Origin of the sequence: Marinobacter sp. bablab_jr003, assembly GCF_016464245.1 — a bacterium.
Lineage (GTDB): Bacteria > Pseudomonadota > Gammaproteobacteria > Pseudomonadales > Oleiphilaceae > Marinobacter > Marinobacter vinifirmus.
This window is the reverse complement of record NZ_JADARC010000033.1, coordinates 1-57671: the sequence shown is the minus strand read 5'-3', so window position 1 is coordinate 57671 and position 57671 is coordinate 1. Positions and strand designations below refer to the sequence as shown.

Here is a 57671-nt window from a genome sequence, read left to right as displayed (position 1 = left end):
GCGAGCTGAGGACGGAGTTTCGTCGCCGACACAATATGACTACGCCACCCTTCAAGCGTTTGCGTCAATGGAAACCGTCGGCATCGTTACAGAAGATAATATTGAGCTTTCTCATTGGCTCGGCGTGGCGGACCGCAGGATTCTACGATTAGTTCTAGAGTTAAAGTCGGTTCTATTGGATATCGAAGCTTGGCGAACGATGATTCTTGAGCCCTACAAACGGCTTGGCCCCGGTGTCTACATGGTAGGGGCTTTCATCGGATATGACAGAATTGTTGGCGTCGTGGAAGGACGACAGCCAATGGTCAGGGTTTTTTCGTCTAAACCGGACGCGCTGGGCCGGTCCTTCGGCCAAGACACTGAATAGATCTAATTCCGAAACTCTGACACCTGGCGCTCTAGGTTCGCGTACATTGCCAGAAGATCATCCTCGTTGAGCTTTCCTCTGGTGGTTGCCTTAGCCTTATGTTTTTCCAGCTGGCTACGTTGTTCGGCGTAAACATGATGGAGGACGCTGGCTTGATAGTCGCAGCCCTCATGATTGTTCAGTTGTTTTCGAAGCGATTTGAACTGATCAGGACTGGGAACCTGTTCGAGCTTTTTAGCTACGTCTTTGGGTCGGATATTGAAGACTTCTCCCCAATGTTTTACGGCATGCTCCCAGGCCTGAGATAGAGATGCCCGCTCATCTATGTAGAATTTGTTAGCAGCTCCTCGTTTGTTTACGGAGAAATAGCAGGTTTCCTGTGCAGCACTTTTCCCGCTTCCGATGCCAAGCGTGATGCCCTGGAAGCCAACACCGCGACAGGGGAGGGTTGAGGGATGGTCTTTTCCAATGAAATCCAGATATTGAAGTGCTGCGGAGCGGGCCATGTAACGGGCCTCATAGTACTTGGCCCTGGTCTCTTGATACTGGTACCAGAGTTCTTGAGTAATTCTGTTGTTCGGCCTCTTAAGAGAGAAATACTTCTGATAGCGTTTGCCTCGGATGGTGGCAACAACTCGCCAACCGTGGAAGCCAGAGGTCAGCTCCCCTTTTTCATAAAAGCTAATAGCCATGGATAGTCGATCTTTCCCGTCCAAATCACGTTAAAGATAGTACGCAGCCAAGCAGGCGTCGCCTGCTCTACTCTGAGGCCTACGTCAGCTTGCTGCAATCGAAAATGGTCAATAAACTTCTCAGCCTCTTTGGGCTGCAAACTGGAAACACCGACCTTCGGTCAATCGTTGTCGCTTCCTAGGAGTGAAGCATCGTCCATGGAGTGTAAGGCTGCGAGGGACCATACGTGTGCAGCCTTCCGTAAGTTTACACTTGAGAGAGCCTTTACACATCATGGTTTGCGCTTTAAGAATCCTTCCCCTCTTCGTTTTTGTGGTAGCAGGTCTTATCAGTGCTCCGGCTCATGCTTCCAATATAAAAAGTCGAGCAGCGGCCTTTGCCATCCACCGCAAGGAAGTTGGTATGAGCGAATCAAGAAATATCAACCCTACGACTCTGTTGATGCCTGCCTGGATTCAGGCGGTAAACTTCCGGATGGTGTCTCTTTGGCCTCGGTTCAACAGGTCCAAGAGCAGAAAGGCAAGTTACAAAGCTACGAACGGTCTGCGTTCGGGCAAGGTTGGGAAGACGCCGATGGAAATTGTCAAGACAGCCGTACTGAGGCATTGATTGCACAATCCACGACCAAGGTCCGGCTTGCAGATGAACGTCGTTGCAGAGTGGTTTCGGGCCGCTGAATCAGTCCGTTCACAGGCAAAGTCATCCAGAACAGCAATGAGATCGACATCGAGCATGTGGTCCCGTGGTCCCGCTGAATGGTTGCCACCGTCAGGCCAGTGCGGTTATGTGGCAAATCGTACTTGTTTGACTGCGTTGGTTCTTGCTAAGGGTAGAGTTGTCAGAGTTTTTCAGGCGCGATAACCCACTCGTTAACTTCCGTGAATTCAAAATTCAATCGTGACCTTTAATCCACCCCGTGGGCGATTTGAAAAGACGATCTTCCCACCATACCGGCTAACAATGTCTTGAACGATTGCAAGGCCGAGCCCGTGGCCCGGAGTCTGTTCGTCCAGCCTTAATCCTCGTTGACCAAGCTTGCTCAATTCAGCTTCCTCAACGCCGGGACCATCGTCTGTCACGACAATTCGTTTTGAGGGGCCGCATTGTTCCAATATTAGCTCCACCTCTCTATGTGACCACTTCCCCGCATTGTCCAGCACGATCCCCAGTATTTCAGATAGGTCGTATTCTACAATTGGCCAACGGCTATTCTCTGGGAGAGAACTTGATAACTCAAATGATTTTGCCGGGTATAGTCTTCCCATCATCCACAGAAGGTCCCGTGCTTTTTCTACTGGATAGCAGCTTTTTCCTACCTGCGGCCCAGCAAACCGGCTGCGGCGCATTTCAGCTTCAAGTTGTTTGTCAATATCCCCGAGACGCGCAGCTATTTGCTGCCTTAACTCGCTATCTAGCGGCGTAGAAGTGTCGCTGAGAATTTGTTGGACAGACGCAATCGGAGTTTTAACGCTGTGGGATAGGTTTGCCAGCGCATTCCTCGAGCGCTCCAATCGTTGATCAAGTGAGTCAAGCAGCTGGTTCAACTGTTCGACGAGAGGGTGGAACTCCTCGGGGACAGTCATATCTATACGCGAGACGCTCCCATCCTGGAGTCTTTTCAGTGACGCCTTGAGTCGTGTGACAGAATGCATGGATAGATTGATTCCGAACCAGATTGCACAAACTAGTAACGAGATAAGTAAAAGAGATGCGATTGCTGTCCATGCATGTAGCTCTGCCTGGCTATTCTTCAATGCGCCGAGATCTTCTGCAACGATAACCACAAACGATTTTTCGTTTGCGACGAAGGAACTTCGATACGCCAAAATGTCGGCTGGACCCTCTGTTATTTCAGAATTCTCGACCCGAATAGTGCCTTCTTTTTCCGATTTGATTAGCGGCGCCAGGAGCGGCTTCCACGATTCCGGCGAAATGATGGTCTTGGAATCGGAGTGTTGCACAAAAGCATGGTGGAAGACGCGCTGAAAGTAATCGCCCGTCTTGAGTTCGTCGAAGGCTCCGTCACTGTCCCGGATCTGGTGCTCTAAAAACGAAACCTCCTCTCTTAGCCTGTCCGTGATAAATTCACGGGACATTCTCTCGAGTAAAACACCATGTGTGAACCAGGCAGTTCCCATCAAGGCAACACCTGCGGGCAGCAGCAGTGCAAGCAGGGCGCCTTTTACAGAAGCAGGTTTCTTAAACTTGATCATTGAACATATAGCCTTGTCCGCGTCGGGTTGATATTGTGGAATTTCCCACCAGTTTTCGCAGCCTCCGAATATATGCCTCGATAACGTTCGCGCTCGGGCTATCTTCGAGGCTGTAAAGCTGCTCCAGCAATTGGTCTTTTGAAAAGACATGGCCCGGCTTACTCATCAGACAGCGCAGGAGACGAAACTCTGTGCCGGTAAGTGGATGTTCAGTTCCATCGTCCACCGACAAGCATTGACGATTTTCATCCAGCACAAAGCGGCCTGCCTTAACCAATGAATGTGTTCTCCCTTCGCTCCTGCGAACAATAGCATTCAGCCGTGCAATTAACTCTTCGGTCTGGAAAGGTTTTGCGAGGTAGTCGTCTGCCCCTGCCTTTAGTCCAGCCACTTTATCATGCCAGTCATCTCGCGCTGTCAGGATTAGTACGGGAAAGGCAATGTTCTTTGCGCGCCACTTTTTTAAAACATCTAAACCGTTGCCGTCGGGCAGCCCCAGATCCAAGATGCTGACCCGATAATCTTCCTGTTCACCCAGAGTTATTGCTTCTTTTGCCGTATACGCAGGGTCCACGCTGAACCCCGATTTTTCAAGTTGATGCAAAAGGCTGTTTGAGAGCATCTGATCGTCTTCAACCAGTAGTAAACGCATTTTTTTTCCTTTTTGCTGAGCGGCGACTGTGAATTCAACGTAATGTCTTTAGTAGTCCTGAATTCAGCCTAAATAAATTTTTTTGAATTTTCAGTAAGAATTCAGGTTGGTAAGCGATCTTATGTAACGATTCTGGACATTGATCAAGTGTCCTGAAAATACAATTAATTGTTGCTGAACGATTTCACAGGAGAAGATGGTATGAATGTATCAAAGTTGTTGGTAGCGGGTGTGGCCTTTTCAATGTCAGCGGGTGCTTTTGCAGCAGGAGCCCACGGTGGTGGGCACGGAGCCAGCAGCGGAGAACCTGCTAAAGCGTCCGAAGCTGCCCGCACGATCACGGTTGAAATGTACGACAACTACTATGAGCCGGAAGCGATCGAAGTGAAACCCGGTGAAACGGTGCGTTTTGTGGTAGAGAACAAGGGCAACCTCGTGCATGAATTCAACATCGGCACCCCGGATATGCACGAAGCCCATCAGAAGGAAATGATGATGATGGTTGAGCATGGCGTGATTCAGGGCGGCAAGCTGAACCACGACATGATGAACATGGATATGGGCAATGGTCATTCCATGAAACACGACGATCCCAACAGCGTCTTACTGGAACCCGGGCAGAGCAAGGAAGTTGTCTGGAAGTTCTCTGATAAAGGCAATATCGAATTTGCCTGTAACGTGCCGGGCCATTACCAGTCAGGAATGTACGGTGACGTAAATTTCGAATAATACAGTGTGCTGAGCGCCGCACGATTGCAAGGGCTGGTGAAGGCTTTCCAGCCTAGCTCCAATGAAGTGCAGTTGGGAATAAAACAGATGAAGATACGCCTTTTGACAGGGCTTTTGACCCTGCTGATGCCGGCCATGGTCATGGCCGGTGAATACGGCCTGACGGTTGACCGGGTTAAAATTGATACCGGCGATTTCGTGAAAGAAGGTATCGGCTACAATGGTGCATCTCCGGGACCGGTGATGCGCTTCAAGGAAGGTGAAAACGTCAAAATCAACGTGACCAACAACCTGGACGAGATGACCTCGATCCACTGGCACGGACTGATCCTTCCCTTCGACCAGGATGGTGTGCCAGGTATCAGTTTTCCAGGTATCAAGCCGGGTGAAACATTCACCTATGAATTTCCTATCCAGCAAGCAGGCACCTACTGGTTCCACAGCCACTCTGGTTTTCAGGAGCCGGACGGCGCCTATGGTGCCATTGTCATCGAGCCCGAGGGCCGTGAGCCATTCCGCTACGATCGTGAATACGTGGTGCAGTTGACTGACAAGCACCCCCATTCCGGTGACCGCATCATGCGCAACCTGAAAATGATGCCGGATTACTACAATCGCGAGCAGCAAACCGTTGGCGAGTTTTTCTCGGACGTGTCAAAAAATGGCCTGATGAACACCGTCAGTGACCGTATGGCCTGGGGTGGCATGCGGATGATGAAAGCGGACGTTGAGGATATCCATGGCTTTACGGGCTTGATCAACGGCAAAGGACCAAGCCAAAACTGGACAGGGATCTTCGAGCCGGGCGAACGCATTCGGCTGCGTTTTATCAACTCTTCGGCGATGACTTACTTTGATATCCGGATCCCCGGTCTGGACATGACGGTTGTGCAGGCAGATGGCAACAACGTTCAGCCGGTTAGTGTGGACGAGTTCCGGATCGGTGTGGCGGAAACCTACGATGTGATCGTCCGTCCGAAAGATGAGCAGGCCTACACCATTTTTGCTGAATCCATGGGGCGTTCGGGCTATGCCAGGGCAACATTGGCCCCTGAAGAGGGTATGGAAGCGGCCGTGCCGCAACTGCGTGAAGCTGCCCGACTGACCATGGCGGATATGGGCGGTATGCCCGGTATGGACCATGGCAGCATGGCAGGCATGGATCATGGAAACATGGATATGGGCAGCTCAGAAGGTGTGTCCGGAATGGACCACTCAAACATGGGCAGCATGGACCATTCGAATATGAAAGGAATGGATCACTCCAACATGAAAGGAATGGATCACTCTGACATGTCCGGCATGGACCATGGTTCCATGGCGATGGGAAAAGGCGGTCCCAGCGATCCCTTCTATGCCAAGGGCAGTGGCCTTGTGCCGACGGCGGCCAATGGTGGCAAGTTCCTGTCCTATGCTGATCTGAAGGCTCAGGACCCGTTGTACGAAGACCGCGAACCGACTCGGGAGATCGAGCTTCGTTTGACCGGCAATATGGAACGCTACACGTGGAGTATCAACGGTGTTAAATACGAAGACGCGGATCCCATTCGTCTCAAATATGGTGAACGGGTCCGTTTCAAGTTTGTGAACGAAACCATGATGACTCATCCCATGCACCTGCACGGTATGTGGTCCATCCTTGATGTTGGCGCAGGTCAGTGGAACCCGATCAAACACACCGTTAGCGTGAACCCGGGCACTACGGTGTACATGGAAACCGAGGTTGACGAGCCAGGCCAATGGGCGTTCCATTGCCATCTTTCTTACCATGCGGCTGCCGGGATGTTCCGCAAGGTGATTGTTGAGGGTGGCCCTGAGTCCACGCAGGCCAAGACAGGCGTTGTTGCTGAAGATGGAGGTGAGGCATGAGCTGTATTCGATCACTTGCCGCAGTCAGTTTCCTTGCCTCTATTGGTTTCTCAACGACGGTGATAGCTCAGGAAATGATTTCCGATACCACCGCTCGTAAACAACCGCTCACAGCCTGGGGTGTTCAATTTGAGGAGTTTGAGTACCGATACAGCGATGATGATGAGGAACTGGGCGTCTGGAATGCGGATGCCTTCTATGGCACCGACGAGTTCAAAGTCCGGCTGCTCACAACCGGGGAATACGAGATAGAGGAACAGGCCTACGAAACACTGGAAAACCAGTTGGTCGGCCAGATCCCCATCTCCAAGTTCTTCGACGCCAAAGCGGGTGTTCGCTTCGACACCCCTGAAGGGCCGGATCGCACTTATGCCGTGCTGGGTGTCGCTGGGCTTGCCCCACAATGGTTTGAAGTCGATGCCAACCTGTATGCCAGCAAGGATGGTGATACGTCTGCCGAAATCGACGCGGAATACGAGCTGCTTTTCACCAATTACTGGATCCTGTCTGCAACCCTGGATGCGACGGTAGCATTCAGCGAGGATGAGGAAATTGGCGTGGGCAAAGGCTTGGTTTCCACCGAAACTGGGCTCCGGTTACGCTATGACCTGATCGATCGCGCATTCTCGCCTTACGTGGGCGTGGTGCATGAGCGCAAGTACGGTGATACCGCAGATCTCGCTAAAGCCGAAGGCGGTGGCACAGAAGACTGGTTCGCAGTCGTCGGTGCCCGCATCTCGTTCTGATCGGAATGAATAAGGAGCCAGGGGTTGCCCTGGCTCTATTTTATGATGTACGTCAATTTCATCGAAAACCTTCACTGATTTTCAGTCGCAGTTCAGGTCCGCATGTTGTCATTGAGGGGAAATGATAAGGCGAAGAGGGGCCCGCCATGACTAAAGCACATAAAGCATCGAACCAGGAACAGTTCCTGCTGCGACGGAAACTTGTCGTGGAAGGTTTTGAAGAGAGTGAATGGTCTGACTTTATTCACGAACTCAATCATCACCCCTGTGTTGATTTTGCCGAACGCAAGCCAAATAATCTGTTAGACGTTACCTTCGATGGGACTCATTGGTCTACCGACGAGTTATTGGAGGTGATTGGAGCACATGGTGGCCGGTTGAAGGCGGGGTGGTGGGCTCAAAGGAAGCTGGCGTGGTATCGATTTACAGATGACAACGTTCGTGCCAATGCCAAGCATGATCCGTTTTGCTGTTCAAAGATCCCGCCCATGAAACGAAAATAACCGGAGGTTAAATGAGCAGGGAACAAGATAGAACTACTCGCTACAAGGAAGGCAGTCTCACCCTCACGGGAACCGTTATGCTGGGTACCGGCGTCATGATCGGCGCCGGTATCTTTGCCCTTACCGGGCAAATGGCGCAGATGACGGGGGTTCTTTTCCCGTTGGCGTTTCTGGCGGCCGCGGTGATCGTCAGCTTCAGTTCTTATTCCTACGTCAAGATTTCCAATGCCTGGCCGTCAGCCGGGGGCATTGGCATGTACCTTTACAAAGCCTATGGCAATCGGCTGCCGACCGCGTTCAACGCCTTGCTGATGTATTTCTCGATGGTGATCGCCCAGAGCTTCCTCGCGCGTACTTTCGGTTCCTACACCATGCAACTGTTCGGTGGTGATGAAAGTGGTCGCATGGTGTCCATTCTGGGTGTGTCGCTGATCCTGGCGGCGTTTCTGACCAATCTGCTCGGTAACCGGATGATTCAGGGCGTGGCTTCCTTTATCGGGTTTCTGAAAATCGGCGGTATACTGGTTTTCGGGCTGGTGGGCGTCTGGATTGCCGACAGCCTGGCGGTGGATTTCTCAAGCCCGGGCGAGGCCGGAACCGCAGGCAATTTCCTGGGTGCGACGGCACTTGGAATACTTGCCTTCAAAGGCTTCACCACTATCACTAACAGTGGTTCCGAAGTCATAGATCCTAAGCGGAATGTGGGGCGAGCAATCATTATTTCCATCGCGGCCTGCGTGGTGATCTACACCCTGGTCGGTTTTGCCGTGGCCAGCAACCTGTCCCTGGCGGAAATCATCAAGACCCAGGATTACTCCCTTGCGGCTGCCGCGCGTCCGGCGCTGGGGGATTATGGCCTCTGGTTCACGGTCGCCATTGCCATGACGGCCACCGCGGGTGGCATTCTGGCCAGCATTTTTGCTGTCTCGCGCATGCTTGCCATGCTGACTGAAATGAAACTGGTCCCTCACCGTCATTTTGGTATGCCGGGCAGCATCCAGAAGCACACGCTGGTCTACACTGTGGTCCTGGGGCTGGCTCTGACAGCCTTCTTTGACCTCTCCCGGATTGCCGCCCTGGGTATCGTGTTCTACCTGGTTATGGACATTGCCATCCATTGGGGCGTGCTTCGCTACCTGCGCGACGATGTGAAGGCCAGGGCGTGGGTGCCGGCAACGGCCATCGGTCTGGATTTGCTCGTGCTTGGCGGCTTTGTCTGGGTCAAACTGAATACCGACCCGTTTGTCATTGGCGTGGCGGTTGTCACGATGATCGTGATCGCGGTATCCGGGCAGCTTTTCCTGAAAAGGGCTGCAGCAGCCGAAAAAAACGGCCACGAGGAATCCCATGCTCACGGTCACCAGTAATCGGAATTCAACATGGAGGGCAGTATCACGATGGGGGAAAACATGTTTGGCAACACCATGTGGGCCGGGCACTGGCTGTGGATGCTGGTGATTGCCATCGTAGTCGTCATCCCGGCCTGGCGTATTTGCCAGCGCACGGGCTATCCGGGTTGGATGGGGGTCTTGATACTTATCCCCATCGTCAATCTGGTTTTGCTCTACTTCATCGCTTTTAGTGACTGGCCAGTTGAGCGGAGTGGAAAATAAGTGGACTGTTGTAATGCAATTGATACATTGAGCTTTCTTCACAATCCTACGATACGACTTAAGGCTGTTGTTCGTGTGATCACAATAATTGAAAGAAACTGGGAGATAACCAGATGAAAGCAATAAATTTTAAACTGTTCGTATTTTTGACTTTTTTGCAAGCGCCATTTTTGCACGCTGAAGAAGTTCTTTCTGGCGAAGGTGTCGCAGATGTTGTCGTCGGAAACACGGTGCAAATGGAATTCCGAGATGCTCAGGACAATTTTCGCACTCGAACTTTTCATGAGTACTATGATCCTGATGGTTCGATCTATGGAATGACCAAATATCGCGAACAGCAGGGAAACCTTACCCACTATATCGGAAGATGGGAGGTCAAAGACGGTAAATTTTGCACATCTGTCTATGGTCGCGACTATTCCTGTAACAAGATAAAGCCTTTGTCTGGAAATGATTTCGAATTGCTCAATGAGGGAGGCAAGATAAGGAACGTCAAGGTATATGAAGGGAAGCATCATGGACTGGAGTAAGGATATCTGCGGGTGAGTTTTTAGCCTCTGTTTGCTCGGGAAGTACGGTTCGCCCATGCGGAACCAAGAAGCGAGTTAAGGGCATATTGATCTTGTCTCTGGAGAACGCTATCGGAGTGCAGACTCCGTTGCGCGACTTGAGGATTGGATGATGAGTATTTTGGAGCAGTACGGTCTGCTGCTTGCCTTGGTGCTTGGCATCGCAGCTACGGTTTTGGCCCTGTTTGGGATTGCCCGTGCCATGGGCCCGACGCGTCGGGAGCCGGGCAAGGACGTGCCAGCGAGTTCCGGAGTGTTGTCACGGGACCCGGTCTGGGGCCGCTATCACGCACGGTACTACGGCTACGCGCTGCTCTTTCTGGCCTTCGACATGGAAATGGCATTTATGTACCCCTGGGCAGTTGTATACAGGGAAGTAGGGCTGGTTGCTTTGTATGACATGGGGGTGTTCCTTGCCATTCTCTTTCTTGGTTTGCTCTACGGCTGGAGTCAGGGGGCATTGAGGCGGCAATGACTTCTGACCCGACAATGAGCATTACGGGCGCGCGCCAGCGGCAGGAGCGGTTCACGGTACTTCAGAAGTGGGTTTCCCGGGCCCTCGCGGGCAACCTGAGCTGCCTGATCGTCCCGGGGCCTGAAGTGGCACTGTCCCATGGCCTGGATGTGACAGCGGCAGGTATGCGCATCACCGCGACACCTCGCGATGCGAGCGTGCTCCTGATTATCGGCGAGCTTTCAGAGAAAATGAACGAGGCCGTGGCGGTGCTCTATGCGCAGATGCCGAGGCCGCGAGCCATTGTCAATTTGGGCGGACAGACGCCGTCAACGCTACCGGACGCTGATTTTTCCGCGGGTGTTTCGCAAGCCGGCCTGATCGACGCGGTTGACTGGTTGAAGCGCGCGCTGGCCAAGGGCGCATTCTCAGACTCCCCCGAGGATTTCGACGCCCCTGTTCTGCACGCCAGAATCGAGTATGTCTGCCCCATGCACCCGGAAGTTGTCCAGAACGAGCCGGGTAGTTGCCCCAAGTGTGGCATGGACCTGGTCGCCCGGGAGGCAGGGGAGCCGGCCCCCGAGCATGACCATGGGCACGATCATCGCGAGCACCGGCACCATGAGCACGAACACCAGCATCATGAGCACGAACACCAGCATCATGATCATGCGCAGCAGCACGAACACCATGAACACGAACACGATCATGGTCACTGCCATGACCATCATGATTCGCATGAGCACGATCATGAGCAGCACGAGGGTCATCAGCACTCGCACGAAAACCATCATGATCACGGACACAAGCACCAGCACGATGAGTCCGACGGCGACGCGGAGGAGAAAAATTCGGGGCATGATCACAGTGAGCACGGTCATGATAGCCACGAACATGGTGGCCATGATCATGTAGGTCACGGTCATAGTGGTCATGATCATGGTGGGCATGACCACGGCGCCTCGGGATTCATGTCCATGATTGAAGTGACCAAGGACCTGCCTCGTAGCGCCGACGGGTTGGCGATGGACTGGATGGAGGTGCCGTTCGGTCCGGTTTTCCCCGGTCTGCCTGGTGGGCTCAAGTTGACGCTGACTCTTGACGGTGACGGCGTAACAGAAGGACAGGCCACATCCTTGGTGGGCATGATCAATGAGAGTGAAGAAGGCAAGGAGATCGACGCCGAGACCTTTATCGAGCGCCTGGCGTCGGCCATGCCACTGGCCAGCGTGAGCTACCGACTGCTGGCCTGCCTGGCAATCGAGCGGGCGGCTGGTCTGGAGAACGATTCGGCAACCGATCAGGCCCGGGCTGTGGCGCTTGAATGTGAGCGCATCGCCAGTCACCTGGGTTGGCTGGCGCAAACGGGGCGCCAGCTCGGCTTCGCCTGGTTGACGGATCGTGCCGCAACCCTGCAACTGGAGATCCGCCGCGCCAGTGGAAAACGGCTTGTGGAACTGACGCCCGCTCTGCAGGCATTGGCGGCTCGTCTTGGGCGAACGCCTTTGCTCAAATCGCGATTGAAGGGGATCGGCGTACTGCCATCGGGCACTGCGGGCCTGAGTGGCCCCGTGGCGCGCGCTGCTGACGACGCCGGAGATGCCTGGGCGCGCCTGTGGCAGCGCCTGGACGAAATCATCACGAGCCTCGACTACATCAAGGCAACCGGGGAGCCGGGGCTACCTGTTTTGCGAAACATCGGGCGTGGATCAGGCACCGGTGAGGCCACCGTGGAAACCCCGCGCGGCGAGGCTCAACTGAGCCTGATTCTGGAACACGGCCAGGTGAAATCCTACAGGTTGGACACCGCCTGCAGTCACCATATCGGCCTGGTCGCAAAGCTTGTCGAGGGCCGGGAACTGGGCGACGCACTGGTGGCGGTCGGATCACTTGACCTTTCGCCCTGGGAGGTGATCTCGTGAACTTCGTCATCGTGTTGCTTGCGTTGCTTGGTAGCGTCTGGCTGCTCGCCGTGGTCGAGGGCTGGACGACAACGGGCCGCCTGCGTCCGGCCGCGCCCCTACTCAGCGGCCTGGCGCACCTCGGTCGTGAATCCATTGTACCGCGCACGCCGGACCGGGTCTTTTTCGAGACGGCGCCGGTGCTACTGCTGATCGTCGCGGTGCTTGGCGCGGCGGTTCTGCCTCTGGCGCCGACCCTGGTGATCGCGGATCTGGCTACCGGTGCGCTGTTCATCAACGCGGCGCTTGCCTATGTGCTGGTGGCGCTGATCATGGCCGGCTGGGGCCCGAATGGCGCCTACGCCATGATCGGCGGCTGGCGATTCCTTGGCCAGCTCATCGCCTACGCCATGCTTATTGTCATGCCCATCACTGCGGTGGCGATGCGCGCCGAATCCCTGGTGACCACGGTGATCGTTGGCTCCCAAGACGGCTTGTGGAACATTGTCTATCAGCCGCTTGGTTTCGTGCTGTTTTTCATTGCCGCCATGGCGCTGGCGTTTCGTGCGCCTTTTGATCTGCCAACCGCACCCGGGGAACTGGGCGGGGGTGTGGACGCGGAATACACCGGCGTGCGCCTGGGGGTGTTGCGCCTGGCCAGGCTGACGCTGGTGATCACGCTGGCTTCCGCGACCACGGTGTTCTACCTCGGCGGCTGGCATGGGCCGCTGCTGCCTCCCTGGGCCTGGAGCCTGATCAAGACCCTGGCCGTGGCCGTGTCGATGCTCCTGGCCGGTCGCTATCTGCCGCGCATTCGCGAGGCGGATCTGATGCGGTGGTGCTGGACCTTGGGGATTCCCCTGGCACTGCTCAATATCATTGTTGTGGGTTTACTGGTTCTGGTGGTTCCATAATGTACGCTCAGGCTTTTTTTGTTGCCGTTTTCGGGCTGGCCGCCATCGGCTTCGGCGTGGTGGTGTTTCGCACATCGTCCATGGTGCGTTCCGCGCTGGCGCTGTTGTTTTCTCAGACTGCCGTCGGCTGCATGTTCCTGGCGATGCAGACCGAATTCCTGGGCGTGCTGCAGATCATGATGATGGCGACGGAGATGAGCATCATGGCCATTTTCATGGTGATGTTCATGATGGACCCGGGCGGGATGGGGGGCATGGATATGACCCACCAGAAGCGCTTTTCAATTGGCGCTGGCGTGGTCGCTGCCGGTGTTGCGATAGTGGTCGCGTTTTGGGCCGATTGGGGACCTGTAACGGCCGAGGCGCCGGATGCGGCGATGCAGACACGGGCGCTGGGCATGGAATTGCTGGGTCGTTCCATGCTGATCTTCGAAACCGCCGGTATCACTATCCTGACCGCGATGATTGCGGCCACGGCGGTGGCGATACCGGTGCAAACGACGGCCAATATTGCTGACAAGGAGGATACGGAATGACTCTCGTCCTGATCGTGGCGCTTGTAACCGGTGCAATCCTGTTCGGTATTGGTGTTTATGGCGCGTTGTCCCAGACCAATCTGGTTATGATCATGATGGGGGTGGAGCTGATTCTTGCGGGCGCGTTGGTGAACCTGGTCGCCTTCTGGCGTTTTCTGCACCCCGAAAGCTACTCCGGCCAGATGTTCGTGCTGGTGGTGATGACCGTCATGGCGGTCGAAATGGCGGTTGGCTTCGGTGTCGCGATTGCGCGTTTCCGGGCCAAGGGCTCGGTTGAAATGGAAGAAGCCGGGGACCTGAAAGGATGAGTGCAGTGCTTCTACCGATAATGCCACCGCTGATCGCGGCCATGGCGTTGCTGGTCCTGCGCCGGGGCTCCACGGCGCTGGTTCTCGGCGGGGCGACGTTGAGTCTGGGCGGCAGTCTATGGTTACTGACCCGGGTCGCCGGCGGGCAGGCCGAAACCCTGCTTCTGCCGGGGCTGCCAGACATGCCGCTTCGAATGGTTGCCGGACCTCTGGAAGCGCTGTTGACGGTGGCGGTGGCCACCGTAGGCACGTTCGTGCTGATTTATGCAGTTGGTTATATGAAGCGGGAGTCCGGCCTGTGCCGCTTCTACGCCGTAATGTCCCTGTTCCTGGCTGCCATGCAGGCGCTGGTGCTGTCCGGCGACTGGGTTCTGTTGCTGGCGGCCTGGGAATTGATCGGTTTGTGCAGTTACCTGCTGATTGGCTTCTGGTTCCAGCGACCCGAGGCCGCGGATGCCGCCGGTCGCGCTTTCCTCTACACTCGTAGCGCCGATCTGGGTTTGTACGTGGCGGTATTTATGCTGATTGGGTCGGCCGGTACCGGCGAGATTGCCGCCTCCCTGGAGGCCGGCGGCAGTGCCTCGACCGCCGCGGGGCTTTTGTTGCTACTGGCCGCCATGGGTAAGTCGGCCCAGGTCCCCTTGCAGGACTGGCTTATGCGTGCCATGGCGGGGCCGACACCGGTCTCGGCGCTGCTGCACTCGGCCACGCTGGTGGCGGCGGGTGCCATCCTGCTGATCCGTTCGGCCCCGCTGCTGACACCCGAGGTGTTGCTCGTCGTCGGACTTGTCGGCGGCGTTACCACGGTGGCAGCCGGGGTTATTGCACTTGCCGAGCGTGATCTCAAACGCCTGCTCGCGGCTTCCACTGCCAGTCAATATGGCTTGATGCTGGTTGCGGTTGGAGCCGGCGTTCCGCTGGCGGCTCTCATGCATTTGCTCGCCCATGCAGCCATCAAGAGCACCCTGTTTCTTGCCGCCGGCGACTTCCAGCATGCTCGCGGGGGTACCGGGTTCGATCAGTTGGAGGGGGTTGGTCGTGACAGACCCTGGACTTTTGCCGGCTTTGCGCTGGCAGCGCTGGCACTGGCCGGTATCCCGCCACTGAGTGGGTTCTTCTCCAAGGATGCGGTAATCGCCGCCGCCCTGTCTGCGCAGGGTGCCGCCTGGCTCGGCCCCCTGGCGCTGGCCGGTACCCTACTGACCGGCGGCTATATGGCCCGGGCCTTGTGCCTGCTGTGGCGAGGCTCCGGCGAAACCCGACCGGTTGCCGGTAGTGCCTGGATGCGCGTGGGCATTTGGGGGTTGGCGGTCCCTGCCACGATTCTCGGCCTGGCCTTCGGCCCCATCGAGGCCGTTCTTGATCTGCCCGCCGTCACCGCAGGCACATTGGCCGTGCTCCTCGGGCTTCTTGCTGCCGCGTGTGGCCTCGGCCTGGGCTGGCTCGTGCCGGCTCCCCGCCTGCTAGGTCCGGTCTATCCGTGGGCGCGACGCGGACTTTCCGTTGGCGGTGGGCTTACGGTCTGGGTCGGTAGGCCAGCAATGGCTGTAGCCCGAGGATGTGAGCGTTTGGAAGGGCGTCTGTATGAAGCTGTGCTTTCTCTTGGGCGCGCCGGTCTCTTCCTTGCCTCTGCGGGCGAGCGAGCGGAGCGGGGCTTGTTCAAGATTGTGCTTTGCGTGGGCAGAGTGAGCCTGAGGGTCGCGACCTACGTGCGGTTTGGAGATGAACGCCGTATCGACGGCCTGATTTTCGCCCTGGTGGCGGCTGTGCGTGCACTGGGTGCACGAGCCCGAAACCTCCAAAGCGGCCTCATCCACCACAGCCTGGCGATCAGTGCGGTCGCAATCGCCGTCACATTGGCTGTTCTGCTTTTTGCTTCATCGACGAGCTTTTAGAGGAAACCCATATTCATGTTACCACTTGTCTCGCTCACCCTGTTTTTGCCACTGGTCGGCGCGGTGCTGATTCTGTGTCTTCCGAAGCCCGCAACGCGTACGGTACACGTCATAGCGATTATTACCGCCGCCCTTACACTGATCGGTGCTCTGTCCATGTGGTTTCAGGGTGCGAGCGGTGCAGGCTTTTCCCAGGTCGAAGAGCTGCAATGGATACCAGCCATCGGTGCCGCCTACCGGGTTGGAGTTGATGGGATCAGTCTGCCTTTGGTGCTGTTGAGCGCTGTTCTTTTCCTGGTTGCTGTGATCTATACGTCGTCGCTTCGTGAACGTCCGCGCGCCTATATTGCTCTGGTACTTCTTCTGGAAACTGCGTCTATCGGTACCTTTACAGCCCTCGACGGTATCCTGTTCTACGTCTTCTTCGAGGTTTCCCTTGTCTCCATGTATTTCATGATCGCCGGGTGGGGCCACGAAGACAGGCAACGGGCAGCGTTGATGTTTTTTATATACACCTTGCTGGGAAGTCTGCCGCTTCTGCTTGCTATCCTCGGGCTTTATCTGGGCAGCCCCGAACCGACCTTCGACATGCGAGCCTGGATTGAGAATCCCCCCCTGGAGGGCGCGGCGGCCATGTGGGCATTGATCGCTATGCTGATCACCTTTGCGGTAAAGATCCCCGCGGTGCCCCTGCATACCTGGTTGCCCGCCGCACACGTGCAGGCGCCGACCGTCGGCAGCGTCATCCTCGCCGGCGTCATGCTGAAATTCGGCACTTACGGGCTGGTTCGATTTGCTCTGCAAATGACCCCCGATGCGTTCCGTGAAGCGGGCGTTGTTGTTCTTGTTCTCGGTGTTGTCAGCGCGCTCTACGGGGCTTTTGCCGCTCTGGCCCAGAGTGATCTGAAACGCTTGGTCGCCTATACGTCGGTTAACCACATGGGGTATGTCATTGTCGGTGTGGCCGTGGCGGCAATAACTCTGGATCCCTCGGTGCGAACTGTTGCTTTGGATGGTGCGGTATTGCAGATGTTCAGCCATGGACTGGTTACCGGTGCCTTGTTCTTGCTGGTGGGCATGATCCAGGACCGTGCCCACACCCGTGAAATGGGCGAATTGGGTGGGTTGCTCAAGACGGTCCCAATGCTCGGCTGGACCTTTGTGTTGGCGGCCTTTGCATCGCTGGGCTTGCCCGGGCTGGCGCACTTTCCGGCAGAGTTTCAGATTTTTCTCGCCACCTTGGGTAGCGCGCCCGTAGCGGTTGTTGTGATTCTGGGCATTGCCATCATCGCTGGCACCTTTCTCAAGGCGTTGCGCGAAACCTTTCTGGGCGAGCCCAGACAGCGCTGGCAGGCCATGCCCGATCTCAGTGTACGGGAATGGCTTGCCGTGGCGCCACTGCTGGTACTCACGGTTGCCACCGGCGTGGCACCGTCCTGGGTGCTGGACATCATTCACCGGACCACATCGGCGCTGGTGCTGTAATGGCCCGTGATCTTGCATTATTGATTCCGGAAATTGCCGTACTGTTAACGGCTGTCGGCGCGCTGATCGCGGAAATGCTGCGCCGGCCGCGAATAGCGCTGGTGGTCTCGGTCATCGGGCTGCTCGCTGCCACGGGGCTGACGTTGCGTCTGATTGGTGAGGACACAACGGTGTTCGGCGGCAGCTTCCGGATTGACGAACTCAGTGTCTGGGCCAAGCTTATTCTGTTGCCGGCCACCGTGCTCTCCATGCTACTAGCGCGAGTGGATGTGCGAGGCACCGCGCGTGAGGGTACGGTCTACAGCCTGCTGTGCTTTGCCACCCTCGGCGCCCTGGTTCTGGCCGGCGCGGGCGATACGATGTTCCTGGTGTTGGGCACACTGTTGACCGGCCTGGCCACCTTCGCCCTGGTCGCCTATCCGGATACCGACCCGGCCACCGAAGCCGCCATGAAATTCTTCGTGTTTGCCTCGGTCACCGGTGCAATCATGATTTTCGGTCTGAGTTACTGGTTCGGTGCCGCCGGCTCCACCTTGCTTGCTGATCTGCCGGGCATGGATACCATGCCTATGGCCGTCATCATCGGCTTTGTGGCTGTCGTTATCGGCCTTGGCTACAAGGCATCGCTGGTTCCGTTTCATTTCTGGGCGCCAGATGCCTACGAGGGCGGGCCGCTGTCGATAGCGGCTTACCTGTCCGTGGTGCCCAAGATCGGGGCTCTGTTCGCACTTGCTCAGGTGGTTCGCGGTCTGCCCCCGGAAAGTGGTTGGACTGCCGTCATCGCGGGTCTGGCCGTTCTGACCATGACCTACGGCTATCTCGCCGCGCTGGTGCAGGATAACGTCATCCGGCTGTTGGCGTATTCTTCGATTGCCCAGTCCGGCTACTTTCTGCTGGGCATCGTCGCGGTGGGTTCAAGCAAACTCGCGCTGACATCGGTTATCCTGTTTGCTGCCGCCTACGCGGCCATGAACCTGGGCGCTTTTGCCGTTACCGCGGCAACTGGCCGTGTGCTGGATGCGTTCCGTGGGCTGGGCCGTGCAAAGCCGGTGACCGCAATCGCAATGGTGGTTTTCCTGCTGTCGCTGGTCGGTATTCCGCCTCTCGCCGGCTTCGTTGGCAAGTTCCTGCTCTTTGCCGCCGGCATCGATGCCCAGTTCACCTGGCTGGCGGTGGTGGCGATTGCCAACAGTGTGCTTTCACTAGCGGTATACCTGCGCATCGTCGTACCCATGTACCAGCAGGCGGCGACGGAATTCGCGCCATTGGGCAGAAGTCTTGGCACGGTGGTAGTGACCACCTTTGCCGCCACACTGATCATCGGCCTGGCGGCCCAGTTCTTTCTTGCGGGACTGGTGGAGTGGCCGGCCTAGTGCCCCGCCCGGCGACGCTGGCCATCGTGCCGGCCATGAGCACACCGCTGGCGTCCATTTTCGGCAGTGGCTTCCTGGTCATCGTACCGGTACTGGCCAGTAGTGTGGGGCCGTATTCGTTATGGGCGATGCTGGCGGTGGCTTTTGTCGCTTTTCACACCGGTGCCGTCGTGCGCCATAACATTCTGTGTGCTGAACCGGTGCTGGCAGCGGGCAGTCAACGTCTGACGCTCACGCTCGAACGACTGTCGGATGGGGCGCTGGTCCTGGCTTATATTGTGTCCGTGTGCCTCTACATTCATATCCTGAGCGCCTTCGTGCTCGGGGCTTTCGGACTGGATTCGGGCTTCAACAAGAGCCTGTTTACCACGCTGGTGATCGGCGTGATTACTGCAATTGGCATCATGGGTGGCTTGAGACCGTTGGAGCGGATGGAGCGGTGGGCTCTGTATGTGACCATCCTGGTGCTCGCTGTGCTGTTGGCCGCCTTCGCCCTGCGTGACATCAGCGACTTTCTGGACACCGGACGCTTTGTGCTGCCATCCATGCCGCAACGTTCCGGCTGGGAAATGGTGACCATGGTGGCCGGTACCCTGATCGTGGTGCAGGGCTTCGAAACGCCGCGCTATCTCGGCCAGAGTTTTGATACCTGGACGCGGATCCACGCCTCGCGCTGGTCGCAATATGTATCTCTCACGGTCTACGTGGCATTCGTCGCCGTGGTCTTGCCCCTGGTGCCAATTCTGGACGGGCAATACGCAGATAACAGCCTGATCCAGGTGGTTGCCTCGGTCTCGGTACTTCTTTCGGCGCCGCTTATCCTCGCCGCCGGCCTGTCGCAGTTCTCCGCTGCCGTTGCGGACACCCTGGCGGCTGCGGCGAACCTGGAGGAAGTGACGCGGCGGCGCCTCACCCAGCGTTGGGGTTACCTGCTGGTAGGCGGTGCGGCTATGGCGCTGGCCTGGTCCGGTTCCACCTTTACGGTGATCGCGCTGGCGTCACGCGCCTTCGCCCTATACTACCTGTTGCAATGTCTGGTGGCCCTGACGGTGTGCCGCAACCGGCGTGAGCGGGTACGTTTCTTCCTGGTTGCGCTGGCACTCATTTTTGTCCTCCTTTTTGCGGTGCCGGCCGGCTGACCGGGCGGTTTCCGGCGAAAGCCTGAATGTCTGATCTGCACCAAGAATTCATAATGAACTCCGTGACCTATTCGTCGATCGCCCAATCCGGCTATTTCCTTCTGGGCATCCTGGCAGTCTATCTGCGCTTCGTCGTGACAAAGGGAATGTCGTGCTGGCCAGAACTGATATCTGGTTGAAAGCCGTACTGATAATAGCGCTGACTGTCACACTCCTTTTGGGTGTATTTGCGCAAGTGTTTGTAGGGCCGTTTGCATGATGGCCGAAGCCCATTATTTATTGCCGGGAGTAATCACCGCCCTGACGTCTGAGATCAAGCCAGCCTCTATAGAGCCAACGCAAACCAAAGAGCGAGACTGTTGGAACGATAATCCACTGCGCTAGAGGGGCGATACCTGTGCCAAGGAAGGGAAACAGGGGCATAGAATCATTGTAGCTCCAGCGCTGGCCTGCGCCTGTGGCCCAGGCTTCAAAGACTATGGTTATAAGCAGACCGGTAGCAAAATACGCTCCTAAAGCATGGCGGCGCCACCGCCCCTGTATCCAAAAGCCATCTTTAGTTGCCGCTGCGGCGACGCCATAGGCAAATAGTGCAATATTGGCATCGCCGATTGCCGCCCGCGTGCACAGCCAGACGACCGCACCATGGGACGCCTCCATCATCCCTGTAAAGAAAGGCACCTGGATCATTTCCCAAAAAAAATGCAGCAAAAAGCTGACAGACCAGATTAAAAAAAACAGGAACCAGCCTCTACGTGATGGTCGACGTGAACAATGCATAATCTATCCAGCCAATCTAATAACTTCAGGCAGCCGAAGTTGAAATCGCAACCCTTCATCGCAGCGCCCTCCTGACCACCCGATATTTCGGAAATGGCCAGAACCGGTCCACCCAAAAACAACGGCAGCAGCAAGGAGATAACTCGTCGGTTCATTGCGGCCATCTCGATTTCATGCGCCAAATGGTCGGATTGCATGCTTGGCGCCCAGTATGCCTTTCAATAGTGAGCAATCATAGCACCTCTCCAAGAATGGGCGCTGGGGGCGAAATAGCCTCTTTGATGCGTCGTCAGGTCTGACAGTCTGACGGGTGGGGATGTCAGTACGAAAATCGGGAAAATGAAATTTAGCTGAAAATTCAGGTTCGTTTCAGTTGACCACTACAAACTTTGTGCGTCAAGATTAAGGTCGTTTAACTGGCACATCCATATTGAGGCAATAAATCGTTGTCGATATGAAAATTAAAATAAGGAGTTTCACGTGAGCAAAATCTTCAAATCAATAAGCGCTCCGCTGGCGATAGCTTTAGTAGCAACACCGGCGTTGGCCGCGGAGCCGGTCGGGCGTGCGTCACCGACCGTAGAAGACCTGAAGGTTGAAATAAATCAACTGACGGCTGAAGTGGAAGAGCTCAAGAAAGGCGATTCCCCCTTCACGGTGAACGGTTATTACCGCCTGCAGGCGACCTCAGAAAGTTTGGACGAAACCAACGATAACAGCAGTTCTTTTGTTGATCAGCGCCTGCGGGCAAAGATCACCGGCGACCTCAATGATAATGTGAGCCTGGTTTGGTACGGTGAGTTCGACTCTCCGTGGGGTGAGCGGGGAAGCTGCTACGGTGACGACGTCGACGATGACACCCCCGCTGACAATTGCGGCAAACTCAGCGCCGACGGCGTTGGCGTTGAGACCAAAAATGCCTACGCTGAACTGAAGGTGCCGAACAGCGACTGGAAGGTGCGAGCGGGCGTCCAGGGGTATGGCTTCGGCAAGTACGAGAGCTTCGTCACCAATGACGATATGAACGGCATCTCCTTTGCGGGCAATGTTGGTATGGCCACGCTGACAGGTGGCTGGTTCAAGTGGGAAGAAAACGATAGAGATTCTGCGGACGACGTGGACTTCTACATGTTGAGTGCCGAACTTCATCCCAGCGAGGTTTTCCACTACGGCCTTACCGGAGCTCAGATCAGCAACAGCAGTCCGGATGCTCTGAATGGTACGGCGGCTCGAACGGATGACAACTATTTCGGTGCCTACGCCGATTTTACCTATAACAAAATGGCCTATAGCGGCTCGGTACTTTACAAAAAGTCGTCCGGGCGTGACTCTGACGCAACAGATGGCGACACGTACATGTTGAATCTGTATGCCCAGAGGCATTGGGGCAACGCAAGCCTCAAGATTCACGGCATCTACATTCCGGCTGATGACAGCAGCAATGGCGCAGATCGCTTCGCGGCAAACCAGTCAGGCTGGGAGCTGAATAGCAGCAATCTGCAAATCTTCGGAACAGACTACTACTACAACAATGGTGCCCAGGGTGCTAGGTCAGTTAAGGATGCGGCTTACCAAGGGTATGGTCTGATGGGGTTGATGGTCTCAGGTGATCAGGAACTTTCCAACGACTACTACCTGAAGTACGGCACAGGATACTTCCGCGCTGCCGACGACGCGCCCGACAGCGCTGCTCAGGCCAACGGCTCAACCCTTGGCACTGAAGTCGCTGCCCAGGTTGGTAAAAAGTTTGCCGGCTTGTATGACATCAGCCTCCGCGGCTCTTACGGTTTCATGGGAGACTTCTACGGAGATGACCCGGAGGATACCTATAAGGTCGTAGCTATGGTCAATATCAGTTACTGATCAACGTGTAATTTCATGATCTGATACAACGGCCGGGCCTTAGTCCGGCCGTTTGTCATTGAGCCGAACATGCGGAAGGTCGGCAATGATTTTGACGAAATCCTCCAAATGAGGACACTAGCTGACCCACGCAAAGGGGCCAGCCTTTTCTACTGGGCATTATCGTACTAAAACCACCACCGGACGCCCGCCACGAAGCTGGAGGACTCGACGTCTTCCCCCTCGCGCTCACGAAGGTCCTCTGTGTTGCCCAGAAAGCGGGTGTAAGAAACACCCACGTAGGGCGCAAACTCCCTCGAAAAGTGGTATCTCAGACGGAGCCCCAGGCCCACATTATTGATGCCACTACCGACGCCCCACTCCTCAACATCGCTGAAGGCAACGAGCGTTTCGCCGCGGCCCTGCAAAATGAGCCTTTGGGTCAGCAGCCAGTCGTACTCGGCTTCAAGATCGTATGACACGTCACCGTCGTCGGTGACTCGGAGATTTGTGTCTACCTCAAACCAGTAGGGGGCAAGTCCCTGCAATCCAACAATGGCCGAATAGCGCTCCTTATTAGGGCTGGGGCCAAACGTTGTCTGGGCACCCAATCCTGTCTGTATATCCCAGAAGCGATCGAAGCGATAGCTGTACTGCACATCAAAATTTTCAATGTCGCCGCTGTCGCTGGATAGATCAGTCTCACCTTCCGTTTCGACCCAGAGCCGATTGCGATCTTTACCAATCCAGGCCTGGGCGTCCCACAGGGCCAATTCGTTGTCGCCGTCACGCTGGTATTCCATCCGGTCAAACAGAACCTGGCCAAACACCTGGTTGTCGTGTATCGGCAGCGTCCAGTCCGGTTCGGCCTGAACGCCAGTACCGGCGGCGCCGGCTCCCGAGGCAAGCGTTAAGGCTGAGGCACCCACAACCCACTTGATGCGATTCATCATAATGTTCATCCCCTATCCCGTTAAACGACCGACACGACACGAAACATGCCTGCGTCCATGTGGTACAGAAGGTGGCAATGGAAAGCCCAGTCACCCGGTGCATCCGCTGTGATCAGCGCGGATACACGCTCGCCGGGTTTGACGGAAATCGTGTGTTTGCGTGGACGATATTCACCTGCACCGGTTTCCAGTTCCATCCACATGCCATGCAGGTGAATGGGGTGATCCATCATCGAGTCGTTGACGAGGATCAATCGCAGGCGCTCGCCATGGTAGAACTTGACCGGGCCATCGACTTCAGAGAACTTTTTGCCGTCGAACGACCACATGTAACGTTCCATATTGCCGGTAAGGTGCAGTTCCACCTCGCGTTCGGCCGGGCGCTTGTCGGGCCAGCCCTCAATGCTCTGCAACTGGGAATAAGTCAGCACCCGATGGTTGGCTGTTTCAAAGCCTACACCAGGGTCATCCAGACGCGATTGCGGGCTGGAAGCCACCATGGCCGCCCCGGGACCGTGATTATCAGGGCCATGGGATATCGGCCGACCCGCCGTCGGGACCTCATTCATCGTTGCTTTGTCCGAGCTCATCTTGTTCATTCCCGAGTCGGCGCCATTCATCATCATTTGGCCATGGGCTTTGTCGTTGCTGCCTGACATCATTTCCATCTTGCCACCCATGTCCATGCCGCTGTCCATGTTCATATCGCCGTCCTTGCCCATGGCGCCCATGCTCATCGCGCCCATGCCCATGGCGGCCATACCGCGCTCGGTTCGCGGATACATGGGCGGTACTGGCGCCTCCATTCCCTTGCGGGTGGCTAACGTTCCGCGCACATACCCCGACCGATCCTGTGACTGGGCAAACACGGTGTGAGCCGTGTCGGTTGGCTGTACAATCACGTCGTAGGTTTCCGCCACGCCAATGCGGAATTCATCCGTTTCAACGGGTTGCACTGGTTGGCCGTCAGCGGAAATAACCGTCATCGGGAGGCCCGGGACACGGACATCAAAGTAGGTCATCGCCGAGGCATTGATGAATCTCAGGCGAATTTTCTCGCCGGGACGGAACAGCCCGGTCCAGTTACTGGCAGAAGGCGATCCGTTCATCAGGTAGGTATATTCAGAAGCGGTTACATCCAGAATATCCCGGGGGCTCATTCGCATTCTGCCCCACATGCCGGCTTTGCTCCACGCAGCATCCCAGCCCATGGTTTCAACATCCTTGAAGAAGTCGCTAACGGTGCGCTGGTTGTAGTTATAGTAGCCCTCTGCCACTTTAAGGTTGCGGAATACGTCCTCGGGAGAGTCAAAGGTCCAGTCAGATAGAACCACAACGTATTCGCGATCATAGGCCACCGATTCGGGCTCGGCAGGATCAATGATAATCGGCCCATAGTGGCCCAGCTGTTCCTGAAGGCCAGAGTGGCTGTGGTACCAGTAGGTGCCATGCTGTTCGACCGGGAAACGGTACTCAAACGTTTCGCCGGGCATGATGCCGGGAAAGCTGACGCCAGGAACGCCATCCATCTGGTACGGCAGAATCAGACCGTGCCAGTGAATGGATGTTGCCTCCGGTAGCGTATTGGTGACACGCAAGATTGCCTCGCGCCCCTGTTTGAGGCGCACCAGAGGCGCTGGCAGAGTGCCGTTGATGGTGATGGGCTGTTCCGAGACTGTGCCCCCTATCTTGAGAGGTGTTCTCGCGACGGTCAGGTCGTAGATGTCAGCGCCATTACGCACGGTGTGAAATGCGTTCGTGTTGTCCAGTTGTCCTCTAGCATAGGCCGGCAACAAGCTGTCGAAACCGGCAAGAAGTCCCATCGTGGCAGCTCCTTGGATAAGGCGCCGCCTGGACATACCTGCATAGAAATGTCTATCGCTCATAGGTTGCTCCTAAAACCATGTATATACAGCTTCTTGCGTTCGTGACTCGATTATTGATGCTACCCGGTGCAACTGAAATCAAACTGAAAAGTCGACCGGTAACCCCCCATTTTTAACGGGTTGCTGTTTTTCTGGGGAGTTGCCGTTACTGGTACAATCCATGGCAGACTGGCGAAACTTTCCCACCACGAAAAACGGCGCTTACAAATGAAAATTCTGATTGTTGAGGACAATGCGGTACTTGCCAAAAAAATATCGGACTGGCTTGCGCAGGCGCACTACACAGTCGATGTCGCCAAAACCGGCAAAGAAGCAGACTCGTTGATTGAAACAAGCTCCTACCAGGCCGTTATTCTCGATATCGGACTGCCCGATGAAAATGGACTGTCTTTAATGCAAAGATGGAGAAAAAACGGGAAAAAAGAGGCCATCCTTATTCTGACCGCACGCTCCAACTGGACTGAGAGAGTAGAAGGGTTGAACGCGGGTGCCGACGATTACCTTCCCAAACCGTTTGAGTTTGATGAACTGAAAGCCCGGCTCAATGCAATTATCCGAAGGAAGGATGGCAGAACAACAGATCAAATCAGTGTCGACGGATTTCGTCTCAACGCCAGCTACCGAACGCTGACCACGCCCGACCAGAAAGAGTTCAGACTGACAGCCACTGAATTCCGCCTTTTGCAGTGTTTCCTGCGTTCACCAGACAGGGTATTTTCACAGGATGAACTGGTTGAAACCCTCTACAACATTGAAAGATGTCCCACCAGGAATGTTGTTCAGGTCTATATAGCCAGGCTCAGAAAAATAATAGGGGGCAATAAAATCAAGACTTTGCGTGGCCAGGGCTACCTCTTCGAAAAAGATCCTACTGGCTGAACGCCCGAACGAACCAGGTCAACATATGCCAGCTCCAAAGAGTATCCGAAGAACAGCCATTCAGTATGGGGCTGTTTTCAGCCTCGTCTATTTCACCCTGATATTCTTTTCACATGCCTACGTGATAAAACAACTATCGGACGAGTCCAGGAAACAACACCTGAGTAAAGAGCTGGAAAACTTTCAGGCAATCATTGAAGCCGAGTCCCCGACAACTGACGACCTCAGGAACATGATCCATCAGTTTGAAATGCTTCTGGGGCATGCCATCATCATCGAAACGGCAGGCGGGAGCGTCCTGACGAGCAACAACTTTGACCTGAGCCAAATGCAGGGCGTTGTGGATAAGCCCGAGGGTTTTATTCACATAGCGCAGGGCGCGAACACGCTTTTTGGGCTTAGACGTACGTTCACTGCTACTGGAAAGCTGGCCTCAATCACCGTTCTTGAAACCGAGGGGGCGCTCTCTGAACGACCGCTGAAGGCCCACCTGACATTGCTCGGTGCCTCGGCCGTTCTTCTGGCGATACTGCTGGCACTGATTGGAACCACCACACATCTGACGTTAAAGCCCATCAGTAGGATAAAAGAGGACCTGAGACGGCTCCAATCCGGGAAACAAAGTCGTCTGAACCCTCACGTGCCGGAAGAGTTTCGTCCGCTGATCCGGCAGCTCAATGATTTGCTCGAGCTGTCAAACCGGCGGCTGGACCGCCACCGCCGCCTGAATTCCGATCTCTCTCACCTGGTCAAAACCTCTATTTCTGCCAATCTTGCCATTTTGTCGGATATCGATACCTTGCCTCCGTCCCGGGAGGATGTTGTGTTTATGGCCTCTAACTTGCGGGAGCTTGACAAATCCCTGAAATACCGGATGAGCAAAGCAGACATATCAGGCAGACAGATGGGACGGACGTGCATGCCGGTTGAAATCACGGCAAGTGTCATCACCGTTATGGAAAAAATCTTCCCTGACACGGTTTTTCGCCTCCACACCAACTTACCTGAAAACTTCAGCTGGCCAATGGAGCGACAGGATCTTTCAGAGCTACTTGGCAATTTACTCGAAAATGGCGGGAAGTGGTGCCAGACAACCGTCGACGTTACAATCGCCCGCACGTCATCAGGACTCTCCATAGAAGTAGCGGACGATGGCCCCGGAATTTCTCCCGAGGCGGCAGCCACTGTCATGAACAGGGGTACCAGGCTGGATGAAACGGTCGCCGGTTTTGGGCTCGGATTGTCCATCGTGTCCGAGATTGTCGAAGACAACCTCGGACAGATGAACATGGGTACCTCAAAAAACGGAGGAGCCAGCATTGTCATTCTACTGCCACTTCCGGATTAGAAAACCTCCAGAAAGGCAACCGTCGATGACGCAGCGCGGCTTCTCCCATTTTTTACCGTTGGATATCACTCACCTTGGCTCTTGAAAAGCGACCGAACAGAACCGGCAAAACAAAGAGTGTCAGGAAAGTTGCAGTCACGAGACCACCAACAATCACGCTGGCCAGTGGCTTCTGGATTTCCGCTCCCACGCCCGTCGACAACAGCATCGGTATCAAGCCGAGCGCCGAGGTTATTGCTGTCATCAAGACAGGACGTAAACGGGAGACGGCACCTTCAAACACCGCGGTATCCACGTTCAACCCATCCTGTATTCGCTGATTGATGCTTTCGACCATAACGACCCCGTTAAGCACCGCCACACCAAACAGTGTGATAAATCCAACGGAACTGGGCACTGAAAGATACTGGCCGGAGACCCAGAGCGAAAAGACACCACCAATAACGGCAAGCGGCACGTTGACCAGAATCAACAGCGCTTGACCAACCGAACTGAAAGCAAAGTAGAGCAACAGCGCAATCAGCCCCAGAGATACAGGTACCACAATGGTCAATCGTTTCTGAGCTCGCTGCTGGTTTTCGAACTGACCACCAATATCCACCGAATAGCCGGGGGGAAGATTCACTTCTGACGCGATGGTATCCTGAATATCGGCAACCACACTGCCCATGTCACGACCCTGCACATTGGACTGAATGACCACACGGCGCTGAACGTCGTCGCGGCGCACCTGGGGCGGGCCAGACTCAATAGACACATCGGCCACATCACCGAGTCTCACCCAGGCTCCGGAAGGCGCCTGCAACCTGAGATCAGCAATGGCATCCCGGTCTTCCCGGAAACGTTTGGCCAGGCGCACATAGATATCGTACCGCTCATTTCCGTTGATGATCTGGCCCGCGGCGGCACCACCCAGTCCGTCCCGGACGACACTCATCACATCAGACACGGCGAGTCCGTACCGGGAAAGTGCCTGACGGTCTGGCTGAACCACCAACTGCGCTTCACCGGCAATCTGCTCCATGGCCACATCCCGTGTTCCCTGAACGGTTTGGACCGCCGCTTCAATCTGCTGGCCTTTCTCCGCCAGTACGTCGAGATCCGGGCCAAAGAGTTTGATGGCCAACTGCGCACGAACACCTGACAACAATTCATCAACCCGAGTCGCGATAGGCTGAGAAAAGTTAAACAGTAGTCCCGGGTGCTGTTCGAGCTTCTCCTCAAACAGAGCCTGCAATTCATAGCGATTACTGGCGCTGGTCCACTCCGAAGTTGGTTTTAAGCCAATATAGACCTCTATGTTGTTAACTGGCTCCGGGTCGCCGCCTATTTCTGCTCGGCCAGCCCTGGACAGAGCGTAAGTCACCTCTGGAAACTCCATCAGCATGGCCTCCAGTTTCGGCGCCACTTCAAGCGCCGTATCGAGGCTTGATGAAGGGGCCAGGGTCACCCGGAGGTTAATCGTGCCCTCTTCCAGTTCAGGCACGAACTCCGTGCCCAGTCGTGGAACAATCAGCGCCGCCAGTACAACAAGAACCGCCGCCGCGCCAACAACCACGCGGCTATGCTTCAGTGACCAGGCAAGCCCCATGCGATAGAGCTTTTCCAGGGGTTTTAGAATGAAGCTTTCCCGCTCCCGGATACCCTTACGGAACATGTATGACGCCAGCGCGGGTACAACCACCAGAGCGACGATCACCGCCGACACGATAGCCAGCATGATGCTGATTGCCATTGGCTGGAACAGCTTGGCTTCCACACCTTCAAAGCTGAACAGAGGCATGAAAACGACCAGGATAATCGCCGTCGCGAAAAAAATCGGCCGTGCCACTTCCCGGCCGGCTTCCTGGAGACGAAGGGCAATGCCATGATCATCGTGTGACGCGTCCAATGGATCGGGGTCATCTCCAGCCAACTCATCCCGATGGGCGTCATGCTTAGCATCAGGATGGGTCAGATGCTTGAACATGTTCTCAACCATAACAACAGAGCCATCCACCAGCATGCCGATTGCCACAGCAATACCGCCCAGAGACATCAGGTTGGCCGAGAGACCGAACCAGGCCATGATCATCAGGGCAATCCCGATGGAAATCGGTATTGAAAGCAGCACCAGCGTTGTTGCCCGCAGATTCATCAGGAACAGGGCAAGCACGATCGCAATAAACACAAAAGCCAACAGAAGCGCATTGGTCACCGTCTCTACGGCCTTGGTCACCAGATCCGCCTGGTTGTAATAGGGCTCAAAACGAACCCCACTCGGAAGCGCCTGATTTATGCGATCAATGCGGGCCTCGATGCCGTCGATGGTGGCTTTTGTGTTGGCCCCCATTCGTTTGAGTACAATGCCAGAAACCACTTCACCCAGTTGTTCAACCTGACCGGCTTCATCCTTCCGGGTCATGGTTACCGCACCCTGGCGAATTTCAGTGCCCAGCGCTACCTCGGCGACATCGTTCACTGTCACTGTAATGCCATCACTGGTTTTAACGGGCACCTGACGGATCTGCTCGAGCCCCTGCTCGCCATTACCCAGCCAGCCCATACCGCGAATAACCAACTGCTCCTGCCCGCGGCCCATATACCAGCCCCCAACATTGGAGTTGTTGTTCTCCAGGGCTTCCATGACATCGTTCTGTGATAAGTCATAGGACAGCATTCGCGCCGGGTTCAGGTTAACCTGGTACTGGCGGACCTCTCCGCCAAACGACAGAATTTCCGTAACCCCTTCAGCCGGTATCAGCAACAGTTTGACCAGCCAGTCGTGCAAGCTGCGCAATTCCATTGCGTCGTACCCCGAATCCGGGTCCGCTATCAGCAAGTACTGGTAGACCTGGCCAAGACCGGACGTATTCGGCCCCATTTCAGGCACCCCGACCCCGTCCGGAATCAGCTCCCGCGCGGCCTGCAACCGCTCGAAAACCAGTTGGCGCGCGAAATAGATATCCGTGCCCTCTTTAAAGACCACGGTGACACCAGACAACCCGGTTTTGGAGATGGACCGAACCTCCTCAACATCCGGCAACGCATACATCACCGCTTCAATGGGATAGGTGATCAGCTGCTCGACTTCCTCAGCCGCAAGTCCGGGCGCCTCTGTATTAACAGCGACCTGGACGTTTGTAACGTCGGGGAAAGCATCAAGATTCAGTTTTGGTATCTGAAACGCGGCCGTGGCGATAAGCACTGCAAGCGCAATAAGAACCAACAGGCGGTTCTGAACCGCCCAGTCGACAACTCGGTTGAACATAATGGCTCCCGGAATCAGTGGTTGTGCGGATCAAAGCCGCCTTTGGCAATCTCAGAGGCCACAAAAAATGCGCCCCGCAAAACGACTCGTTGGCCCGCAGCCAGGCCGGAAACCTCACGGAGCCCGCCAATTGAGCGGCCCAGTTCCACTTCCACGGGTTCATACTCGCCTTCGGCCTCTTCCACATAGACCGTCCAGTCGCCGTCCGCGCCACGCATCAATGCAGTCTCCGGCACGGCAAGCACCGGCTCGCTGGTCTTAAAACGAAAATACACATCTGCGAACATTCCTGGATGAAAACGATCTTCAGGATTGTCCAGCTCAAGCCTGACAATCCGCGTGCGGGTCACAGGATCAATGGTGTGGGCTTCCTGGGACACCGTTGCCACGCCCACACGACCCGCTGCCCTGACTTCGGCTTCCGCGCCCTTCTCTAGAACAATGTCGGAGCTTGCTGGCAGATGGGCTTCTACCCAAAGCTCACTCTCATCAGCAAGAGTCACCAGCGGCTGGCCAGCCTCAACTCTTTGTCCTTGCTCAAACTCATCGGTCAGTACTGCACCATCCACGCGAGCCCTGAGCATGTATTCACCGAGACTATCCACCCCGCTGGCCTTCAACGCACCAATGTCATCATCGTTCAGCCCGTAAGCAAGCAGAGTCGCCCTTGCTGCTTCAATGTTGGCTTTCGCTGTATTGAACCGCTGATCGCCAACCACGGAACGACCCAGCCCGCTGATTCGCTTCCATTCAGGAAAAGCTTTCCTGTAATCCGCCTGCGCCTGTGCCACCGTCTCACTGAACAGGGTTACCAGCGGCTGGCCCTTGGTTACGTGCTCACCCAGTTCCACGTGACGCCGCAGCACCACTGAGGCAACCCGGGGGGACACGTGATAGCTGGTATAGCCGTTGGTCAGCAGCTCACCGGGAGCGTAGATTTCATAGTCAACGTGCTTGCTTTCGAGGGTTGCTACTTCAATGCCGGCGAGCTCTTTCTGTTTGGCATTGATGCTTGCGGTAGTTGCTTTTTCCTCTTCATGCTCACCTTCTTCACCATGATCTTCCTTATGCTCGCCCTTCTCACCGGTGACTTCCTGATGATCGTCGCCACTGGCAGCATGATCATGACCGGCTTCCTGATGAGCATCTTCCTCTGCCTGTACAAAAGAAAGTGGGGCTGTAAGCAACGTCAATGCGAATACAGAAATCAGAGTTTTTTTCATAATGAATATCCAGTTTCCAGACTATTATTGGAAGAGGGTGATCAGTTCGCCAGACTGGCTCAAGAGCTCAATCAGACCCAACTGCGCCTGCTTTTCCAGTTCAATACCGGTTTTCAGGCTCTCCGCGCGCTGGCCCAGCGCCTGGAGATACTCAGAGGTGGAGAGGTCGCCGACCTGCCACTGCTTCTCAAGCAAATCAGCACTTCGCTGTACACGCCCCTGGGAGAGTTCTGTCCATCGACGAAGTTGGGTGTCGTATCGCTTCCAGGCAGCTCGGGCGCCCGCCAGATCATACTGCTGCTTCCGATAAAGTGCCTGAAACCGAGCCTCGGCCTCTAATGATCGTCGGTTGGCAGCCTGGATTTCGGCACGGTAGTTATTACGGACATTCAGAGGGATCGAGAACGTCAGGCCAACCAGGTTCTCACCGCCATCACGCCCTCCGCTCAGCCCGACCGTGGGAGATGCCGCCGCTCTGCGACTGACCACCTCGGCTTCGCTCCGCAACACCTGCCACCTCGCGCGGGCAGCAGCAATTGACGGATGATCCAGCAAATTGTCGTTATCGACCCTGGAAGCAAGAGCCGGCCAAATGTGCCCGGGGATCCCCCCATCCTGAGGCCGCCAATCCGGCAGAAGCTCTCTGACCCGGGCTTGCGCCTGATCAACCGCAGCCTTTGCCTGGGCGAGTTCACTGAGCTGCTGAGAAAGGCTTAAAAAAAGCAGCTCTGCATCGGTACTCCCCAGGTCGCCCGCCTGCTGGCGTTGCTCAACCTGCTCCAGCAAGGCATCCAGACGGTGTTGCTGGGATTCCGCAATTTCTTCGGCACGCGTCGCCGCGCGCCACTCGACAAGCGCAAACAGCGACTCGGACGTTTGTGCCAAAACCGCCTCGTTCAAATCAGCTTCAGCGGAAAGCCTGATCAGCTTTGCCTTGTCCTTTAGCGCACCCTGTTGATCAGACCAATCGATCGTTTGTGATAGCCCTGCCTCAAAGTTGTTTTCACTGCCCGTTCTGTCTGCTCCAACAGACAGCTCCGGGTTATACAGCGGTTGTTCGCTTGCCTCAGCATCCGCATCCCGGGCTGCCGCCTGCTCTGTCGCCGCCATGACATCCGGATGCTTGCTTATCTGGCCAGTGAGCCAATTTGTCCAATTCACAGTCTCCGCTTGACCGAACAGAGGAATAGACAATAGTACTGAACACAGCAACGCCCTGGGCGAGTGCTTGCTTGCCTTCATCGACTTTCTCCCGAAGGGGTTGTTAGCCACAATTCATGGGGGCGAGACGCCCATGACAAGGTAGGTAGAGGTGGAGATAGTAAGTGAAAAGGTTGAAATGAACTTGAATTTGGAAGGCATTAGCTCAGGGAACTTGAAAGTGCTCCTCAATAAGGGCGGGGAGAAGCGGCATCGCGACTCATGGCCACGATGCCGCCATCCAATCTAGGAAAAGCGCTGGTTTGATGCCGGTTGAAGTGCGCTCTCGTCGGTCGCACCATCGTCGATACGAACAGCCCGAACCAGGCGGGATACAAGCACCTTGCCGTCACCCGGGTGCCCTTCCTGGGTTCTGCCCGTTCTGACAATGAGTTCCACAACTTCACCAGCGACATCATCGGTCGCTACGTCTACTTCCAGCTTGACCATCTTCACTTTCTCCAGAGGCGACTCATCGCCGACCAGATGACCAAATTCGCTGAGAGACACGACAGCAATACTTGCCACCCCCTTAACTTTGGCCAGAGCATCAACCACATGCCCTGCCATCACTTCTCTGACATACGCTTTTATTTCATACATAAACCGTCTCCTGACTATCAGACTGAAACGTCACGACGTTCAGATGCAAACCACTGGTACACACTGGGCAACACCACCAGCGTCAGCAGCGTTGAAGTGATCAGACCGCCAACCACAACCGTTGCCAGTGGCCGTTGGACATTAGAGCCAATGCCATCGGCCAGCAGCAGGGGAATCAGCCCCAGAATAGCCACAGAGGCGGTCATCAGAACCGGCCGCAAACGGCGTTGAGCACCCAGCTTGACTGCTTCAATGACTTCGTAGCCTTCGTCCCGCAACTGGTTGATGTAACTCACCATCACCACGCCGTTAAGTACGGCCACACCAAACACCGCGATGAATCCCACGGCAGCGGGCACAGAGAGGTAAAGCCCCGTCACAAACAGCGCGACAATGCCACCGGTAATCGCAAAGGGCACATTCATGAAGATCAGCACCGCATAGCGCAGACTACTGAATGCCGAGAAAAGAAGCAGGAAAATAAGCGCCAGGGTAATGGGCACAACGATCGCAAGCCGAGCCATGGCCCTTTCCTGGTTCTCAAACTGACCGCCGAACTCCACGAAATACCCCGGCGGCATGACCACTTGCTCCTCGATCCGCTTGCGCAAATCCTGAACAACACCGCCCATATCGCGACCACGTACGTTCATCTGCACGTACTGTCGCCGACTGGCATTGGAGCGCGAAATTTTCTTGGGGCCAGCGTACATTTCAACATCGGCCACCCGTGAAAGCGGGATGAGCTCGCCACTATTACCCCGGAGGGGAAGCTTTCTGATTTCATCGATGGACCCGCGATAGGACTCTTGCAGCCGGGCGAAGATCTCAAATCGCCGGACACCGTCGAAGACCAGCCCCGCGCCTTTACCGCCAATCCCGGTTTCGACCGTACTCATCAGGTTATCAATGCTGATGCCAAACTGCGCCAGCACTTCACGGTCGGGGCGAATAACGATCTGTTTTTTACCTGCGCTCTGCTGAGCGCGCACATCCGTTGCCCCCGGCACATCATTCGCCAGGGCCGCCACTTCCTTGCCGATCCGGCCCAACTCGTCGAGGTCGTCGCCGAAAATGCTGGCAACCAGTTGCGCCTGAACGCCTGAGAGGAGTTCGTCGGTTCTGAGCTGAATCGGTTGTGACAGATTGTTGGCAAGCCCGGGAACCCGCTCATCCAAAGACTCCGCAATCCGGCTCTGAAGGTCCTCATAGCTCACATCTTCTCGCCACTGATCCAGAGGCTTCAGATTGACGAGCGTCGCGACAACGTTCACGGGTTCAGGATCACCGCCCACCTCGGCACGACCGATCCTGGCATAGGTGCCGGTGACCTCTGGAAATTCATCGACAACGGACTGAATCCGTTTGCCATACTTGATGGCGGATTCAAGACTGGCTCCAGGAGGCAGTGTCGAGCGAATCTGGAACGTGCCTTCCCTGAGCGTGGGCACGAACTCGCTCCCGAGATAGGGAAACAGCAGGAGACTGCCGGCAAAGGCAATGACGGCCACGCCCATTACAATTTTAGGGGCTTTGACGACAGTATTCACCACCGGCTTGTATAGCCGGTTCAGGAACAGAACCAGCTTCGGCTCTTTGTGTTGTCCACCCATCTTGAATGACAGCGAGGCCAGAACCGGCACCAACGTCAACGCGAGTAACAGCGCACCGATCAACGCAAAACTGATGGTGTAGGCCATGGGCGAAAACAGCTTGCCCTCAACGCCCTGCAGCGTAAACAGCGGCAGAAAAACGATAATAATGATGCCAATGGCAAACACAATCGGACGAGCCACTTCCCGGGCAGATTCACCTACAAGCCTCAGAACACTGACCTTTTCCTCTGATCGTTCTTCCAGATGTCGGAAGATGTTCTCTATCATCACAACGGCGCCGTCCACCATCATACCGATGCCGATAGCCAGCCCCCCCAGACTCATCAGATTGGCGGACAGGCCCGAAATCCGCATCGCAATGAATGCGAAAAGCACAGACAACGGCAAGGTCGCCACCACGATCAGTGTGGAACGTATATTTCCGAGGAACAGATAGAGGAACACCAGCACCAGAACCGAGCCCTCAAGTAATGCTTTCTCGACAGTGCCTATGGCCTTGTCCACCAACTCCGCCTGGGAGTAATAAGCCTCTATTTTCAGCCCTTCGGGAAGTGACTTGTTCAGATCATCGATTTTTGCGTTGACGTCCTCGAGTACCTGACTGGTGTTGGTTCCGATCAGCTTCATCACGTAGCCGCCCACGGACTCCTCGCCCGAGGACACCTCCGCGCCGCGGCGAATTGCCGGTCCAAGGCTAACCTCTGCCACATCCCTGACATAAATAGGAGACTCTCCCTCACTCTTGGACACAATGATGTTCTGGATGTCCTCGATGCCCTCGGTACCTGAATTAACCCAACCGTAGCCGCGAACTATATACTCTTCACCTCCTCGCGTAATGAAAGAGGCGCCGACGTTCCGATTATTCTGGGTGAGGGCGCCGCGAACGTCAGACACTGTCAGGTTCCTTGCCTGAAGCTTCTGCGCATCGATATTGACCTGATACTGTTTTACCTCGCCGCCGATGGACAGCACACCGGTTACACCCGGAACGGTTCTGAGCTGGGGCTTGACAATCCAGTCCTGGATCGTGCGGATTTCCTGCAGGCTGTATTGATCCTTATCCTCAGCTTCCAGGGAATACATCAGGATGCGCCCAAGACCGCTCGCTATGGGCCCGAGTTCCGGCTGCCCCATCCCTTCGGGAATCTGGCGCTTGGCCTCGGAAAGCCGTTCGTTTACCAGCCGCCTGGCGAAGTAGATATCGGTGCCATCTTCGAAATAGATGGTCACCCGCGACAACCCGAAAATCGACGTGCTCTGCACTTTTTCCAGCTTGGGAATTCCATACATGCTGATCTCAACGGGATAGGAAATCAGCGTTTCGATATCAACCGGCGACAGACCAGGACTGGTGGTAAACACCTGAACCATGGTCGGCGTCGCGTCCGGAAACGCATCCACCGGCAGTTTTTGAAATGAAAATACGCCGGCAACGATCACGGCGATAGCAAAAACAAGCGTCATCAGACGATTGTTCAGCGCATAATTCACAATTGCGTTGATCATGCTCCCCCCGGGGTTTAGTGTCCGTGAGCGGCGCTGCGGCCACTGGCGGTAATGGCCGACATCAGATCAAAAGCGCCTACTGAAACCACTTCCGTGTTTGCGCTAATGCCGGACTTGATCTCGATCCAGTCGTTTGCCTCCTTGCCAAGCGTGACGGGAACCGCCTTGTAAGCCCCTTTCTCATCGCCCGGAACAAACACAACGGAGTCATCGCCAATGGTTTGAACCGCATCATCCGGAACCAGCGGCAGTGAGGCCTCCGATTCCGTCATGATTCTGGCCGTGGCATAGGTATTCGGGCGAAGGTCGCCTCTGGGAGACTCCAGCACAACGCGAACCGGGATGGTGCGGGTCTTTTCATCGAGCATGCTCGACACCCAGGATACCTGCCCACTGTGAAACCGGTCAGAACTTGAATCCCTGGAGGAAATCTGAACCTCGTCTCCCGTTGAAATCTGGTCAATATCGGATTCGGACACCTGAAGAATGGCCCACAACACCGAGGCATCCGCCACGATGAAAGGCGTATCCGACGGACTCAGCGTTTGCCCCAGACGAACATGCATCTGCTCGACACGCCCCTCAATGGGTGAGCGGAGCGCGTATTGCGCCAGCCCCCCACTGTCACCTGACGACTCGCTGCCGTAAACCGCCAGTTGTTCCCGCACGGAATCGTACTCCGCTTTTGTTTCAAGAAAGGCAGCCTTGGCATCCAGGAACTCTTCTTCACTGGAAATACCCTGTCCCTGCAACTCCCTTTCACGATTGTAGTCAGACTCGGCCGCTTCTTTGCGGGCCTCCAGCGAGATTAACCGGGAGCGAATCCGGGCCAGCTCCACACTGTTCAGGGTTGCCAGTAACTGCCCCTTATTGACACGATCCCCCAGATCAACCGCCAACCCTGTCAGTTTTCCCTCCAGCAGCGGACCAACCTCGGCCACGCGGTCCGGCACATACTGAATCTCGGCAGGTGCCGTAACAATTGCGCCAGCGCGCCCCTTGGCAGCCGCCACAGTCTGAATCGACAGTAACTCTGTCTGCTCCGGCGTCAGATGGATCTGGCGGGACTGGTTTTCCTCTCCGGCATGCTCGGCTTCTTCATTTTCGTGCTGGTCACCCTCGGCTTCTCCGGCAGCGTATGCCTGCTGCAAGCTCAGAGCGCCGACAACTATTAACAGTATCTTCAGATTGCGAATCATTCATTCACCCTCAATATTTAGAGAACGGTACTAAGAGAACGGTCAATTTTGAGTTTCATACCCTCAGGAACCGGCTGACATCGACAGAGCACCTCCTGTGCTTATCTCCAGCGCCCGGACGGCATCGATATAATCATTCTGCGCCTGAACGTATTCCTGCCTTACCGACAGGAGATTGTCCTGTGCCGCCAGAACATCCGAGGCACCGACCTTGCCCGCCCGAAGTGCTTTCTGCATCAACTGTAATGTTTCCTCTGAACGCTCCAGGATCGACTCGTTCATCTGGCGCAGCCGAACGGCGGTGGATTCGTACCGGGCCACAGCTGACACAACCTGACGCTCTGTAGCCAGGCGCAAGGCCTCTGCCTCAAGCTCGGAGGTTTTCAGCCGCGCAGCAGCTTGTCTCTGCTCACCGGAATAATCATGAAAAACGGTCAAAGGCATCGACACCCCTGCACCGAAAAGGTTGGAGCCTTCCTCACGATCATAAAATCCGAAGACTTTCAGATTTGGAATCGTCAGGCTTTTCGCAACTTCAAGGCCAGATTCATCCGCTGCAATTCTGGCGGCCGCCGCTTTCAGGTCCGCTCTCTGACTCTGTGCCATCTCGACAAGCTGGCTGGTCGGAGGCAGGTCTTCGAGCGTCACATCAAGCTCGCCGGTCACCCCAACGGCATCGGAGGGGGACACCCCGAGCACTTCGGTAAGGTCAATTTTTGATTGCTCGAGCTTTTGTTCCGCCGAGGCTTTTTGATTCCGGGCCCTGGCAAGCCCAATGACTGCGGTATTGAGATCAATCCGGGTTTGTTTACCCTGTTTTACGGACATTTCAACCAGGTCTTTGGTGCGTTGCATAAGTTCAACGGCACGGGTTGCGGTTTCCAACTCTTTCTGAGCCAGCAGTATCCGGAAATAGGCGGCCCGCACCCGCGCCTTGGTGGCTACCTTCAGGTATTCAAGCTCCTGTTGCCGGGACGTGAGATTACTCCGGGCACGCGACTGCCCAAGGTCGCCGCGATTACCCATCCAGATCTCCTGAGTAACCCTCACCCCATATTCCAGGGACTCGTCGGCCTGATCCGGGGCCTGACGGGCCCCCAACTCAAACTCTGGATTGCTCGGCGCCCAGCGGCTGGCATGATCAAGCTGTCCCTGCTGTATCGAGACCGCGGCCCGCCTCAAAGCCAATACCGGGCTATTCTCGAAAGCCATCACCATGGCCTGGTTCAGGGAAACAGCCTGGCTGGATTTGGCCTGCTGATATTCTTTCAGCGACACACTCTCTTTTGCCTGGGCCGACACCATAGGAGAGACGGCCAAGGCTCCCGGAACTATCATCGCGCACAACAACAATCGTTTGTTCATTCAGTATCATCCTGGCTGTTTGACTGAGGTCAGTGAGTCAGCATTTTTGCGTGGGAATCTGGAACGACCTTACAGACAAACCTTTAATACAGTTTGAAATTCAGGCACCGGATAAGAAATGAGCTTTGGCGGCAGGGGGGGGCAGAGGTAAGGGCGAGGATGTCGAGTCACCGGGCGTCAAGGCAGGCGCACGATGGTGGGTTCTTGCATGATAAATAAAAACCGGCCCGTCATTTGGGCCGGCTTTTTATTCTGGATCTGAATTGCTTGTGATCACTTGGCCGATCAGAAACTCCTGCTCCAACCCAGCCAGAACTTCGGATCATCCGAGTTGACAGAGCCAAGCTCGTCGGTTGACTCAATGTCCGCGTACTCCACGTTAACACTGAAAGAACCGAAGTTTCCCGCATCCTTTGTAACGTTGGCGGCGACGTGTGAATAACTTGCCTCGCCGACAGAAGCCTTGCCGTCATCAGCGAAGTCGTAATAGCCAAGCGTCACACCGGCACTGTAGCTGTCCTCCAGAGGCACCCCAACAGAGGCGTAGTAATAGGCATCCCCCTGCACGAACACCCCATCACCACTGGTGTCGCTGTTGATCGTGTAGGCCAGGCCGATGGCCGCAATGCCATAACTGATCTCGCCGTACAGTTCGCCGAAGTCGATGGAGTCCGGCGCGTCAGGATACGCATAATAAATGTACCCAACGTCATAACCCAGTTCTTCCACAGAGCCGGAGAATCCGGCATAAAGGTCAAGCTCATAGCTGGTGCCGTCACCAAAATCGACATTGGAACCCCAACCACCGGCGTAGAAGCCCGACGCATGCTCATAATCCAACCCTCCCTGGACAGCCGCAGCCCCGTCTGTCTGGGTGACGCCCCGGAACAGATAGTTGCTGCTGGCGCTCACATTTGAGCTGACGTCAGCGCTAACAATGGCGGGCGCAGCCTGAAGTGCTGCAAGCAAAGTGATACTGATAAATCCGGATTTGGTGAAAAACTGCTTCTTCATAATGGATACCTTCGGTTGGGTTTCATTGCTCCAAATATGATTCAGCAAAAGTCTTGCCACATCTTATTTATTCTTGTTTATCATAATTATAGAGACAAATCGGCACATTCTGAGCTTGCCCCCGAAAAACGACCGCAACACCTAGCGCCCCAGAACCTGTCACCGGCCCGGACCAGCGCCCTGTTTTGATGCATTCTCTGTAACCATTCTGTAATCTTTGCCAAATAGACTTTAATCGCGCTTCAACACACACAACCAAACCGAAAAAGGTGAGACAGATCATGAGCAAGAAATATTTGGGCTTGGCTTTGGCGATTTCTGCCGCTTCTGCTGCACAGGCCGGAACCGTTACGACCAGCGGCGAAGACCTTGTGATCGATACCGACAGCGGTATCAAAGTGAAAGTGTCGGATAACTCTGCGTCTTTTCAGCTCGGCGGGCGCCTTCAATGGGATTACGACGCCACGCAGTCTGACGACAAAGGTGACACTACCGATTTCGACGTGCGCCGGGCACGCCTCTACGCCAAGGGCCACTTTGGCGACTGGGCGTACAAAGCCCAGTTCAACGTGGCTGAGAGTAGTGATGATAAAGGCAACGCCGGCGGGACCGCTGAGGACCTGTACATTCGCTACCTGGGATTTGGCTCAGCTGCAACCGTGACTATTGGTAAGCAGAAAGAGCCATTCGGCCTGGAAGAATTAACGAGCTCAAAAGACATCTCAGCGCTTGAGCGATCTGCCATGACCGAGCGTTATGCCCCCGGTCGCAGCGGTGGCATCCAGCTCAGCGGCAAGGGCAGCAACTGGACCTACGGTATCGGCTATTTCGAGGCAGACGGCGATGGCAGCGACGACTTCAATAACACGGCAGTAACCGCACGGGGCACGTTTGCACCGATTCAAACGAATAATCTGGTTGCTCATCTTGGTGCGGGCTATACCACGCGTGACGCCGACACTCAGGCCGAGGAGGTCGACACGTTTAATCTGGAACTCGCCGGCGCTTCCGGGCCCTTCCATGCCCAGGCCGAATATTTCGATTCCGAAGAAGGCCAGGTGGATGTTGATGGTTATTACGTACAACTTGGCTGGATCATCACCGGCGAAAGCCGCCCTTACAAAGCCGGAGCATTCAAGCGGGTAAAACCGGCATCACCCAAAGGGGCCTGGGAAGTTGTTGCCCGCTTTGAGGATGGCGACGGAAAATACAGTGATGTGGGGCTGGCCACGACCGACGGCGAGCAGACAACACTGGGCGTTAACTATTACGCCAACAAGAATGTTCGACTTGGAATGAGCTACATGGATGGCGAAGAAGCCAATGGCGCTAGCGGAGATGAAGTGCGTGCGAGGTTACAATATGCATTTTGACCGCATGGCGGGTTCTTGAATAAGCTTACCACTTGATTAGGGCACTGGTACGGGAAACATTGCGATCAAAAAACAATCGGAAAATTCAGTTAGAGTTCAGTTTAGCTTGATATAGTTCTTGCGAGTTAACGAAGTACTCAGGTTTTTAGGGCAGATATTCATCTGCCCATTTTTTTGTCTGCCCCGCTCTGAATAGAGCTCATCTGAAGTTTCTGGGTACATAGCTATCTGGCAATAATCAATTCCTGAAAAAGGGGCGCACCGACGCGCACGTGGAGTCGTCTGGCAGTCTGTCGGGATTAGGTTGTTAGGTCTCTCATAGCCAGAAAACCCCGGCTGGAAACCAGGGCTATGACAGAGAGGGAATGCAAAGGCGAACTCGCCGCCGATCAGTTGGCCTTGGGTTGTTGATCAGAAATTAACGCTGATCCCCAGCGAAGCGGTACGTGGCATGTTTGGCCTGGCGCCATCGGGCAAACGTGAAACAATTTGCTGTTCATCGAACAGGTTGTCCACTTTCAGGAAGACATCGGCACTGGCGGTCAGCGCGTAACGGCTGATGAAGTCGACCAGGAACAGGGATTCGGTCTCGTCCAGTTCGGTGGCCGTGTTGTTGCATCCCGCGCTCACACACATCTCATCGACGTAGGTAGTCACCAGATAGTTGTCCCAGCCGCTCTGGTGCTCCATGCCGACCCGCAGGCTCATCTGGTTTTCCGGAACGTCTTTGAGCTGCTCGCCTTTTTTCAGGCCAGAGGCAGCATTGTCCTTGCTGATTTCCGCCTGGGTAAAGGTGTAGGTAAGGCTGACCGGAAGGTAGAAGTCGCCCGCCTCGGTGCCGGTCTGGAGCTGGAATTCCGCACCGGCAATTTCAGCCTCGCCGGTTACGAAACTGCCAGAAGTGGCGTCATTGCTGCACGGCGAGCCCACTGAACAGTTTTCAGCCTTGTTGGAGAAATCGCTGTAGAAGCCGATCATTTCCGCGAAGAACGCATTGCCAAAGTAGCGGACGCCGGCTTCCCAGTTCTTGCTGGTTTCCGGTTCTTCGTTTGCCCTGGCACCACCTCCGAGAGGGGAGAAACCCCGGTGCACACCGCCCAGAACCTGCCAGCTTTGGGTCAGGTCGTAGGTAAAGGAAGCGCCGGGCAGGAGTTCAGCGCTGTCATTGGCGCGGGTGCTGTCGATGGTTGTGCGGCCGGGATCCGCGTATTGGGTGCGACTGGTCTGCACATCTTCGTAGCGCAGGGCCAGATTAATGCTGAGCTTGTCCGTCGCCTGCCATTTGTCGAGTGCCCAGAAGCTCAGGGCTTCGCCGGTCTCGAAGCGGTTGTTGCTGCCCGTTGGGGCCACGCTGTTCTGGAACACCAGGGAGCCATTGACCTGGTCGTACACATCCACCGGCTGGAAGCGATCCATTTCATCTTCGTGGGCGCGGGCGCCGAAGTCGAATTCGTGGTTGCCAATGTTTACATCGAAGTTTGTCTGCACGCCCTGGGAGACGTACTCTCTGGCGTTGTTCTTGTAATTCAGGCCGCTGGTGTCAACGGTACCGTCGAGAATACCCTGGGCATTGGCGTCACCGGCGTTTGCCTGGTCGATGATGTTTCCGGCGCCACTGAGCTTGTACCAATTGCGTTTGAAGTCGTTGCGATAGAGGGTTGTGGTGCTGCTTACATTGTCGCTCCACTCGAACTGATGAGTCAGGCTGACACCGGAGTGAGTATTATCCATCTGGTCGGGACTGGAAAGCCCGTAGCGCCGGTTGGGGTCCTGGTTGAAGTCCGCATCCGTCAGTCCGACATAGGTCGAGTTGGAGGTTTCCTCGGAATACTGCAGCTTGGCGGTCACGCTCTGGCGATCACCCTGCCAGCGTAGCTTGCCGACATAATCACTGATGTCGAAGCCACTGTTGCGGTTACTTCGGTCAATGTCCTTGAAGCCTTGCGCTGAGCGCTGGACCGTTTCAAACAGGTAACCCCAGTCACCGTTCGTGTCGCCATAGGTTGCATGAACGTCGGTGGAGCCGCGCTCGTTGGTGACGGCTTCGACGTAGCCCTTCTGCTCGTCGGGAATGGGTGTGGAAATCAGGTTGATCACGCCGCCGGTGGTTTGCGGACCATAGCGCAGCAGCGGGGCACCCTTGAGTACTTCCAGCGAGGACATGCGCTTGAACGTCGGGAAATAATAGGCGGCCGGATTGGAGTAGGGCGCCGGGGCGATCAGAACGCCATCTTCCATCAGTGTGACGTTGCTGCTGCGCTCGGCGGTGGCACCGCGAATGCCAATGTTAGGGCGCAGGCCCTGACCTTCCTCTTCCCGTACATACACGCCCGGGACGGTTTTCAATACCTGGTTGATGTCGGCCTCAACCTCGGTTTTCAACTGCTGATCGCCAACTACATAGCCTGACCCCGGCAGAGTTTGGGCTGCAGACGCATCGCCAATGATTTCCAGGGCTTCAAGGGTCTGGGGCTGGTCATCGCCAGCGGCAGAGCCCATGGCTGGGGCCAGGCTGATCGCCACAGCCAGTGATAGTTGGGAAGGTCTAAACATACGGTTGTTCTCCGTTATCATTGAATTTGCCGGATGCAGGTGATAATGATTAGCATTACATTTCGAAACTTTATGGTTTTGTAACTATTAAGTCAATAGCCAATTCTTATGGGTCGAAACGTGTCAACAGGCTGAAAACCGTCAACTCCCGCTTTTCCTTTATCGACCGAGAGGATTGTTCAGATAGCTTGCGGGTATGCCGATGCTAATGACGTCAACACCCTGCGCCATGGCCCGGTGTTCAAGCCGGACGCCGAGTGAAACCGCTTGAGGCAGAGTAGGGTCTGGCCAGCGCGCCGGCCTTCTCAGCCCTGGAGAATGCTGTGAGTGCCTAGGGTGTGCGGGTAATTCTATAAACTAGAGGCTGCCGGGGAGGGTCACGAGATTTACTCTAGGCTGTGTATAGGGTCAGAGCTACGGCATCCTTCAGCGTCAAATCAAGTTGATTCTGAGAGGCGTCAAATTGTTTGTCGCATTATGCTGGTTTACTAAGCAGCCTCGCCGAACTGGAGCCGAGTCTGGGTTGTTCCTGCTGGTCTACTGGAGTTCTCGTTTTTCTGTCGAGTTTTCCGCCTCTCCGATCCGCATTTGGGGTTCATTGCCTTTGGCAGGCTGACTATGGGGCAGCTGTTAAATCTGCAAATGATCATTGGTGGCTTTTTCTAGGATTTGAGGAAATAAGCGCCGCACAGTCCTTCAAGCCCAGAGGTATCTCAATGGAATGAGCCGCAAACGAGGCCCGTAGGGACGGCTCTGTGAGACGGATGAGGTGATGGCACCTTGTCCTGCTCGTTTTGTCTGTGAGCTTTTGGAGGTACCCCTTGCGAGTCAGGCTCAACCTGACCGATATCAAGGTTGCCGCGGACATAGGCGCCCTAAACTGAATTATCGACTCATGAATGAAACATTGACTCCACTCACCCCTTATACGGCCACAGAAGGTACCACTAGGATGAAAACGATGCTAACGCCGCTCCCTGCCAGGAAAGGCCAAAGAAACCAGAAGTCGTTGCTGGCCTTGGCCATTGGTTCACTTCTGGCCTCTTCCGCGACGCCTGTCCTGTCCCAGACCCTTACCGACGCCTTGACCGGGGGAGCGGTTTCGCTTGAAGTTCGCTACCGTTACGAATTTGTGGATCAGGACAACCCTCTCGATCAAGCCCATGCTTCCACCGTTCGAACCCGACTGGGGTACCGGACTGGTGATTTCCAGGGGTTTGAGGTGTTTGCCGAGGCGGAAGATGTGACCGCTGTGGGGAATGAGAACTACAATAGCACCATTAATGATACAACCGATCACTCAGTGGTCGCTGATCCGACGGAAACCGAAGTCAACCAAATTTACGTACGTTACAAAGGCCTTCCGGATACCACACTGACCTATGGTCGTCAGCGCTTTGCTCTGGACAATCACCGGTTTATAGGCACAGTTGGCTGGCGCCAGAATGAGCAGACCTTCGATGCCTTTATCGGCGCCAACGAGTCGCTTCCAGACACGACGATTACAGCGGGCTATCTTTACAATGCTAACCGGATATTCTCGGACGCCAGCCCGAATGGCAATTTCCCCATGCAGTCGCCGATTCTTAATGTTCAGTATCAGGGGTTGGCCGCCGGAACCCTTACCGCCTACGGATATCTGTTCGACTTTACCACCGCAGACGTCAACTCAACCCAGAATTTTGGCTTGCGATTCACTGGTGGCACCGATGTAACGGAAGACGCCAAAGTCCTGTACACTCTGGAGTACGCAATCCAGAAGGACTATGCAGACAACCCGCAAAGCTTTGAGGCCGCCTATTGGCTGGCGGAAGCGGGCCTCGCCGCGTATGGCGTTACGGTCAAGGTGGGCATGGAAACCCTGGAGTCGGACGACGGCCGATCATTTCAGACTCCTCTGGCTACGCTTCACGCAATGAACGGTTGGGCCGACCAGTTCTTGGTCACCCCGGACGATGGCCTGCAGGATCTTTACGTATCGGCGGGTGCCGCAGTAAAGGGAGTCAAGTTGCTGGCCATATTTCATGACTACAGCAGTGACATCAATAGCTTGAGCTATGGCTCTGAGCTGGGGCTGCTGGCTGCCTACCCAGTCAACAAACATTACACGGTGGGTGCCAAGTTCGCCAGCTATGCCGAGGATGGTCGCGGTGTGGATACGGACAAGGCCTGGTTGTGGGGACAGGTCAAGTTCTGACTTTCTCACTGTTGCGTTAATCAGACATCCGCCTGAAAGAAAGCGGAGTCACCCCGACCGAGGGGAAGATAATCCGAATGGCAGGGGCCACTGGCTAACGGTGCGGTCGAGGAGGCCTCAGGAAGTTTTCCGCACACAACACGAATCGCGGTCAGCTCTGTTACGCAGGCGTGTGGCTGGCCGGCGATCATCCGCGACTTACGGGTCTTTAAGCCCTCCGCGAATGGTTTCAAGGACGGCGCTCGGTCCGTGGCAATGTCATAAATTTACAGAAATTGATGTGTTATCTATGCTTTATGCAGAAGCTAAACAACAAGGAGAAACAAGATGGGTAAAGCTATTAATGGTAAGTTCGAGAACATGGATCAGGCACACAATACGCGAGACGACCTTATTGGCAGCGAAATTCCACAGGATCTGATCTATATTGATAAGGATGAGCAGACGATCCGGGTGATGTTGCCGGCGGAGGAAGCAAGAGAAGTCTATGAAATATTTGACCGACACGGTGTCACTTATAAGTGAACGCTCGTTAACATAGATCCCTGATCTTCAAGCCGCCTTCTTTCGCCTTAGCTCCACTCGCATGACGTTAATACCGCCTGTGCGACCCAGCCGATCAACGTGGCGAGAGGCCCATAGGAGATGACGCCTTTATAATCCACGTCATAGGGAGCAAGCTCTTCCGCCAGATCGATATAGACCCTCGGGGTGACAAAATTGTTTTTGCTTTCAAAAGGTTCCTTTAAGCTGTCGCGAGTGGTTTACCCACCAACCATCAGATCTTTTAACCAACCCTGCTTCAGGCAGCGTTTGAACTCGCTGTGGCTCAGTTCCCTGTAGATGACGGTTATGCCCAGAAGCTCTGAAACAGCAACGCCCCCCCACACCGCGCCGCAAAAAGGTAGACTAAGTGTAGTTGATGCCTTTTCCCATGCTTTCTTGCTCAATGACAGTCACTGTTTTTGGTCAGGTGTGCGAGATTGTCGAGCTCACACTCCTCGCTGTAATGAATCAGCCCGCGTTTTACCTGTTCCGCCATACCTTTTGACAGCCGGGCTGCCGCCTGTTCGATGGTTTTTTCGATATCTTCCAGGGAAGCCTGCAGCAGATCGTAAGTCACATACAGCTCCTGATCCGTGAAGTCCACTGCATCAATACCCATCAGCGACTGCAGTGATGTTTTCAAATCAGCCTTGAGGTCATCGCTGATTATTTCGCGGAGTCGCATGCGGCGTTTTTTTAGAATCACTTGATTTTTCTGCTTGGGCGACAATCCGTGTTGAGGATCGCCCACAAACAGATGCGGGCGGGATTTAAATCGCTCTAGGCACTGACGCGAACAGAAATAGTGGTTGATACCCTGGTAATTCCATAGTAGCGAGCGATTGATTTTTTTCATATCACACACGGGGCAACGAATCGTGGACGCCAGCTTGTTCATCAAGCCCTCCTCAGGGGTTTTGGCCTATACCATTCAACAGTTGGTGTAGCTCGCTTTCAGTGGTTAATGCCAGCGTGGTGGAAGAGTCGATCACCCGGTTATAGGTCTCCAGGGTTTTGACAAAGTCATACAGATCACGGGATATTTTCGACTGGTTATACGCCGCTGCGTAAATTTCCGTGGCTTTCGCGTCCGCCACCCCCTGAATGGTTTGAGCTTCCCGATAGGCTTCAGACTCAATGCGCTGCAAATCCTTTTCCTTGTCGCCGATAATTAGCGGCTTCGCCGGCACCCTCGGAACGGAATCGCTCGGCAATCTGCTGGCGTTTGCTGATCATTCTGGCGAACGCTTTCATTGTAGTTGATCCGCTTAAAACGAATGTCGGGCAATTCAATGCCAAATTTAGCCATCTTTGCCGAAGCCGCGGCAGAGATGTCCGCTTCTATTAGCTGCCGCCCCCGTCGGACGGACCGCGGTTGGCCAATCACCGCTTTTGTGAGCGGCTGGTCGAAGGCGGGCTCCCTGCCTTTCTTGGTGTGTGCAAGTTCTATCAATTCGTGTTTGGCAACAGCTTTGCGGGTTTCACTACCGAGAATATCTTCCAGTCGCGACCGAACACTGTAATCGTCCCGCAACCGCAATGCCTATATACAGAGTGATCTGACGTGGTGAAACCGGTATATCCGACAAGGAGGGGCGGAATCGATCGTTCATGGTTGTTTCCTTTTATCGATTAATGATTCCTGCAATCGACGGACACGCGTTAACCGGTTGTGGCATCGGTGCCTATCTCCAACACATTGTTATCAAGATATTGATGTGGTGGAATAATCAGGTTGGTGGGTGCCCGCAAAAAGTCGTTGCCGGAGCGATACCGCTCAAATCGCTCCTCGGCAATGGTAATGGTTTGTATCAGTGCCTTGCCGCCGGGTCTCAGATAATCGTGTACATCCTTCATGTAAGTGGGCCAATAGGACTCGCCCACGTGTTCAAACATCCCGATTGATACCACGTAATCAAACGGCCCCGACAGTTCCCGATAGTCCTGTAAACGCACCTCGGTATTTCCCTCCAGTCCGGCGGACCGGAGTCGTTGGCGGGCACAATCCGCCTGTTCGCTGGACAAGGTTGCCCCGGTTACATGGCACCCGTGTGCAGTTGCCACTTCCATAAAACCGCCCCAGCCACAGCCTATTTCCAGGATGCGGCTTCCCCGTTCCGGTGCCAGTCGCTGAAGGATCCGCTCATATTTCGCTTGCTGTGCCTCGTAAAGCGAGAGGGACTCGTTGCCACCAAACAGGGCGCAGGAGTAGGTCATGCTCTTATCCAGCCAGAGCTGATAAAAATCGTTGCCTAAGTCGTAGTGCTCATGGACGTTTTCACGGCTGCGCTTAACCGTATTGGAAAACAACCGATGCTTGAACCAATGCCATAACCTGAGCCCCACGCTAGAGCGTAAAGCGCGGTCAAAAACGACTATGTTCACCGTGACAAGGCGCATTAGGGCAAGCAAATTGGGCGTGGACCATTTGCCTGCCATGTAGTCTTCTCCCAGTCCCACATCACCGTGGGTGATCAGACGATCAATGACATGCCACTGCAGGATTGTCATTTCTGCATGTACACCGTCTTGCTTCCCTTCATGGCACGTCTTTTCTCCATCTGGCCATGTAAGTGATAACGAGCCGAACTGAAGAGATCTCAGCGCCTTTCGAAAAAGATTGAGCTGAATGATGCTGCTTTTCCCCGCAGGCCTTTTTTGAGGCTCAAGGTGCATGCTTGCCGAGAAAGATTCGTTGCTCATGCCTTTCTCTCCTCAGAGTGTTCCTAGAAAACATGTTTCCAGTAAATTCAATAACCGGCAAGTGCATGCGTCATCAATTTTAGGACATTGTTTCTAATTTGATCGAGATCAAGGTGTGCTCTGTTTCGGTCCGGTAATTCAGTTTGAATTCAGGCAGATGTGGTTGACTTGCGTCAGGAAATGCCATGCCCGGGCCTGAAGCAATGCAAAGGCAGCTGGTACAGCAGCAGACTGGAGAGGTCTTTATGGAATGGTTGGCGGAAAACTGGTTCTCGGTGCTTATTGGCATCGTTTTCGTGGGCATGCATATGTTCGGTCACGGAGGACATGGTGGTCACGGCGGGGGCGGGCATGGTGGACATAGTGCGCCGGACAAGTCGGAAAACGACCCGGACAGACGTTCTGGCCATCGGCATTAACGGAGGACGGAACATGCTTGACACAAGACTGGTTACCTGGGCGTTGGGCCTCTTTGCGGCGGTCACCTTCATCGTTTGCGTGATCTATGGACTGGTGACGCCGCAAAGCCTGCACATGCACACGTTTCTCGAGCAGGTGCTGCCGGCGTTCAAGTGGCTGACCTGGTGGGGATTTCTGCTCGGATTGATTGAGAGTTTTCTATATGGCGCTTATGTCGGGCTGGTGTTCTGCCCGATCTTCAATTGGCTTCATCGCCATCTCGGTGTCGGGCGCGCGTCGGGCTGACGAAAGCTCCGGTCTGCAAATAAGGAAAGGGAAACAAGGAATGAAAAATACCGTTGTGGAGATCCGCGGCTTGCTATCGGCACTGAGTGCCCGGGGCGTAGAGAAACAGCTATTGAGATTGCCCGGCGTCAAGAAGGCCGAGGTCAACTATGTGGCCGGCAGCGCGACCGTCACCTATGATGAGGCGACGGTGGACCTTGAGGCTATCAAGGCCCGGATACACGAGTGCGGCTATCACTGTTCCGGAGAACAGTTGCCCAGGCACGTTTGCGACCCGGGGGACCCGCCGACCGAAGCCGGGGCTGTGTCCACGCCCGTCCACGATGGCCATGCCTCCCACACCGGCCACGACGATACGGCGCATCCTGCTGAACACGGCGAACATACTGGCGCAAAGGACGAGATGGCTCACGAGATGGGCCACGGCGGCAGCATGGACATGCAGGCAATGGTGCGCGACATGCGCAACCGTTTCTGGGTCTGCCTGATCTTCAGCCTCCCGATTTTCATTTATTCGCCCATGGGTGGGATGTTCGAACCACCGGTGCCACCCTTCGGACTGCGGCTAGACCTGTGGTTGCTATTACTGGCAAGCATCGCCGTGCTCTGGCCAAGCTGGCCGTTCTTTGTTGCCGCCTGGCGCGCGCTGAAAAACGGCGTGCTCAACATGGCTGTGCTGGTCGTTCTCTCGGTGGGTACTGGCTACCTGTTCAGCGTCGGTTCCACGCTCTTTTTCCCGGGTGTGCAGTTTTTCGAGGCGGTGGCGGTGCTGCTGGTGTTCATCCTGCTCGGCCATTGGCTGGAGATGCGCGCCCGTGCCGGTGCCTCGGACGCCATCCGCTCGCTGATGGATCTCGCGCCGCCCAAGGCCACTGTGTTGCGTGATGGCCAGGAACGGGAGGTACCCACCGCTGAGGTTCTGAAGGACGACATCGTCGTGATCCGCCCCGGCAATAAGATTCCGGTGGACGGTGAGGTCTTGGAGGGCGAGTCCCTGGTGGATGAGTCCATGCTCACTGGCGAGTCCATGCCGGTGGAAAAAAAGCCCGGCGATAAGGTGATCGGGGCCACCATTAACAAGAGCGGCAGTTTCAGGTATCGCGCCACCAAGGTAGGTTCCGACACCGCGTTAGCGCAGATCGTCAAGCTGGTGCAGGAGGCGCAGAACTCCAAGGCCCCGGCGCAGCTGCTGGCGGACAAAGCGTCACAGTGGCTGGTGGTGATTGCCATCGTAATCGGCCTGCTCACCTTCGCCGTCTGGTTCTGGTGGATCGGCCAAAGCCTGCTGCTTGCCGTGACCCTGACTATCACCGTGTTCGTGATCGCCTGTCCGGATGCCCTCGGCCTTGCAACGCCCATGGCGGTGATGGTGGGCACCGGCCTCGGTGCCAGGAACGGCATCTTGTTCAAGAATGCCTCTGCACTTGAGGATGCCACCCGGCTGGATATTGTGGTCTTCGACAAGACCGGCACCCTGACCATGGGCGAGCCGCAGGTGGTCGAGGTGGTCGTGGTGGCGGGCAGCACCGAGGAGGCGGTCCTCGCACTGGCGGGGACGGTGGAGCAGGGCTCGGACCATCCTCTGGCCCAGGCGATACAAAGTAAGGCCGAAGGCTTGCAGCTTGATCCGCTGACCGGCTTCACCAACATCGAGGGCAAGGGCGCGCGGGCGGAGATTGGCAGCAAGACCGTGCTGCTCGGCAACCGCCGGCTGATGGACGAAGAGAAGGTCGACATGGCGAGCCTGAAGGACGAGGCCGCGCGTCTGCAGAGTGCGGGCCAGACCGTGGTGCACGTCGCCCAGGACGGGAAGCTGGTCGGCCTTATCGCCATTGCCGATGCGCCGCGCCCCACCGCTACTGCCATGGTCAAAAAGATGCGTGAACGCGGGGTGGAGGTGGCGATGCTCACCGGCGACAACCAGGCCACCGCCGAGCGCATCGCCCGGGAACTCGGCATTGAGATGGTGATCGCCGATGTCCTTCCGGGGCAGAAAGCAGACAAGATCAAGGAGCTCCAGGCTCAGGGCAAGAAGGTTGGCATGGTGGGCGACGGTGTCAATGACGCCCCGGCACTGACCCAGGCGGAGGTGGGTTTTGCCATTGGTGCCGGCACCGACGTGGCTATTGAGAGCGCTGACGTGGTGCTGATGAAGAGCGACCCCTACGATGTGCTGGGAGCCATCGAGCTGTCGCGCGCTACCCTGCGCAAGATGCACCAGAACCTGTTCTGGGCGGTGGGCTATAACGTCATCGCCTTTCCCGCGGCGGCAGGCGTGTTCTATCCGTTGGTGATAAGCCCAGAAGTAGCGGCGCTCGCAATGTCTGGAAGCTCCGCTCTTGTTGCGGTAAATGCACTCCTGTTAAAGCGCACCCAACTGGACGGCTTAGGGTAGACGAACACTTCCAATTGGAAAAATTGATGTTCATCAAGCCCACGCTATTGAGCGACTCTTTTTGCATCTTTTGTTGGGGTTTTTCAGTGTGAATTCAGGCTTATGAGTTTAAGTGGTAGGTAATTGCTGTTTGCTGACATGATTAATGACAACAAGGGGGAACGGGTAAATGGACATCAAAACCTTCGGAGAACTTATTAACTGGACACGGGATCTGCATGCTCACCTTGCACGATGCCTGTCACATTGCGCCACGAAGAATGAAGAGGAGCGAGCACGGGCGCTGCTGGACTATCTGGCGACCCATGAATCGGAAATGGAACGTATCGTGAATGAATTCAAGTCGCAGGGCGATTTCAAAGCATTGGAGACAAGGGTCTACGACTACCTGTCTCACCATCCCATTAAGACCCACAGAACCTGCGATGAGCCATACGCACAGCTGGATTTTGAGGGCATATGCAGAGAAGTATTCGATTTCCATGATCAGATAGAGGACCTTTATCGTACCATGGCCGACAAAGCCGAAATTCCCGAGGCGAAAGAATTACTGCAGTCGTTGCTAACCATGGAAGAGAACGAAGCTATGCGATTGGCCAGGCAGATAGGGCGTATGAACGACCTCTGATCAGAACACTGAAATTATTCTTCAACGCAGAAAAGGATGTTGATACATGGTGGCGTCTTCCAGTCAGTTACGGGTTTTCAAGATGGGTATCAATACTCATCAGGAGCCTGTCGTCTACATGCGTGATGATTGTGATGTGTGCCTTTCAGAAGGATTCGCCGCCAGTTCCAGGGTGGGAATTTCCTCGCAGGGACGTTCCATCATCGCAACTCTCAATATTTCGTCTGATGAAACGGTTCCCAAAGGGTATGCGGGGCTTTCAGATATCGCCATAGAGCGGCTCGGGGTGGCTCAGTCTGACCTGGTTTCAGTACATCATGCGCCCTATATCGAATCCTTGAGTCTGGTTCGTCGGAAAGTATTCGGACACAGCTTGCTTCCGGCTGAGATGGCTCGCATTGTCTCCGATATCTCCGCACACAAATACAGCGATGTCGAAATAGCCTGTTTCCTGAGCGCTTGTGCGGGTGGCAGATTAGGTTTCGATGAGATTGTTGCTTTGACCCAGGCGATGGTGAATTGCGGACAACAGCTCGATTGGCCAGGCGTGGATCGTGTGTTCGACAAACACTGTGTTGGAGGCCTGCCGGGCAACCGGACCACGCCGCTGGTTGTGTCGATCGTCAGCGCAGCAGGCTTAGTAATGCCTAAAACCTCCTCCCGTGCCATCACCTCACCGGCGGGAACAGCGGACACCATGGAAGCGCTGACCAATGTGAGGCTTGGGCTGAACGAGATTCGCCGTGTGGTCAGAGAAACCGGTGCCTGTCTCGCCTGGGGTGGGGCGATGAACCTCAGCCCGGCTGATGACCTGTTGATTCGCATCGAGAGAGCGCTGGACCTTGATGGTGAGGGCCAGCTCGTGGCCTCGGTGCTGTCCAAGAAGATTGCTGCCGGTTCCACCCATGCGGTGATTGATATTCCGGTGGGGGAGACGGCCAAGGTTCGAACGCCCGGCGATGCCGACCGGCTGGCCTCTCTTTTCACAAGCGTTGGGGCGGCCTGTGGGCTGAAGGTACGCTGCATCGCGACAGACGGCAGCAAGCCGGTTGGTGCAGGGATCGGGCCGACAGAGGAGGCCCGTGATGTTTTGGCCGTGTTGCAGGGAAAGCGGGGTGCGCCGGAGGATCTACGGAGCCGCGCCATCTTGCTGGCTGGCCATTTATTCGATCTGGCCGATGGTCTTGGCGTGAAAGAGGGGATGATCAAAGCAGAGCGATTACTTCAAAACGGCTCTGCCTGGGAGCAGTTCAAGCGCATAACAAAGGCTCAGGGGGGACTGAAGAGCTTAGGTGAAGCCCGTTTTCGGCGTCCAGTTCTGTCCTCGGAATCCGGAACAATCGTGTCTATCGACAACCGTCGGCTTGCCCGTGTCGCCAAGCTGGCAGGAGCGCCTGCCAGTTCTACCGCAGGACTACGGCTGCTGGTGAACGTCGGCGATATCGTCATTAAGGGAGAGCCTCTCTATGAGTTACTCAGTGACAGTCCGGGACAGCAGGATTATGCGCTGGCGTTTAACGATATGGGGCCGGCAATCTTCACTGTATCGCAAGAGGAATGACTGTGGGCATTATTGAAAAAAATGTGCTGTTTAGCCTCACCCCGCACCCATTACAGGAGAAGCTTTGTGATCAGCTTAACTTGGAGCCGGGAAGTTTGGAGGTGCGGAGGTTCCCTGATGGTGAGTCCTACTTACGTGTGCTCACATCAGTCAAAGGTGCGAACTGCGTAATATTGGCCGACCTAACGCATCCAGACACCAAATACCTTGCTCTCCTGTTTCTCTTTGAAACTCTCCGGGAACTCGGTGCCAGGTCGATTGGGTTGGTGGCGCCCTATCTTTGCTATATGCGCCAGGATCGACGCTTCGAAGAAGGGGAGGCGGTCACTTCCAGGGTGTTTGCCCAGTCTTTGTCTTTACATATCGACTGGCTGATCACCGTTGATCCACATTTGCACAGGTACCAGTCTCTTGACGAAATCTACAGCATACCCACGCAAGTTGTTCAGGGAGCACCGGCGCTGGCGGATTGGCTACGGGGGCAAAACGGTCTGTTGCTGGTAGGTCCGGACGCGGAAAGTGAGCAATGGGTATCAAGTATCGCGCAGGCCAGTAACCATCCTTATGTCATTGGCACCAAGCAGCGTCTGGGTGACCGGCGCGTTGAAGTCACCTTGCCGGATATCTCGGCGTATAACGGCCGGAAAGCCGTCATCATTGATGACGTTATTTCCAGCGGACGCACCATTGGCGAGTGTGTCAGGGCACTTAAGGCGCAAGGCACGGAGGCCATCCTGTGTGCGGCGGTGCATGGCATTTTTGCGGAGGCCTCGGACACCTACCTTCTGGGTACCGGCCTGCAGACGCTGGTGACCACCAACACGGTTCCACACAGCAGCAATGAGATCGATGTCAGCGAGTTGCTGGTGCCGCCGGTCAGGCATTTTCTCAATCAGGTGGAGGGTGAGCGCCGATGAACATTACATTTCTGGGTGGCACGGAAACCGTGACCGGCTCCAAGTTCCTGGTTGAAACCGGCCAGACACGTGTATTGGTCGATTGCGGCCTGTTTCAGGGGTACAAGTGGCTGAGAAAGCGCAACCGGCAACCGTTGCCGCTCGATATTGCCTCGCTGGATGCCGTGCTTCTGACCCATGCCCATCTGGATCATTCAGGCTACATCCCCGTGTTGTACAAGCAGGGCTTCCGGGGGGCGGTTTATACCCATCACGCCACCCGAGAGCTATGCAGCATATTGCTGGCCGATAGCGGCCATCTTCAGGAAGAGGAGGCACATTACCTCGGCCGCCATAAGCTGAGCAGGCATGAGAATCCGGAGCCCCTGTATGATCAGGAGGATGCAGAAGCCTGCATGGAGCTGTTTCAGTCGGTGGACTTTCACCAAGTGATCCAGCTCGGTGATATACGCTTTCATCTGCGACCGGTCGGGCACATTCTCGGGGCGGCCTGTGTCATCATCGAGGCGGAAGGTAAATGCGTCGGTTTTTCCGGCGATGTGGGCCGCCTCAATGATATTTTCATGAGGCCACCTGCGCCTCTGCCAGCTCTGGACATGCTGATGCTGGAGTCAACGTATGGCAATCGTCGCCACGACGATGCGGACCCGTTGTCGCAGTTGGCAGACATCGTTAATGAAACCGTCGACAAAGGGGGCAATATATTGATTCCGGCCTTTGCTGTGGGCAGGGCGCAGGTCTTGCAGCATATGCTCACCGACCTGATGAAGGCGGGACGAATTCCAAGGTTGCCAGTTTATCTGGATAGCCCCATGGCGATTGATGTTTCTGAGATTTACTGCCGCTACGAAGATCAGCATCGGTTGAGCAGTTCAGAATGCCATGAAATGTGCAGCACCGTTCACTATAGCCGCAGCGTCCAGGACTCCAAGGCGCTGGCTGACCAGGCCTACCCGCACGTAATTATTGCAGGCAGCGGTATGGCAACGGGCGGTCGCATTCTTCATCACTTCAAACGTCTCCTCGGCCAGCACCGTACAACCGTTATCTTTGCCGGTTATCAGGCAGGGGGGACACGAGGCGCCAAAATGGTTGATGGAGCGGAAAGGATCAAGATCCACGGCGACTGGATTCCGGTCAAGGCCCGGCTGGAGGTGTTGAGTGGGCTTTCCGGACATGGAGATTTCACAGAGATTGAACAGTGGCTGGCTCAAAGTGACTTAGCCCCCGAAACGCCGATCAACCTGATCCACGGTGATCCGGAGGCGCTGGAGGCCATGAAGGATCACTTGCGTCAGAACACCCGGTTTGAGGTGGATGTGGCAGGCTACCAATCCATTTTGCGTCTTTGATGTGAGACCGGGCAAATACCCGGGGTAATCCGGATATTTACGGCGAGGATTTCTAGTAGGCCACCATTAACGTCAGTAGAGTTATCAGGGAGAGATCATGAACGGCTATTCCATT

At 55.5% G+C, this 57671-nt stretch carries 49 protein-coding genes and 2 pseudogenes; 29 read left to right on the top strand and 22 right to left on the bottom strand.

What is annotated here, in order from left to right; all coding sequences use genetic code 11:
* Positions 1 to 369 precede the first annotated feature (369 nt).
* From H3Z84_RS02100 to H3Z84_RS02090, 3 genes are all read right to left on the bottom strand, one after another.
* On the bottom strand, positions 370 to 1059 hold the full coding sequence (locus H3Z84_RS02100) for a hypothetical protein (protein ID WP_099615980.1): 690 nt from the start codon (positions 1057 to 1059) through the stop codon (positions 370 to 372).
* An 885-nt stretch (positions 1060 to 1944) separates the two neighbouring features.
* Positions 1945 to 3273, bottom strand: a complete 1329-nt coding sequence (locus tag H3Z84_RS02095; RefSeq protein ID WP_199456076.1) for an ATP-binding protein — start codon at positions 3271 to 3273, stop codon at positions 1945 to 1947.
* Positions 3260 to 3925 (bottom strand): response regulator transcription factor, encoded by a 666-nt coding sequence (locus tag H3Z84_RS02090; protein ID WP_199456075.1) that lies wholly within the window; start codon positions 3923 to 3925, stop codon positions 3260 to 3262. The genes H3Z84_RS02095 and H3Z84_RS02090 overlap by 14 nt, the downstream gene beginning before the upstream one ends.
* Before the next feature lie 201 nt (positions 3926 to 4126).
* Between H3Z84_RS02090 and H3Z84_RS02085 the strand changes: the two genes are divergently transcribed.
* From H3Z84_RS02085 to H3Z84_RS17320, 9 genes and pseudogenes are all read left to right on the top strand, one after another.
* The gene (locus H3Z84_RS02085) at positions 4127 to 4654 is read left to right on the top strand and encodes a cupredoxin domain-containing protein (protein WP_199456074.1); all 528 of its coding nucleotides are present in this window, start codon (positions 4127 to 4129) and stop codon (positions 4652 to 4654) included.
* A gap of 87 nt (positions 4655 to 4741) precedes the next feature.
* Entirely contained in the window at positions 4742 to 6523 is a 1782-nt protein-coding gene (locus H3Z84_RS02080; protein WP_199456078.1) for a copper resistance system multicopper oxidase, read from the top strand.
* Positions 6520 to 7269 (top strand): copper resistance protein B, encoded by a 750-nt coding sequence (locus H3Z84_RS02075; RefSeq protein WP_092031102.1) that lies wholly within the window; start codon positions 6520 to 6522, stop codon positions 7267 to 7269. The genes H3Z84_RS02080 and H3Z84_RS02075 overlap by 4 nt, the downstream gene beginning before the upstream one ends.
* Positions 7270 to 7415: 146 nt before the next feature.
* A complete protein-coding gene (locus H3Z84_RS02070) occupies positions 7416 to 7772 on the top strand; it encodes a hypothetical protein (RefSeq protein ID WP_199456073.1) in 357 nt (118 codons plus the stop codon).
* 11 nt (positions 7773 to 7783) lie between these two features.
* Complete coding sequence (locus H3Z84_RS02065) at positions 7784 to 9139, top strand: APC family permease (RefSeq protein WP_199456072.1); 1356 nt, start codon at positions 7784 to 7786, stop codon at positions 9137 to 9139.
* A gap of 12 nt (positions 9140 to 9151) precedes the next feature.
* Positions 9152 to 9385: a hypothetical protein gene (locus H3Z84_RS02060; RefSeq protein WP_008169431.1), complete on the top strand. Its 234-nt coding sequence runs from the start codon at positions 9152 to 9154 to the stop codon at positions 9383 to 9385.
* A 113-nt stretch (positions 9386 to 9498) separates the two neighbouring features.
* Complete coding sequence (locus H3Z84_RS02055) at positions 9499 to 9915, top strand: hypothetical protein (protein ID WP_153741171.1); 417 nt, start codon at positions 9499 to 9501, stop codon at positions 9913 to 9915.
* A 151-nt stretch (positions 9916 to 10066) separates the two neighbouring features.
* Positions 10067 to 10429 (top strand): NADH-quinone oxidoreductase subunit A, encoded by a 363-nt coding sequence (locus H3Z84_RS02050; protein WP_008169436.1) that lies wholly within the window; start codon positions 10067 to 10069, stop codon positions 10427 to 10429.
* Positions 10426 to 10929 (top strand): annotated as a pseudogene (locus H3Z84_RS17320) (hypothetical protein); the annotation flags it as partial. The gene H3Z84_RS02050 and the pseudogene H3Z84_RS17320, both read left to right, overlap by 4 nt.
* Here the strand turns inward: H3Z84_RS17320 and H3Z84_RS02045 are convergent.
* On the bottom strand, positions 10837 to 11358 hold the full coding sequence (locus tag H3Z84_RS02045; protein ID WP_199452672.1) for a hypothetical protein: 522 nt from the start codon (positions 11356 to 11358) through the stop codon (positions 10837 to 10839). The pseudogene H3Z84_RS17320 and the gene H3Z84_RS02045 sit on opposite strands and share 93 nt — an antisense overlap.
* Positions 11359 to 11385: 27 nt before the next feature.
* On the opposite strand from H3Z84_RS02045, the gene H3Z84_RS02040 reads away from it, so the two are divergent.
* The 8 genes from H3Z84_RS02040 to H3Z84_RS02005 are packed head-to-tail and all read left to right on the top strand — an operon-like array spanning position 11386 to position 19959.
* Entirely contained in the window at positions 11386 to 12330 is a 945-nt protein-coding gene (locus H3Z84_RS02040) for a Ni Fe-hydrogenase III large subunit (RefSeq protein WP_053115522.1), read from the top strand.
* Positions 12327 to 13223: a complex I subunit 1/NuoH family protein gene (locus H3Z84_RS02035; RefSeq protein WP_008169443.1), complete on the top strand. Its 897-nt coding sequence runs from the start codon at positions 12327 to 12329 to the stop codon at positions 13221 to 13223. Before H3Z84_RS02040 ends, H3Z84_RS02035 begins: the two co-directional genes overlap by 4 nt.
* Positions 13223 to 13759: an NADH-quinone oxidoreductase subunit J gene (locus tag H3Z84_RS02030; RefSeq protein WP_199452670.1), complete on the top strand. Its 537-nt coding sequence runs from the start codon at positions 13223 to 13225 to the stop codon at positions 13757 to 13759. Before H3Z84_RS02035 ends, H3Z84_RS02030 begins: the two co-directional genes overlap by 1 nt.
* Complete coding sequence (nuoK, locus tag H3Z84_RS02025) at positions 13756 to 14067, top strand: NADH-quinone oxidoreductase subunit NuoK (RefSeq protein WP_053113951.1); 312 nt, start codon at positions 13756 to 13758, stop codon at positions 14065 to 14067. Before H3Z84_RS02030 ends, nuoK begins: the two co-directional genes overlap by 4 nt.
* A gap of 20 nt (positions 14068 to 14087) precedes the next feature.
* Positions 14088 to 15962, top strand: a complete 1875-nt coding sequence (locus tag H3Z84_RS02020; RefSeq protein WP_228285753.1) for an NADH-quinone oxidoreductase subunit L — start codon at positions 14088 to 14090, stop codon at positions 15960 to 15962.
* Between the two features lie 15 nt (positions 15963 to 15977).
* Complete coding sequence (locus tag H3Z84_RS02015) at positions 15978 to 17447, top strand: complex I subunit 4 family protein (protein WP_199456070.1); 1470 nt, start codon at positions 15978 to 15980, stop codon at positions 17445 to 17447.
* On the top strand, positions 17447 to 18820 hold the full coding sequence (locus tag H3Z84_RS02010; RefSeq protein WP_199456069.1) for an NADH-quinone oxidoreductase subunit N: 1374 nt from the start codon (positions 17447 to 17449) through the stop codon (positions 18818 to 18820). The genes H3Z84_RS02015 and H3Z84_RS02010 overlap by 1 nt, the downstream gene beginning before the upstream one ends.
* Positions 18808 to 19959 (top strand): hypothetical protein, encoded by a 1152-nt coding sequence (locus H3Z84_RS02005; RefSeq protein WP_039881755.1) that lies wholly within the window; start codon positions 18808 to 18810, stop codon positions 19957 to 19959. The genes H3Z84_RS02010 and H3Z84_RS02005 overlap by 13 nt, the downstream gene beginning before the upstream one ends.
* A 276-nt stretch (positions 19960 to 20235) precedes the next feature.
* Here the strand turns inward: H3Z84_RS02005 and H3Z84_RS02000 are convergent, their stop codons facing one another.
* Positions 20236 to 20739: a hypothetical protein gene (locus tag H3Z84_RS02000; protein WP_058577644.1), complete on the bottom strand. Its 504-nt coding sequence runs from the start codon at positions 20737 to 20739 to the stop codon at positions 20236 to 20238.
* Positions 20688 to 20936, bottom strand: a complete 249-nt coding sequence (locus tag H3Z84_RS01995) for a hypothetical protein (RefSeq protein ID WP_194841919.1) — start codon at positions 20934 to 20936, stop codon at positions 20688 to 20690. Before H3Z84_RS01995 ends, H3Z84_RS02000 begins: the two co-directional genes overlap by 52 nt.
* Before the next feature lie 283 nt (positions 20937 to 21219).
* Here H3Z84_RS01995 and H3Z84_RS01990 point away from each other — a divergent pair, with 283 nt between their 5' ends.
* The gene (locus tag H3Z84_RS01990; RefSeq protein WP_199456068.1) at positions 21220 to 22602 is read left to right on the top strand and encodes a hypothetical protein; all 1383 of its coding nucleotides are present in this window, start codon (positions 21220 to 21222) and stop codon (positions 22600 to 22602) included.
* Between the two features lie 167 nt (positions 22603 to 22769).
* Here H3Z84_RS01990 and H3Z84_RS01985 read toward each other — a convergent pair whose 3' ends face one another.
* Both H3Z84_RS01985 and H3Z84_RS01980 read right to left on the bottom strand, forming a co-directional pair.
* Entirely contained in the window at positions 22770 to 23534 is a 765-nt protein-coding gene (locus H3Z84_RS01985; RefSeq protein ID WP_199451743.1) for a copper resistance protein B, read from the bottom strand.
* Positions 23535 to 23554: 20 nt separating this feature from the next.
* Complete coding sequence (locus H3Z84_RS01980; protein WP_153741184.1) at positions 23555 to 25420, bottom strand: copper resistance system multicopper oxidase; 1866 nt, start codon at positions 25418 to 25420, stop codon at positions 23555 to 23557.
* Positions 25421 to 25627: 207 nt separating this feature from the next.
* Between H3Z84_RS01980 and H3Z84_RS01975 the strand changes: the two genes are divergently transcribed.
* Positions 25628 to 26299: a response regulator transcription factor gene (locus tag H3Z84_RS01975; RefSeq protein WP_008174546.1), complete on the top strand. Its 672-nt coding sequence runs from the start codon at positions 25628 to 25630 to the stop codon at positions 26297 to 26299.
* A 25-nt stretch (positions 26300 to 26324) separates the two neighbouring features.
* Positions 26325 to 27647: an ATP-binding protein gene (locus H3Z84_RS01970; RefSeq protein ID WP_008174544.1), complete on the top strand. Its 1323-nt coding sequence runs from the start codon at positions 26325 to 26327 to the stop codon at positions 27645 to 27647.
* A gap of 52 nt (positions 27648 to 27699) precedes the next feature.
* Here the strand turns inward: H3Z84_RS01970 and H3Z84_RS01965 are convergent, their stop codons facing one another.
* The 8 genes from H3Z84_RS01965 to H3Z84_RS01930 all read right to left on the bottom strand — a co-directional run bounded on the left by H3Z84_RS01965 (position 27700) and on the right by H3Z84_RS01930 (position 40626).
* The gene (locus H3Z84_RS01965; protein WP_199456067.1) at positions 27700 to 30897 is read right to left on the bottom strand and encodes an efflux RND transporter permease subunit; all 3198 of its coding nucleotides are present in this window, start codon (positions 30895 to 30897) and stop codon (positions 27700 to 27702) included.
* Between the two features lie 14 nt (positions 30898 to 30911).
* A complete protein-coding gene (locus H3Z84_RS01960; RefSeq protein ID WP_199456066.1) occupies positions 30912 to 32120 on the bottom strand; it encodes an efflux RND transporter periplasmic adaptor subunit in 1209 nt (402 codons plus the stop codon).
* Between the two features lie 24 nt (positions 32121 to 32144).
* A complete protein-coding gene (locus H3Z84_RS01955) occupies positions 32145 to 33362 on the bottom strand; it encodes a TolC family protein (protein WP_053113922.1) in 1218 nt (405 codons plus the stop codon).
* A gap of 204 nt (positions 33363 to 33566) precedes the next feature.
* Positions 33567 to 33923: a P-II family nitrogen regulator gene (locus tag H3Z84_RS01950; protein ID WP_199456065.1), complete on the bottom strand. Its 357-nt coding sequence runs from the start codon at positions 33921 to 33923 to the stop codon at positions 33567 to 33569.
* Positions 33924 to 33940: 17 nt separating this feature from the next.
* Positions 33941 to 37048 carry an efflux RND transporter permease subunit gene (locus H3Z84_RS01945; RefSeq protein WP_199456064.1) on the bottom strand — a complete coding sequence of 1036 codons (3108 nt, stop codon included), beginning with the start codon at positions 37046 to 37048 and terminating at the stop codon, positions 33941 to 33943.
* Positions 37049 to 37062: 14 nt separating this feature from the next.
* Entirely contained in the window at positions 37063 to 38247 is a 1185-nt protein-coding gene (locus H3Z84_RS01940; protein ID WP_036208657.1) for an efflux RND transporter periplasmic adaptor subunit, read from the bottom strand.
* Between the two features lie 63 nt (positions 38248 to 38310).
* Positions 38311 to 39612, bottom strand: a complete 1302-nt coding sequence (locus H3Z84_RS01935) for a TolC family protein (RefSeq protein ID WP_199456063.1) — start codon at positions 39610 to 39612, stop codon at positions 38311 to 38313.
* Between the two features lie 285 nt (positions 39613 to 39897).
* Entirely contained in the window at positions 39898 to 40626 is a 729-nt protein-coding gene (locus tag H3Z84_RS01930; protein WP_199456062.1) for a TorF family putative porin, read from the bottom strand.
* Between the two features lie 281 nt (positions 40627 to 40907).
* Here H3Z84_RS01930 and H3Z84_RS01925 point away from each other — a divergent pair, with 281 nt between their 5' ends.
* The gene (locus H3Z84_RS01925) at positions 40908 to 41999 is read left to right on the top strand and encodes an OprO/OprP family phosphate-selective porin (RefSeq protein ID WP_199456061.1); all 1092 of its coding nucleotides are present in this window, start codon (positions 40908 to 40910) and stop codon (positions 41997 to 41999) included.
* A 411-nt stretch (positions 42000 to 42410) separates the two neighbouring features.
* On the opposite strand, the gene H3Z84_RS01920 is transcribed toward H3Z84_RS01925, so the two are convergent.
* Positions 42411 to 44552, bottom strand: coding sequence for a TonB-dependent receptor family protein (locus H3Z84_RS01920; protein WP_091855215.1), 2142 nt, complete (start codon positions 44550 to 44552; stop codon positions 42411 to 42413).
* Positions 44553 to 45513: 961 nt separating this feature from the next.
* Here H3Z84_RS01920 and H3Z84_RS01915 point away from each other — a divergent pair.
* Positions 45514 to 46749 (top strand): alginate export family protein, encoded by a 1236-nt coding sequence (locus H3Z84_RS01915; RefSeq protein WP_091855223.1) that lies wholly within the window; start codon positions 45514 to 45516, stop codon positions 46747 to 46749.
* A 327-nt stretch (positions 46750 to 47076) separates the two neighbouring features.
* On the top strand, positions 47077 to 47274 hold the full coding sequence (locus tag H3Z84_RS01910) for a hypothetical protein (protein ID WP_091855216.1): 198 nt from the start codon (positions 47077 to 47079) through the stop codon (positions 47272 to 47274).
* A gap of 239 nt (positions 47275 to 47513) precedes the next feature.
* Here the strand turns inward: H3Z84_RS01910 and H3Z84_RS01905 are convergent, their stop codons facing one another.
* The 5 genes and pseudogenes from H3Z84_RS01905 to H3Z84_RS01890 form a co-directional block, all read right to left on the bottom strand.
* Positions 47514 to 47699 carry a hypothetical protein gene (locus tag H3Z84_RS01905; protein ID WP_199456060.1) on the bottom strand — a complete coding sequence of 62 codons (186 nt, stop codon included), beginning with the start codon at positions 47697 to 47699 and terminating at the stop codon, positions 47514 to 47516.
* On the bottom strand, positions 47696 to 48193 hold the full coding sequence (locus H3Z84_RS01900; RefSeq protein WP_092034298.1) for a hypothetical protein: 498 nt from the start codon (positions 48191 to 48193) through the stop codon (positions 47696 to 47698). The genes H3Z84_RS01905 and H3Z84_RS01900 overlap by 4 nt, the downstream gene beginning before the upstream one ends.
* A gap of 10 nt (positions 48194 to 48203) precedes the next feature.
* Positions 48204 to 48443, bottom strand: a complete 240-nt coding sequence (locus H3Z84_RS17010) for a hypothetical protein (RefSeq protein WP_228285752.1) — start codon at positions 48441 to 48443, stop codon at positions 48204 to 48206.
* A gap of 137 nt (positions 48444 to 48580) precedes the next feature.
* Positions 48581 to 48829 (bottom strand): annotated as a pseudogene (locus H3Z84_RS17315) (hypothetical protein); the annotation flags it as partial.
* Positions 48830 to 48957: 128 nt separating this feature from the next.
* A complete protein-coding gene (locus H3Z84_RS01890; RefSeq protein ID WP_199456059.1) occupies positions 48958 to 49998 on the bottom strand; it encodes an SAM-dependent methyltransferase in 1041 nt (346 codons plus the stop codon).
* Between the two features lie 432 nt (positions 49999 to 50430).
* Here H3Z84_RS01890 and H3Z84_RS01885 point away from each other — a divergent pair, with 432 nt between their 5' ends.
* From H3Z84_RS01885 to H3Z84_RS01860, 6 genes are all read left to right on the top strand, one after another.
* Positions 50431 to 50703: a DUF5676 family membrane protein gene (locus tag H3Z84_RS01885; RefSeq protein WP_091854502.1), complete on the top strand. Its 273-nt coding sequence runs from the start codon at positions 50431 to 50433 to the stop codon at positions 50701 to 50703.
* A 40-nt stretch (positions 50704 to 50743) separates the two neighbouring features.
* A complete protein-coding gene (locus H3Z84_RS01880) occupies positions 50744 to 53098 on the top strand; it encodes a heavy metal translocating P-type ATPase (RefSeq protein ID WP_199456058.1) in 2355 nt (784 codons plus the stop codon).
* A gap of 169 nt (positions 53099 to 53267) precedes the next feature.
* Positions 53268 to 53726, top strand: a complete 459-nt coding sequence (locus H3Z84_RS01875; protein WP_199456057.1) for an ATPase — start codon at positions 53268 to 53270, stop codon at positions 53724 to 53726.
* Positions 53727 to 53772: 46 nt separating this feature from the next.
* Positions 53773 to 55287, top strand: a complete 1515-nt coding sequence (locus tag H3Z84_RS01870) for a thymidine phosphorylase family protein (RefSeq protein ID WP_199456056.1) — start codon at positions 53773 to 53775, stop codon at positions 55285 to 55287.
* A complete protein-coding gene (locus H3Z84_RS01865; RefSeq protein WP_058091962.1) occupies positions 55284 to 56204 on the top strand; it encodes a ribose-phosphate diphosphokinase in 921 nt (306 codons plus the stop codon). The genes H3Z84_RS01870 and H3Z84_RS01865 overlap by 4 nt, the downstream gene beginning before the upstream one ends.
* Complete coding sequence (locus H3Z84_RS01860; RefSeq protein ID WP_199456055.1) at positions 56201 to 57556, top strand: MBL fold metallo-hydrolase RNA specificity domain-containing protein; 1356 nt, start codon at positions 56201 to 56203, stop codon at positions 57554 to 57556. The genes H3Z84_RS01865 and H3Z84_RS01860 overlap by 4 nt, the downstream gene beginning before the upstream one ends.
* Positions 57557 to 57671: the final 115 nt, after the last annotated feature.

Excerpts from the sequence above, each read along its gene's own strand:
- H3Z84_RS02100 (WP_099615980.1), bottom strand. The coding sequence starts at position 1,059 with ATGGCTATTAGCTTTTATGAAAAAGGGGAGCTGACCTCTGGCTTCCAC.
- H3Z84_RS02095 (WP_199456076.1), bottom strand. The coding sequence starts at position 3,273 with ATGATCAAGTTTAAGAAACCTGCTTCTGTAAAAGGCGCCCTGCTTGCA.
- H3Z84_RS02090 (WP_199456075.1), bottom strand. The coding sequence starts at position 3,925 with ATGCGTTTACTACTGGTTGAAGACGATCAGATGCTCTCAAACAGCCTT.
- H3Z84_RS02085 (WP_199456074.1), top strand. The coding sequence starts at position 4,127 with ATGAATGTATCAAAGTTGTTGGTAGCGGGTGTGGCCTTTTCAATGTCA.
- H3Z84_RS02080 (WP_199456078.1), top strand. The coding sequence starts at position 4,742 with ATGAAGATACGCCTTTTGACAGGGCTTTTGACCCTGCTGATGCCGGCC.
- H3Z84_RS02075 (WP_092031102.1), top strand. The coding sequence starts at position 6,520 with ATGAGCTGTATTCGATCACTTGCCGCAGTCAGTTTCCTTGCCTCTATT.
- H3Z84_RS02070 (WP_199456073.1), top strand. The coding sequence starts at position 7,416 with ATGACTAAAGCACATAAAGCATCGAACCAGGAACAGTTCCTGCTGCGA.
- H3Z84_RS02065 (WP_199456072.1), top strand. The coding sequence starts at position 7,784 with ATGAGCAGGGAACAAGATAGAACTACTCGCTACAAGGAAGGCAGTCTC.
- H3Z84_RS02060 (WP_008169431.1), top strand. The coding sequence starts at position 9,152 with ATGGAGGGCAGTATCACGATGGGGGAAAACATGTTTGGCAACACCATG.
- H3Z84_RS02055 (WP_153741171.1), top strand. The coding sequence starts at position 9,499 with ATGAAAGCAATAAATTTTAAACTGTTCGTATTTTTGACTTTTTTGCAA.
- H3Z84_RS02050 (WP_008169436.1), top strand. The coding sequence starts at position 10,067 with ATGAGTATTTTGGAGCAGTACGGTCTGCTGCTTGCCTTGGTGCTTGGC.
- H3Z84_RS02045 (WP_199452672.1), bottom strand. The coding sequence starts at position 11,358 with ATGCCCACCATGATCATGACCACTATGACCGTGACCTACATGATCATG.
- H3Z84_RS02040 (WP_053115522.1), top strand. The coding sequence starts at position 11,386 with ATGATTGAAGTGACCAAGGACCTGCCTCGTAGCGCCGACGGGTTGGCG.
- H3Z84_RS02030 (WP_199452670.1), top strand. The coding sequence starts at position 13,223 with ATGTACGCTCAGGCTTTTTTTGTTGCCGTTTTCGGGCTGGCCGCCATC.
- nuoK (WP_053113951.1), top strand. The coding sequence starts at position 13,756 with ATGACTCTCGTCCTGATCGTGGCGCTTGTAACCGGTGCAATCCTGTTC.
- H3Z84_RS02020 (WP_228285753.1), top strand. The coding sequence starts at position 14,088 with ATGCCACCGCTGATCGCGGCCATGGCGTTGCTGGTCCTGCGCCGGGGC.
- H3Z84_RS02015 (WP_199456070.1), top strand. The coding sequence starts at position 15,978 with ATGTTACCACTTGTCTCGCTCACCCTGTTTTTGCCACTGGTCGGCGCG.
- H3Z84_RS02010 (WP_199456069.1), top strand. The coding sequence starts at position 17,447 with ATGGCCCGTGATCTTGCATTATTGATTCCGGAAATTGCCGTACTGTTA.
- H3Z84_RS02000 (WP_058577644.1), bottom strand. The coding sequence starts at position 20,739 with ATGCATTGTTCACGTCGACCATCACGTAGAGGCTGGTTCCTGTTTTTT.
- H3Z84_RS01995 (WP_194841919.1), bottom strand. The coding sequence starts at position 20,936 with ATGCAATCCGACCATTTGGCGCATGAAATCGAGATGGCCGCAATGAAC.
- H3Z84_RS01985 (WP_199451743.1), bottom strand. The coding sequence starts at position 23,534 with ATGATGAATCGCATCAAGTGGGTTGTGGGTGCCTCAGCCTTAACGCTT.
- H3Z84_RS01980 (WP_153741184.1), bottom strand. The coding sequence starts at position 25,420 with ATGAGCGATAGACATTTCTATGCAGGTATGTCCAGGCGGCGCCTTATC.
- H3Z84_RS01975 (WP_008174546.1), top strand. The coding sequence starts at position 25,628 with ATGAAAATTCTGATTGTTGAGGACAATGCGGTACTTGCCAAAAAAATA.
- H3Z84_RS01970 (WP_008174544.1), top strand. The coding sequence starts at position 26,325 with ATGCCAGCTCCAAAGAGTATCCGAAGAACAGCCATTCAGTATGGGGCT.
- H3Z84_RS01965 (WP_199456067.1), bottom strand. The coding sequence starts at position 30,897 with ATGTTCAACCGAGTTGTCGACTGGGCGGTTCAGAACCGCCTGTTGGTT.
- H3Z84_RS01960 (WP_199456066.1), bottom strand. The coding sequence starts at position 32,120 with ATGAAAAAAACTCTGATTTCTGTATTCGCATTGACGTTGCTTACAGCC.
- H3Z84_RS01955 (WP_053113922.1), bottom strand. The coding sequence starts at position 33,362 with ATGAAGGCAAGCAAGCACTCGCCCAGGGCGTTGCTGTGTTCAGTACTA.
- H3Z84_RS01950 (WP_199456065.1), bottom strand. The coding sequence starts at position 33,923 with ATGTATGAAATAAAAGCGTATGTCAGAGAAGTGATGGCAGGGCATGTG.
- H3Z84_RS01945 (WP_199456064.1), bottom strand. The coding sequence starts at position 37,048 with ATGATCAACGCAATTGTGAATTATGCGCTGAACAATCGTCTGATGACG.
- H3Z84_RS01940 (WP_036208657.1), bottom strand. The coding sequence starts at position 38,247 with ATGATTCGCAATCTGAAGATACTGTTAATAGTTGTCGGCGCTCTGAGC.
- H3Z84_RS01935 (WP_199456063.1), bottom strand. The coding sequence starts at position 39,612 with ATGAACAAACGATTGTTGTTGTGCGCGATGATAGTTCCGGGAGCCTTG.
- H3Z84_RS01930 (WP_199456062.1), bottom strand. The coding sequence starts at position 40,626 with ATGAAGAAGCAGTTTTTCACCAAATCCGGATTTATCAGTATCACTTTG.
- H3Z84_RS01925 (WP_199456061.1), top strand. The coding sequence starts at position 40,908 with ATGAGCAAGAAATATTTGGGCTTGGCTTTGGCGATTTCTGCCGCTTCT.
- H3Z84_RS01920 (WP_091855215.1), bottom strand. The coding sequence starts at position 44,552 with ATGTTTAGACCTTCCCAACTATCACTGGCTGTGGCGATCAGCCTGGCC.
- H3Z84_RS01915 (WP_091855223.1), top strand. The coding sequence starts at position 45,514 with ATGCTAACGCCGCTCCCTGCCAGGAAAGGCCAAAGAAACCAGAAGTCG.
- H3Z84_RS01910 (WP_091855216.1), top strand. The coding sequence starts at position 47,077 with ATGGGTAAAGCTATTAATGGTAAGTTCGAGAACATGGATCAGGCACAC.
- H3Z84_RS01900 (WP_092034298.1), bottom strand. The coding sequence starts at position 48,193 with ATGAACAAGCTGGCGTCCACGATTCGTTGCCCCGTGTGTGATATGAAA.
- H3Z84_RS01890 (WP_199456059.1), bottom strand. The coding sequence starts at position 49,998 with ATGAGCAACGAATCTTTCTCGGCAAGCATGCACCTTGAGCCTCAAAAA.
- H3Z84_RS01885 (WP_091854502.1), top strand. The coding sequence starts at position 50,431 with ATGCTTGACACAAGACTGGTTACCTGGGCGTTGGGCCTCTTTGCGGCG.
- H3Z84_RS01880 (WP_199456058.1), top strand. The coding sequence starts at position 50,744 with ATGAAAAATACCGTTGTGGAGATCCGCGGCTTGCTATCGGCACTGAGT.
- H3Z84_RS01875 (WP_199456057.1), top strand. The coding sequence starts at position 53,268 with ATGGACATCAAAACCTTCGGAGAACTTATTAACTGGACACGGGATCTG.
- H3Z84_RS01870 (WP_199456056.1), top strand. The coding sequence starts at position 53,773 with ATGGTGGCGTCTTCCAGTCAGTTACGGGTTTTCAAGATGGGTATCAAT.
- H3Z84_RS01865 (WP_058091962.1), top strand. The coding sequence starts at position 55,284 with ATGACTGTGGGCATTATTGAAAAAAATGTGCTGTTTAGCCTCACCCCG.
- H3Z84_RS01860 (WP_199456055.1), top strand. The coding sequence starts at position 56,201 with ATGAACATTACATTTCTGGGTGGCACGGAAACCGTGACCGGCTCCAAG.